General features: G+C 68.3%; 61 protein-coding genes, 1 pseudogene and 1 riboswitch (2 of these 63 running past the window's edge). Of the genes and pseudogenes, 23 read left to right on the top strand and 39 right to left on the bottom strand.

Going from position 1 to position 54,090, the window contains the following annotated elements; translation table 11 throughout:
* Window positions 1-180 (top strand): annotated as a pseudogene (gene marP / locus A5744_RS19315) (acid resistance serine protease MarP); its annotated part reaches 465 nt to the left of the window's first position; the annotation flags it as partial.
* Window positions 181-195: 15 nt separating this feature from the next.
* Here marP and A5744_RS19310 read toward each other — a convergent pair.
* The 3 genes from A5744_RS19310 to A5744_RS19300 form a co-directional block, all read right to left on the bottom strand.
* Entirely contained in the window at window positions 196-534 is a 339-nt protein-coding gene (locus A5744_RS19310) for a hemophore-related protein (RefSeq protein ID WP_076063751.1), read from the bottom strand.
* A gap of 88 nt (window positions 535-622) precedes the next feature.
* Window positions 623-979: a DUF732 domain-containing protein gene (locus A5744_RS19305; RefSeq protein ID WP_076063749.1), complete on the bottom strand. Its 357-nt coding sequence runs from the start codon at window positions 977-979 to the stop codon at window positions 623-625.
* 42 nt (window positions 980-1,021) lie between these two features.
* Window positions 1,022-1,435, bottom strand: coding sequence for a nuclear transport factor 2 family protein (locus A5744_RS19300; RefSeq protein ID WP_076063747.1), 414 nt, complete (start codon window positions 1,433-1,435; stop codon window positions 1,022-1,024).
* Between the two features lie 94 nt (window positions 1,436-1,529).
* On the opposite strand from A5744_RS19300, the gene A5744_RS19295 reads away from it, so the two are divergent.
* Window positions 1,530-1,925: a RidA family protein gene (locus A5744_RS19295; RefSeq protein WP_076063745.1), complete on the top strand. Its 396-nt coding sequence runs from the start codon at window positions 1,530-1,532 to the stop codon at window positions 1,923-1,925.
* Here A5744_RS19295 and A5744_RS19290 read toward each other — a convergent pair.
* Window positions 1,892-2,293 carry a DUF952 domain-containing protein gene (locus tag A5744_RS19290; RefSeq protein ID WP_076063744.1) on the bottom strand — a complete coding sequence of 134 codons (402 nt, stop codon included), beginning with the start codon at window positions 2,291-2,293 and terminating at the stop codon, window positions 1,892-1,894. The two genes, A5744_RS19295 and A5744_RS19290, sit on opposite strands and share 34 nt — an antisense overlap.
* Window positions 2,294-2,430: 137 nt before the next feature.
* Between A5744_RS19290 and A5744_RS19285 the strand changes: the two genes are divergently transcribed.
* Window positions 2,431-2,616 (top strand): hypothetical protein, encoded by a 186-nt coding sequence (locus tag A5744_RS19285; RefSeq protein ID WP_076063742.1) that lies wholly within the window; start codon window positions 2,431-2,433, stop codon window positions 2,614-2,616.
* Window positions 2,617-2,698: 82 nt separating this feature from the next.
* Window positions 2,699-3,673 carry a YihY/virulence factor BrkB family protein gene (locus tag A5744_RS19280; RefSeq protein WP_076063740.1) on the top strand — a complete coding sequence of 325 codons (975 nt, stop codon included), beginning with the start codon at window positions 2,699-2,701 and terminating at the stop codon, window positions 3,671-3,673.
* Here A5744_RS19280 and A5744_RS19275 read toward each other — a convergent pair whose 3' ends face one another.
* Window positions 3,674-3,913, bottom strand: coding sequence for a DUF3039 domain-containing protein (locus A5744_RS19275; protein ID WP_076063738.1), 240 nt, complete (start codon window positions 3,911-3,913; stop codon window positions 3,674-3,676).
* 53 nt (window positions 3,914-3,966) lie between these two features.
* Here A5744_RS19275 and A5744_RS19270 point away from each other — a divergent pair, with 53 nt between their 5' ends.
* The 3 genes from A5744_RS19270 to A5744_RS19260 all read left to right on the top strand — a co-directional run bounded on the left by A5744_RS19270 (window position 3,967) and on the right by A5744_RS19260 (window position 6,350).
* Window positions 3,967-4,410, top strand: coding sequence for a DUF3099 domain-containing protein (locus A5744_RS19270; protein ID WP_139329515.1), 444 nt, complete (start codon window positions 3,967-3,969; stop codon window positions 4,408-4,410).
* A 122-nt stretch (window positions 4,411-4,532) separates the two neighbouring features.
* Window positions 4,533-5,522 carry a sigma-70 family RNA polymerase sigma factor SigB gene (gene sigB / locus A5744_RS19265; protein WP_276206970.1) on the top strand — a complete coding sequence of 330 codons (990 nt, stop codon included), beginning with the start codon at window positions 4,533-4,535 and terminating at the stop codon, window positions 5,520-5,522.
* Window positions 5,523-5,654: 132 nt separating this feature from the next.
* Window positions 5,655-6,350 (top strand): metal-dependent transcriptional regulator, encoded by a 696-nt coding sequence (locus A5744_RS19260; protein WP_076063733.1) that lies wholly within the window; start codon window positions 5,655-5,657, stop codon window positions 6,348-6,350.
* Window positions 6,351-6,374: 24 nt separating this feature from the next.
* Here the strand turns inward: A5744_RS19260 and A5744_RS19255 are convergent, their stop codons facing one another.
* Entirely contained in the window at window positions 6,375-7,433 is a 1,059-nt protein-coding gene (locus A5744_RS19255) for a DUF4192 domain-containing protein (protein ID WP_076063934.1), read from the bottom strand.
* 113 nt (window positions 7,434-7,546) lie between these two features.
* Here A5744_RS19255 and sthA point away from each other — a divergent pair, with 113 nt between their 5' ends.
* On the top strand, window positions 7,547-8,953 hold the full coding sequence (sthA, locus tag A5744_RS19250) for a Si-specific NAD(P)(+) transhydrogenase (protein WP_139331425.1): 1,407 nt from the start codon (window positions 7,547-7,549) through the stop codon (window positions 8,951-8,953).
* 1 nt (window position 8,954) lies between these two features.
* On the opposite strand, the gene A5744_RS19245 is transcribed toward sthA, so the two are convergent.
* Window positions 8,955-9,773, bottom strand: coding sequence for a trypsin-like peptidase domain-containing protein (locus A5744_RS19245; protein ID WP_076063730.1), 819 nt, complete (start codon window positions 9,771-9,773; stop codon window positions 8,955-8,957).
* Between the two features lie 205 nt (window positions 9,774-9,978).
* On the opposite strand from A5744_RS19245, the gene A5744_RS19240 reads away from it, so the two are divergent.
* The 3 genes from A5744_RS19240 to A5744_RS19230 are packed head-to-tail and all read left to right on the top strand — an operon-like array spanning window position 9,979 to window position 12,742.
* On the top strand, window positions 9,979-10,953 hold the full coding sequence (locus A5744_RS19240) for a PAC2 family protein (protein ID WP_076063728.1): 975 nt from the start codon (window positions 9,979-9,981) through the stop codon (window positions 10,951-10,953).
* 34 nt (window positions 10,954-10,987) lie between these two features.
* Window positions 10,988-12,019: an alpha/beta hydrolase gene (locus A5744_RS19235; protein ID WP_076063727.1), complete on the top strand. Its 1,032-nt coding sequence runs from the start codon at window positions 10,988-10,990 to the stop codon at window positions 12,017-12,019.
* Between the two features lie 36 nt (window positions 12,020-12,055).
* A complete protein-coding gene (locus A5744_RS19230) occupies window positions 12,056-12,742 on the top strand; it encodes a PhzF family phenazine biosynthesis protein (RefSeq protein ID WP_076063725.1) in 687 nt (228 codons plus the stop codon).
* 23 nt (window positions 12,743-12,765) lie between these two features.
* Here A5744_RS19230 and A5744_RS19225 read toward each other — a convergent pair whose 3' ends face one another.
* The 3 genes from A5744_RS19225 to A5744_RS19215 form a co-directional block, all read right to left on the bottom strand.
* On the bottom strand, window positions 12,766-13,251 hold the full coding sequence (locus A5744_RS19225; RefSeq protein WP_076063723.1) for a peroxynitrite isomerase: 486 nt from the start codon (window positions 13,249-13,251) through the stop codon (window positions 12,766-12,768).
* Between the two features lie 9 nt (window positions 13,252-13,260).
* A complete protein-coding gene (nrdR, locus tag A5744_RS19220) occupies window positions 13,261-13,740 on the bottom strand; it encodes a transcriptional regulator NrdR (protein ID WP_076063721.1) in 480 nt (159 codons plus the stop codon).
* Between the two features lie 172 nt (window positions 13,741-13,912).
* Window positions 13,913-14,407 (bottom strand): LysM peptidoglycan-binding domain-containing protein, encoded by a 495-nt coding sequence (locus A5744_RS19215; protein WP_076063719.1) that lies wholly within the window; start codon window positions 14,405-14,407, stop codon window positions 13,913-13,915.
* Between the two features lie 326 nt (window positions 14,408-14,733).
* Here A5744_RS19215 and lexA point away from each other — a divergent pair, with 326 nt between their 5' ends.
* On the top strand, window positions 14,734-15,435 hold the full coding sequence (gene lexA / locus A5744_RS19210; RefSeq protein ID WP_076063717.1) for a transcriptional repressor LexA: 702 nt from the start codon (window positions 14,734-14,736) through the stop codon (window positions 15,433-15,435).
* A 9-nt stretch (window positions 15,436-15,444) separates the two neighbouring features.
* Here the strand turns inward: lexA and A5744_RS19205 are convergent, their stop codons facing one another.
* From A5744_RS19205 to A5744_RS19175, 7 genes are all read right to left on the bottom strand, one after another.
* Complete coding sequence (locus tag A5744_RS19205) at window positions 15,445-17,742, bottom strand: hypothetical protein (RefSeq protein WP_076063715.1); 2,298 nt, start codon at window positions 17,740-17,742, stop codon at window positions 15,445-15,447.
* 427 nt (window positions 17,743-18,169) lie between these two features.
* Window positions 18,170-19,330, bottom strand: coding sequence for an acyl-CoA dehydrogenase family protein (locus A5744_RS19200; RefSeq protein WP_076063713.1), 1,161 nt, complete (start codon window positions 19,328-19,330; stop codon window positions 18,170-18,172).
* Between the two features lie 89 nt (window positions 19,331-19,419).
* Window positions 19,420-20,859, bottom strand: a complete 1,440-nt coding sequence (hflX, locus tag A5744_RS19195) for a GTPase HflX (RefSeq protein WP_076063712.1) — start codon at window positions 20,857-20,859, stop codon at window positions 19,420-19,422.
* A 46-nt stretch (window positions 20,860-20,905) separates the two neighbouring features.
* On the bottom strand, window positions 20,906-21,790 hold the full coding sequence (dapF, locus tag A5744_RS19190; RefSeq protein ID WP_076063710.1) for a diaminopimelate epimerase: 885 nt from the start codon (window positions 21,788-21,790) through the stop codon (window positions 20,906-20,908).
* Window positions 21,791-21,794: 4 nt separating this feature from the next.
* The gene (gene miaA, locus A5744_RS19185; protein WP_076063932.1) at window positions 21,795-22,739 is read right to left on the bottom strand and encodes a tRNA (adenosine(37)-N6)-dimethylallyltransferase MiaA; all 945 of its coding nucleotides are present in this window, start codon (window positions 22,737-22,739) and stop codon (window positions 21,795-21,797) included.
* Window positions 22,740-22,747: 8 nt separating this feature from the next.
* On the bottom strand, window positions 22,748-23,449 hold the full coding sequence (locus A5744_RS19180; protein ID WP_076063708.1) for a hypothetical protein: 702 nt from the start codon (window positions 23,447-23,449) through the stop codon (window positions 22,748-22,750).
* Window positions 23,450-23,488: 39 nt separating this feature from the next.
* Window positions 23,489-24,445, bottom strand: coding sequence for a DMT family transporter (locus A5744_RS19175; RefSeq protein ID WP_076063702.1), 957 nt, complete (start codon window positions 24,443-24,445; stop codon window positions 23,489-23,491).
* A 277-nt stretch (window positions 24,446-24,722) separates the two neighbouring features.
* Here A5744_RS19175 and A5744_RS19170 point away from each other — a divergent pair, with 277 nt between their 5' ends.
* A complete protein-coding gene (locus tag A5744_RS19170) occupies window positions 24,723-26,051 on the top strand; it encodes a DUF349 domain-containing protein (protein WP_076063700.1) in 1,329 nt (442 codons plus the stop codon).
* Here A5744_RS19170 and A5744_RS19165 read toward each other — a convergent pair.
* The 4 genes from A5744_RS19165 to recA are packed head-to-tail and all read right to left on the bottom strand — an operon-like array spanning window position 26,048 to window position 29,757.
* The gene (locus A5744_RS19165; RefSeq protein ID WP_076063698.1) at window positions 26,048-26,680 is read right to left on the bottom strand and encodes a hypothetical protein; all 633 of its coding nucleotides are present in this window, start codon (window positions 26,678-26,680) and stop codon (window positions 26,048-26,050) included. The genes A5744_RS19170 and A5744_RS19165 overlap by 4 nt on opposite strands.
* Window positions 26,677-28,173 (bottom strand): tRNA (N6-isopentenyl adenosine(37)-C2)-methylthiotransferase MiaB, encoded by a 1,497-nt coding sequence (gene miaB, locus A5744_RS19160; protein ID WP_076063696.1) that lies wholly within the window; start codon window positions 28,171-28,173, stop codon window positions 26,677-26,679. The genes A5744_RS19165 and miaB overlap by 4 nt, the downstream gene beginning before the upstream one ends.
* A 44-nt stretch (window positions 28,174-28,217) precedes the next feature.
* Window positions 28,218-28,736, bottom strand: coding sequence for a recombination regulator RecX (recX, locus tag A5744_RS19155; protein WP_076063694.1), 519 nt, complete (start codon window positions 28,734-28,736; stop codon window positions 28,218-28,220).
* Entirely contained in the window at window positions 28,705-29,757 is a 1,053-nt protein-coding gene (recA, locus tag A5744_RS19150) for a recombinase RecA (protein WP_076063692.1), read from the bottom strand. The genes recX and recA overlap by 32 nt, the downstream gene beginning before the upstream one ends.
* Before the next feature lie 165 nt (window positions 29,758-29,922).
* A riboswitch (cobalamin riboswitch) is annotated at window positions 29,923-30,066 on the top strand.
* A 38-nt stretch (window positions 30,067-30,104) separates the two neighbouring features.
* Between recA and A5744_RS19145 the strand changes: the two genes are divergently transcribed.
* Window positions 30,105-30,779: a (2Fe-2S)-binding protein gene (locus tag A5744_RS19145; RefSeq protein ID WP_076063691.1), complete on the top strand. Its 675-nt coding sequence runs from the start codon at window positions 30,105-30,107 to the stop codon at window positions 30,777-30,779.
* 54 nt (window positions 30,780-30,833) lie between these two features.
* On the opposite strand, the gene A5744_RS19140 is transcribed toward A5744_RS19145, so the two are convergent.
* Together A5744_RS19140 and A5744_RS19135 are read right to left on the bottom strand one after the other, a co-directional pair.
* Entirely contained in the window at window positions 30,834-31,034 is a 201-nt protein-coding gene (locus tag A5744_RS19140; RefSeq protein ID WP_076063689.1) for a DUF3046 domain-containing protein, read from the bottom strand.
* Complete coding sequence (locus tag A5744_RS19135; RefSeq protein WP_076063687.1) at window positions 31,034-32,200, bottom strand: nucleotide disphospho-sugar-binding domain-containing protein; 1,167 nt, start codon at window positions 32,198-32,200, stop codon at window positions 31,034-31,036. The genes A5744_RS19140 and A5744_RS19135 overlap by 1 nt, the downstream gene beginning before the upstream one ends.
* A gap of 53 nt (window positions 32,201-32,253) precedes the next feature.
* Between A5744_RS19135 and A5744_RS19130 the strand changes: the two genes are divergently transcribed.
* Window positions 32,254-32,685, top strand: coding sequence for a limonene-1,2-epoxide hydrolase (locus tag A5744_RS19130; protein ID WP_076063685.1), 432 nt, complete (start codon window positions 32,254-32,256; stop codon window positions 32,683-32,685).
* A gap of 18 nt (window positions 32,686-32,703) precedes the next feature.
* A complete protein-coding gene (locus A5744_RS19125) occupies window positions 32,704-33,102 on the top strand; it encodes a DUF5313 domain-containing protein (protein WP_076063683.1) in 399 nt (132 codons plus the stop codon).
* 7 nt (window positions 33,103-33,109) lie between these two features.
* Here the strand turns inward: A5744_RS19125 and A5744_RS19120 are convergent, their stop codons facing one another.
* From A5744_RS19120 to pgsA, 4 genes are all read right to left on the bottom strand, one after another.
* Entirely contained in the window at window positions 33,110-33,928 is an 819-nt protein-coding gene (locus tag A5744_RS19120; RefSeq protein ID WP_076063681.1) for a hypothetical protein, read from the bottom strand.
* A gap of 18 nt (window positions 33,929-33,946) precedes the next feature.
* Entirely contained in the window at window positions 33,947-34,774 is an 828-nt protein-coding gene (pspA, locus tag A5744_RS19115) for a phage shock protein PspA (RefSeq protein ID WP_076063679.1), read from the bottom strand.
* Window positions 34,775-34,870: 96 nt separating this feature from the next.
* The gene (gene clgR, locus A5744_RS19110; RefSeq protein ID WP_076063677.1) at window positions 34,871-35,221 is read right to left on the bottom strand and encodes a transcriptional regulator ClgR; all 351 of its coding nucleotides are present in this window, start codon (window positions 35,219-35,221) and stop codon (window positions 34,871-34,873) included.
* A gap of 90 nt (window positions 35,222-35,311) precedes the next feature.
* Window positions 35,312-35,908, bottom strand: coding sequence for a CDP-diacylglycerol--glycerol-3-phosphate 3-phosphatidyltransferase (pgsA, locus tag A5744_RS19105; RefSeq protein WP_205866326.1), 597 nt, complete (start codon window positions 35,906-35,908; stop codon window positions 35,312-35,314).
* A gap of 57 nt (window positions 35,909-35,965) precedes the next feature.
* On the opposite strand from pgsA, the gene A5744_RS19100 reads away from it, so the two are divergent.
* Window positions 35,966-36,481: an amino-acid N-acetyltransferase gene (locus A5744_RS19100; protein WP_076063675.1), complete on the top strand. Its 516-nt coding sequence runs from the start codon at window positions 35,966-35,968 to the stop codon at window positions 36,479-36,481.
* Window positions 36,482-36,493: 12 nt separating this feature from the next.
* Here the strand turns inward: A5744_RS19100 and A5744_RS19095 are convergent, their stop codons facing one another.
* The gene (locus A5744_RS19095) at window positions 36,494-38,965 is read right to left on the bottom strand and encodes a DNA translocase FtsK (RefSeq protein WP_076063673.1); all 2,472 of its coding nucleotides are present in this window, start codon (window positions 38,963-38,965) and stop codon (window positions 36,494-36,496) included.
* A gap of 171 nt (window positions 38,966-39,136) precedes the next feature.
* Here A5744_RS19095 and A5744_RS25115 point away from each other — a divergent pair, with 171 nt between their 5' ends.
* The 3 genes from A5744_RS25115 to A5744_RS19080 are packed head-to-tail and all read left to right on the top strand — an operon-like array spanning window position 39,137 to window position 41,159.
* Window positions 39,137-39,451 carry a putative quinol monooxygenase gene (locus A5744_RS25115; protein ID WP_076063672.1) on the top strand — a complete coding sequence of 105 codons (315 nt, stop codon included), beginning with the start codon at window positions 39,137-39,139 and terminating at the stop codon, window positions 39,449-39,451.
* Window positions 39,448-40,275, top strand: coding sequence for a mycofactocin-coupled SDR family oxidoreductase (locus tag A5744_RS19085; protein WP_076063670.1), 828 nt, complete (start codon window positions 39,448-39,450; stop codon window positions 40,273-40,275). The genes A5744_RS25115 and A5744_RS19085 overlap by 4 nt, the downstream gene beginning before the upstream one ends.
* 2 nt (window positions 40,276-40,277) lie before the next feature.
* Window positions 40,278-41,159 (top strand): SAM-dependent methyltransferase, encoded by an 882-nt coding sequence (locus A5744_RS19080; protein ID WP_076063669.1) that lies wholly within the window; start codon window positions 40,278-40,280, stop codon window positions 41,157-41,159.
* A 5-nt stretch (window positions 41,160-41,164) separates the two neighbouring features.
* On the opposite strand, the gene A5744_RS19075 is transcribed toward A5744_RS19080, so the two are convergent.
* The 7 genes from A5744_RS19075 to A5744_RS19045 all read right to left on the bottom strand — a co-directional run bounded on the left by A5744_RS19075 (window position 41,165) and on the right by A5744_RS19045 (window position 48,113).
* A complete protein-coding gene (locus A5744_RS19075) occupies window positions 41,165-42,841 on the bottom strand; it encodes a ribonuclease J (protein WP_076063667.1) in 1,677 nt (558 codons plus the stop codon).
* Window positions 42,842-42,877: 36 nt separating this feature from the next.
* On the bottom strand, window positions 42,878-43,780 hold the full coding sequence (dapA, locus tag A5744_RS19070) for a 4-hydroxy-tetrahydrodipicolinate synthase (protein WP_076063664.1): 903 nt from the start codon (window positions 43,778-43,780) through the stop codon (window positions 42,878-42,880).
* A gap of 81 nt (window positions 43,781-43,861) precedes the next feature.
* Window positions 43,862-44,626, bottom strand: coding sequence for an FAD-dependent thymidylate synthase (thyX, locus tag A5744_RS19065; protein ID WP_076063929.1), 765 nt, complete (start codon window positions 44,624-44,626; stop codon window positions 43,862-43,864).
* 22 nt (window positions 44,627-44,648) lie between these two features.
* Window positions 44,649-45,896, bottom strand: a complete 1,248-nt coding sequence (locus A5744_RS19060; RefSeq protein WP_076063662.1) for a crosslink repair DNA glycosylase YcaQ family protein — start codon at window positions 45,894-45,896, stop codon at window positions 44,649-44,651.
* A gap of 87 nt (window positions 45,897-45,983) precedes the next feature.
* Window positions 45,984-46,718 (bottom strand): cell division protein DivIVA, encoded by a 735-nt coding sequence (locus A5744_RS19055; protein WP_076063660.1) that lies wholly within the window; start codon window positions 46,716-46,718, stop codon window positions 45,984-45,986.
* A 94-nt stretch (window positions 46,719-46,812) separates the two neighbouring features.
* Window positions 46,813-47,316: a dihydrofolate reductase gene (locus A5744_RS19050; protein WP_076063658.1), complete on the bottom strand. Its 504-nt coding sequence runs from the start codon at window positions 47,314-47,316 to the stop codon at window positions 46,813-46,815.
* Window positions 47,313-48,113 (bottom strand): thymidylate synthase, encoded by an 801-nt coding sequence (locus tag A5744_RS19045; protein WP_076063656.1) that lies wholly within the window; start codon window positions 48,111-48,113, stop codon window positions 47,313-47,315. The genes A5744_RS19050 and A5744_RS19045 overlap by 4 nt, the downstream gene beginning before the upstream one ends.
* Window positions 48,114-48,211: 98 nt before the next feature.
* Here A5744_RS19045 and A5744_RS19040 point away from each other — a divergent pair, with 98 nt between their 5' ends.
* Complete coding sequence (locus A5744_RS19040) at window positions 48,212-48,952, top strand: dienelactone hydrolase family protein (RefSeq protein WP_076063655.1); 741 nt, start codon at window positions 48,212-48,214, stop codon at window positions 48,950-48,952.
* Window positions 48,953-49,218: 266 nt separating this feature from the next.
* Window positions 49,219-49,725 carry a PAS domain-containing protein gene (locus A5744_RS19035; RefSeq protein WP_346425768.1) on the top strand — a complete coding sequence of 169 codons (507 nt, stop codon included), beginning with the start codon at window positions 49,219-49,221 and terminating at the stop codon, window positions 49,723-49,725.
* Here A5744_RS19035 and A5744_RS19030 read toward each other — a convergent pair.
* Genes A5744_RS19030 through A5744_RS19020 form a run of 3 tightly spaced genes read right to left on the bottom strand, consistent with a single transcriptional unit; the run spans window position 49,722 to window position 52,839 of the window.
* A complete protein-coding gene (locus A5744_RS19030; protein WP_076063652.1) occupies window positions 49,722-50,855 on the bottom strand; it encodes an acyl-CoA dehydrogenase family protein in 1,134 nt (377 codons plus the stop codon). The two genes, A5744_RS19035 and A5744_RS19030, sit on opposite strands and share 4 nt — an antisense overlap.
* Window positions 50,852-52,078, bottom strand: coding sequence for an acyl-CoA dehydrogenase family protein (locus A5744_RS19025; protein ID WP_076063650.1), 1,227 nt, complete (start codon window positions 52,076-52,078; stop codon window positions 50,852-50,854). Before A5744_RS19025 ends, A5744_RS19030 begins: the two co-directional genes overlap by 4 nt.
* Complete coding sequence (locus tag A5744_RS19020; protein ID WP_076063648.1) at window positions 52,075-52,839, bottom strand: SDR family oxidoreductase; 765 nt, start codon at window positions 52,837-52,839, stop codon at window positions 52,075-52,077. The genes A5744_RS19025 and A5744_RS19020 overlap by 4 nt, the downstream gene beginning before the upstream one ends.
* Window positions 52,840-52,953: 114 nt before the next feature.
* On the opposite strand from A5744_RS19020, the gene A5744_RS19015 reads away from it, so the two are divergent.
* A complete protein-coding gene (locus A5744_RS19015; protein WP_076063647.1) occupies window positions 52,954-53,283 on the top strand; it encodes a PE-PGRS family protein in 330 nt (109 codons plus the stop codon).
* A 16-nt stretch (window positions 53,284-53,299) separates the two neighbouring features.
* Here the strand turns inward: A5744_RS19015 and A5744_RS19010 are convergent, their stop codons facing one another.
* A protein-coding gene (locus A5744_RS19010; RefSeq protein ID WP_076063645.1) for a carboxyl transferase domain-containing protein crosses the window boundary here: on the bottom strand, window positions 53,300-54,090 show its 3' portion. The gene runs 2,443 nt beyond the window's last position; the window shows 791 of its 3,234 coding nt (coding positions 2,444-3,234); the start codon falls outside the window, past its right edge — the gene reads right to left on this strand; it ends in the stop codon at window positions 53,300-53,302.

Genomic DNA, 54,090 nt, shown 5'->3' with positions numbered 1-54,090 from the left:
CGCCAAGGCGATTCCGGTGGACCGATGGTCGACCTCAACGGACACGTGCTCGGGGTGGTGTTCGGCGCGGCAGTCGACGACGCCGGAACCGGGTACGCGCTGACCGCTAACGAGGTGTCGGGCGAACTGCAGAACATCGGCAACACCACCGCGGCGGCGACCGGTTCTTGCGTCAACTGATTGAGCGAGCCTCGCTCAGAAGTTGTTGCAGGTAGCGAAGGTCCGCTGCAGAACTGGGATGTACGGTCCGGCATGTGGACCGTTCACGATGTCGTGGGCGATTTGCCTCCGCCGATCGGGTGGCGAGGCGAGGAAGTCACGCAGTCCGGACTGCATCTGCGGTGACGAGTTGAAAAAGGCGGCGATCGTCGGGTCTTGCGCGTTCAATGCGGCCACGAGCTGGTCATAGGTGCAGGTGGTGTTGACGGCCGGACCCAGATCGGGATCCGCGGACGCGACGCCGACGCCGGCGGTCAACGCCAGTGTCAGACCACCAACCGCTACGGCAAGTCTGGTCAACGACAGTGTGGGCATGCGTGGACTCCTTCCCTGACCCAGGCTACGTCACTTTTCGTGCAGGACAGCGAAAGTCGCGCTGAAAGCATCCACGCCGCGCCCGGCGCTAGCGCCCGGCCCCGTCGGTCAGGCCGCCGCCGGACATGTACTGGGGGCAGTAAGCGGCGGCCGCGAGTGCGGTGAACTTCGCGGCGCTCGTCCCCTGGAACGACGGGTTGCGGTTGCGCAGTTCGGTGATGATCTCCGCGGCGGACTTTCCCTCGTCGACGAGCTGGCAGACCGATTTCCCAGCGGCCACGGCACTATTCGGGTCCTGGTAGGTCAGACCGGCCTGTTGGAGTTCCGCGAGGAAGGCTTTGTCGGTGCCGACGTCCCCGCCCTCACCATCGCCGTCGTCGGCGTAGGCCGGGGCGGCGAGGCCGATCAGGACTACCGCGCTTGCCACTGCGGAGCGAAGTTTCATGACCCCTCGAGTGTCCCAGACCCGCGGCCGGCGCGCATCCGGCTAGGCGAGCCGCTGCAGCGCCCCGCTCGGGTCGTAATAGAGCTCCTGGCGGGCGATCAGGCCGCCGCGGTAACGGTAGACGACCACATACGTCGAGCGCAGGCGTTGGCCACCTGAATCCCAGTCGAACCGCACGCGCACGAACGCGACGTCCCCGCCGGGCGCGATCGCCCGCTCGGTCGCCTCGTAGCGGATGGCCGAGCAGCCACGGATGGTGAGCGCGATGAACTCGAGCGTGCGCTCGATGCCTTCGATCTCGGCGGGCCAGTCGAAAAGACGCACCGTGGGACTCACATACACCACGTCGGGTTGATAGAGGTCCCGCGCGATCGCCGGATCGCTCTCGGCGAATGCCCGCGCGAAGCACGCCTCCTGCGCGAGCAGCGCGTCCTCGGAGATGCCGCGTGTGGTCATCACCGCTCCCTCCGCCGGGCAATCCGTGCCGCCGAGCTTAATCGCCTGCCGTCCAACATGTTTCGTCGGCTCATCGGTGGATTAGGGTGACCGTATGTCAGCCGACCGAAAAGTCGTCTCTTCCGGCTCCGAATTCGAGGGGGTGGTCGGCTACTCGCGCGCCGTGCGCGTCGGCCCACACGTGGCGGTGGCCGGGACAACGGCGCCCGGGCCGGCGGGCGACATCGCCGGCCAGACCCGAGAGGCGTTGCGCCGCATCGAGATTGCGCTCCAACAGGCCGGCGCCGAGCTCACCGACGTGATTCGGACGCGCATTTATGTCACCGACATCGCCCGCTGGCGCGAGGTTGCGGCGGTGCACGCGGAGGTCTTCGGTGAGGTGCGGCCCGCGGCGACGATGGTCGAGGTCGCCGCGCTCATCGCCCCCGAGCTGCTGGTGGAGATCGAAGCCGACGCCTACGTGGACTCCCCGGCCGACTCCGTGCCCTGACCCCCGCCGACCGCCGGGAACGTGCCGTCGGGCCCCGGCGCGTAGGCAGTGACGCTCGTCACAGCCGCCACCGGGAGTGGGCCGTACAGGTGCGGAAACAACATCGACCGGGGATCCGTCGGCACGCCCGGTTCCCACCGCACGGGTGCGTCCAACAGGGCCGGATCGATGTGCAGCAGCACCAGGTCGTCGCGGCCACGGTAGAGCCGGTTGGCCGGCAAATGCACCTGGTCGGGCGTCGAGAGATGGATGAACCGCTCCCCGGCATCCGAGCCGGGCGCCGCCGGGCGGATCTCGCCACGCACGCGGGCATCCGCCCATGCTTGTGCGCCGCACAAATGCACCAACACGCCGGGAGCGAATGTCACGTTCGGTCACCTTAGAGCGAATGCCTAAACGCAGGCGGGAAAGCCCGTGAGAAACGACACACCCGATAACGATCGGGGAACAACGCGAAAACCCCGAACGTCTGAGACAGTGAATGTACGAAGGAACGGGAGAAGCCATGAATGCAACTTTGACCAGTCCCGAGCTGACTAGAGCAGACCGCTGCGACCGCTGCGGTGCCGCCGCTCGGGTACGCGCCAAGCTGCCTTCCGGAGCTGAGCTTCTCTTCTGCCAGCACCACGCCAACGAGCACGAGGCCAAGCTCACCGAGCTGTCGGCCGTGCTGGAGGTCAGCGGCAACTAGGTCTGCCCAACTCACCCACCCGCCCAACTCACCCACCCGCAATGTGGAGGGCGGGCGCGGTGATCGGTAATGCTGGACTCCTATGAGCGATCAGATCGCAAGGCCGTCCCGCCACCACATCTGGCGAATCAGTCTTCGGACACTATCCAAGAGCTGGGACGACTCGATCTTTTCGGAGTCGGCACAGGCCGGCTTTTGGTCCGCGCTCTCGCTGCCGCCGCTGCTGTTGGGGATGCTGGGCAGCTTGGCCTACGTAGCGCCGCTGTTCGGCCGGGACACCTTGCCCTCGATCGAAAAAAGCATCATCTCCACGACGCACAGCTTTTTCTCGTCGAGTGTGGTCAACGAAATCATCGTGCCCACGATCCGCGACATCACCGCCAATGCGCGAGGCGAGGTGGTGTCGCTGGGTTTCGTGATCTCGCTGTGGGCGGGGTCGTCGGCGATTTCGTCCTACGTCGACGCCGTCGTGGAGGCCCACGACCAGACCCCACTGCGGCACCCGGTGCGGCAGCGGTTCTTCGCGCTGTTTCTCTACGTCGTGATGCTGGTGTTCGCGGTAGTTGCCGCGCCGGTCATGGTGATAGGGCCGCGCAAGGTGAGCGAGCACATCCCGTTCTCCTTGGCCAACGTGCTGCGCTACGGCTACTACCCCGCGCTGATTCTCGGCCTGGTGGTCGGGGTCGTGCTCCTGTATCGGGTATCGCTTCCGGTTCCGCTGCCAACGCACCGGCTGGTGTTCGGGGCCGTGCTGGCGACGGCGTTCTTCGTGACCGCCACCCTGGGCCTGCGGTTCTACCTGACGTGGATCACCAGCACCGGCTACACATACGGCGCGCTGTCCACCCCGATCGCGTTCCTGCTGTTCGCGTTCTTCGGCGGCTTCGCCATCATGCTGGGCGCCGAACTCAACGCCGCGATTCAGGAGGAGTTTCCGGCGCCGGCGACGCACGCCCACCGGCTGCGCAACTGGTTGCTGGCGCGGACGCGGTCCGTCAAGGATTCCACCGATTCTTCACCGCAGCACGGCTCCGCCGCGGCCGAACCGCCGGCCTGATCAGCCCTTCTTGAGCTTGTCGTAGATCTGCTTGCAGTCCGGGCAGACCGGTGAGCCCGGCTTGGCTGCCCGCGTGACGGGAAACACCTCACCGCACAAGGCCACCACGTGGTTGCCCATGACCGCGCTCTCGGCGATCTTGTCCTTCTTGACGTAATGGAAGTATTTGGGGGTATCGCTGCCGGTCCCGTCGTCGACGCGTTCGTCGGTCTCGGTGCGTTCGATCGTCTGGGTCTGCATACCCCTCATTGTGCACTGCCGGCCGAAAAACCGGCCACGCCGGAATCGATCGCGTGTGGGACAGTGGAGGAATGAAGCGCGGCTCCGATCCGGGGTTCGACGACGACAGGTTCGATGACTTCGACGGCCACAAGGGCCGGCCGGTGCTCATTACCGCCGCCGAACCCTCGTACGAAGAGCAGCACCGCGCGCGAGTACGTAAATACCTGACGCTGATGGCGTTCCGGGTCCCTGCGCTCATCTTCGCCGCGCTGGCCTACGGCGCCTGGCACAACGGCCTGATCTCGCTGCTGATCGTCGCGGCGTCGGTGCCGTTGCCGTGGATGGCCGTGCTGATCGCCAACGACCGCCCGCCGCGACGCGCCAACGAGCCCCGGCGGTTCGCCAACGAGCGGCGGCGCACCCCGTTGTTCCCGACGGCCGAGCGGCCCGCGCTCGAGGCCCGCCGACACCCGCTGGACCACCAGGGGCCGGGCGGCGACACAGGTTCGGCTTAGGTTCCGGACCATCGGAACGGACTTCTCAGGACATTCTCAGGTCTGGGCCACATTCCTGCACGTCAAAGCGTGTGAGATTCGGATCGGCGGGAACTCCAATGGCGGGTCTGTCGTTTAACGACGTGACAGTACAAGCCAATCGGGAGGTCGCTATGGCGAACGCCACCACTACCAGGATTGACGGCGATCTAGATGCCCAAAGCCCCGCAGCGGATCTAGTGCGCGTTTATCTGAACGGTATTGGTAAGACCGCCTTGCTCAACGCCGCCGGCGAGGTTGAACTAGCCAAGCGCATCGAGGCTGGGCTTTATGCCGAGCATCTGCTGCAAACGCGTAAGCGCCTCGGCGAGAACCGCAAACGCGACCTGGCGGCCGTCGCACGCGACGGCGAGGCTGCGCGCCGTCACCTGCTGGAAGCGAATCTGCGTCTGGTGGTTTCGCTCGCCAAGCGTTACACGGGCAGGGGCATGCCGCTGCTGGATCTCATTCAGGAAGGGAACCTGGGCTTGATCCGCGCAATGGAGAAGTTCGACTACACAAAGGGATTCAAGTTCTCGACGTACGCCACGTGGTGGATCCGCCAGGCCATCACCCGCGGCATGGCCGACCAGAGCCGCACCATTCGGCTGCCGGTTCACCTGGTCGAGCAGGTCAACAAGCTGGCGCGGATCAAGCGGGAGATGCACCAGAACCTGGGGCGCGAAGCCACCGACGAAGAGTTGGCCGCGGAATCCGGCATTCCGGTCGAAAAGATCAACGACCTGCTCGAGCACAGCCGCGACCCGGTGAGCCTGGACATGCCCGTGGGCTCCGAAGAAGAAGCCCCGCTGGGTGATTTCATCGAGGACGCCGAGGCGATGTCCGCCGAGAACGCGGTGATCGCCGAGCTGTTGCACACCGACATCCGCAGCGTGCTGGCGACGCTCGACGAGCGCGAGCACCAGGTGATCCGGTTGCGTTTCGGCCTCGACGACGGCCAACCGCGGACCCTGGACCAGATCGGCAAACTGTTCGGTTTGTCCCGCGAGCGGGTGCGTCAGATCGAGCGGGACGTGATGGCGAAACTGCGCAACGGCGAGCGCGCCGATCGGCTACGGTCGTACGCGAGCTAGCACCGCTAACCCAGAACCAGGTAGCAGACAGTATGCCCGCCGCATCAGCGGCGGGCATACTGCTTGCCTAGGACGTGTTAAACCCATTCGCGCAGCTGGCCAAGTAGACTCAGCGTCAACGGAGGGTGCTGAATGAACGAGCTGGTCGATACCACCGAGATGTATCTGCGCACAATCTACGATCTCGAGGAAGAGGGCGTGACGCCGCTGCGCGCCCGGATCGCCGAACGGCTCGATCAGAGTGGGCCGACCGTCAGCCAGACCGTCTCCCGCATGGAGCGCGACGGATTGCTTCACGTGGCCGGCGACCGCCACCTGGAGCTCACCGACAAGGGCCGGGCGTTGGCCATCTCCGTGATGCGCAAGCACCGCCTCGCCGAGCGGCTGCTCGTCGACGTCATCGGTTTGCCGTGGGAAGAGGTGCACGCCGAGGCGTGCCGGTGGGAACACGTCATGAGCGAGGACGTCGAACGGCGACTGGTCAAGGTGCTCAACCACCCGACCACCTCGCCGTTCGGCAACCCGATTCCCGGTCTCTTGGACCTGGGCGTGGGCCCGGATTCCCGGGCCGAGGACGCCGACCTGGTCCGGTTGACCGAGTTGCCCGCCGGGTCGCCGGTGGCGGTGGTCGTCCGCCAGCTCACCGAGCATGTCCAGGGCGACATCGACCTGATCACGCGGCTCAAGGATGCCGGCGTGGTGCCCAACGCCCGGGTGACCGTCGAGACCAGCCCCGCCGGCGGCGGGGTGACCATCCTGATACCGGGCCACGAAAACGTCACCCTGCCCCACGAGATGGCCCACGCCGTCAAGGTCGAAAAGGTCTGAGCCACAGCCCGATCCACGCAGCGGCTAGCCCGCGCGCCGGCGGAATGCGCGCCGCGGCGGCAGCCGCACGCCGAGCCGCTTGGCCAGGCGATATCCGGTGACCGCCAGCTCGCGGATCTGCTCGGGCCGCAGACCGGACTGCAGCGCGGTGTCCAGCATGCCCGCCATCCGATGCTCCGGCGCGCACCGCAGCGCGGCATCCAGCGACACGCCGGCGAGCGGCCCGTCGCCGCGTGCGTAGGCACTGAACGCGAGCAACACCAGCGCCTCGACGCGCCACGGCAGCGGCAGGGCGCGCGCCAGAGCGGCCCACAGCGATTCGGCGTCGCCGGCCTTCTGGCCGACCGCAAGGGCATACAGGATGTCGCGGACCTGCGGGTCGCTCAGCGCGCAGCCCAAGTCCGCCACCTCGGCGTCGGACAGCGTTTGGCCGCCGGCGACCCGGGCGGCGGCGGCCATCACGCTGCGCAGGTCGCGGCGGCAGCGGCCCGCGGGGTCCGCGCCTGGCGTGGCCTCGCGCGCGGCCGCACGCTCGGTCACCGCGACCGCCAACTCGGGACGCTGCGCCCGCTCGTCGGGCGCGACGACGGCCTGCAGGTCGGCGCGGCGGCGATAGAGCCGCCGGCCGTCGAGCACCGCCGCGGCCGCCAACGGCGATGCCGATGGGTCGTCGACCGCACCGCCCGCACCGCAGCCGTCCACACAGTGCCAGCGCCCGTCCGCGGCCACCCGATCCACCACGTGCACCGCCCACAGCTCGATGTCGTGTCGTGCCAGCGCCTCGGTGAGCGCGGTGCTCAGCTGCCGGTGTTCCTCGTTGCACCCCGGGCAGTCCGCGCCCTCGGCGTCGACGATCACGGCGATGGCGGCCTCGGGCCCGGCCGCGGCGGCGACCTCGGCGAGATGCCCCACCCGGTCGACGAGTTCCGGGCCGAGGTCGACCCGTAGCACCGAACCCAGTTCGCCGTCGCCCACCGACACCAGGACCAGTGAATTCTCCGGAACGAAGCCGAGAACGGCTGGTAGCGCGGCGATCAGCGCGCCGGGATGGTTGAGGTCGAAGTCTGCTCGATGCGTCGTCATGGGCCCCACGCTGACGGCCGCCACCGTCAGGCCGTGCTCGCGCCCGATGATCGGGCCGGCCGTCTGTGGAGAAAGTCGCGACTGTGGGCCTTATCGTCTATCCCATGGGTTCGATGCAGGAGTACGACATCGTCGTCATCGGTTCGGGACCGGGCGGCCAGAAGGCCGCCATCGCCTCGGCCAAACTCGGGAAATCCGTGGCGATCATCGAACGCGGGCGCATGCTCGGCGGTGTCTGCGTCAACACCGGGACGATCCCGTCAAAGACGTTGCGCGAAGCCGTCCTTTACCTCACCGGGATGAATCAGCGCGAGCTGTACGGCGCGAGCTACCGCGTGAAGGACCGGATCACGCCGGCCGACCTGCTGGCGCGGACCCAGCACGTGATCGGCAAGGAAGTCGACGTGGTGCGCAACCAGTTGATGCGCAACCGAATCGACTTGCTGCTCGGCCACGGCCGGTTCATCGACCCGCACACCATCGTCGTCGAAGATCCCGGCCGCCGGGAAATGACCACCGTCAGTGGGGAATTCATCGTCATCGCCACCGGAACCCGGCCCGCACGACCGTCCGGCGTCGAGTTCGACGAGGAACGGGTGCTCGACTCCGACGGGATCCTCGACCTCAAATCCCTGCCCGCCTCGATGGTCGTCGTCGGCGCCGGCGTGATCGGCATCGAGTACGCCTCGATGTTCGCCGCGCTGGGCACCAAGGTCACCGTCGTGGAAAAGCGCGACGACATGCTGGATTTCTGCGACCCCGAGGTGGTCGAGGCGCTGAAGTTCCACCTGCGCGACCTCGCGGTGACGTTCCGCTTCGGCGAGGAAGTGACCGCCGTCGACGTCGGCTCTGCCGGCACCGTCACGACGCTGGCCAGCGGCAAGCAGATTCCCGCCGAGACGGTGATGTACTCGGCGGGACGCCAGGGCCAGACCGACCACCTCGATCTGCACAACGCCGGCCTGGAGGTGGAGGGCCGCGGGCGGATCTGGGTCGACGACAAGTTCAAGACCAAGGTCGAACACATCTACGCCGTAGGCGATGTCATCGGTTTCCCCGCGCTGGCCGCGACCTCGATGGAGCAGGGACGACTGGCCGCCTACCACGCGTTCGGCGAAGCCTGCGACGGCATCACCGACCTGCAGCCGATCGGGATTTATTCGATTCCCGAGATCTCCTACGTCGGGGCGACCGAGGTGGAACTGACCAAGGACGCGGTGCCCTACGAGGTCGGCGTCGCCCGCTACAAGGAGCTGGCCCGCGGCCAGATCGCCGGGGACTCCTACGGCATGCTCAAGCTGCTGGTGTCGACCGAGGACCGAAAACTGTTGGGGGTCCACATCTTCGGCACGAGTGCCACCGAGATGGTGCACATCGGGCAAGCGGTGATGGGATGCGGCGGCACCGTCGACTACCTGGTCGACGCGGTGTTCAACTACCCGACATTCTCGGAGGCCTACAAGGTGGCCGCGCTCGACGTGACGAACAAGATGCGCGCGCTATCCCAGTTCCGCCGCTAGTTCAGCAGCTGTCGTCGAGGTCGTTCGGCACGGGATCGCCGGGCCCGCCGGCTTCGGCGCGGGCCAGCAGCTGCGCGGTTTGGGCGTCGAACGGGGCCGAGTACGACACGTTCGCGGCGCACCCACCGCGCTCGAAGCCACCGATCAGCCCGGTGAGGGTGGTGCCGCTGACCCACGGCGCGCCGCTGGTGCCGTCGACCAGGCCTTCGCATACCACCGAGGGGAACCCGGCGTCGTTGACCGACGTGCTGGTCTGACAGCCGATCGGCGAGCCGCCGACCCCGGCCGGATAGCCCATCACCGTGACGTGGCTGCCGGGCGGCGGCGCGGTGCCCAGCGTCAGCGCCAAACCGACATGTGATTCGACCGTGGTGCCCGCGTCGTTGCTGACGCGCGCGATCGCGTAATCGGCGTGCGGATCCTTGCCGGCCGTCCAGCGTGGGTCCAGGTAGACGGCGTCGGCCTTCCACACCGCGGCGGGCTGGGCATCGCCGACGAGGCCGGGCGCGAAAGTGATCTTGGCGGCGCCGGCCAAACAGTGCGCCGCCGTGATCATCAGGTTCCCGCCCGTCGAGTGCACGACGGAACCCGTGCAGACGTGCAGCGGCCCGTTGTCGATGAAGATCGCGCCCACGCGCCGGTCCGGATCCACCGGGCCGGCGACCGCCTTCTGCTGGGGCTGGCTCATCCGCTGCACCAACGGGCCGGTGGCCACGGGGACGGTGATGGTGGGGCGCGCATGCTCGGCGGGCCGGTCGCACGACGTCAGCAACGCCGCCACCCCGATCACCGCACATAGCAACACCCTCGGCACGCGCATTTGAGTGCAATCATGCCTGACCACGCGCTCGCAAGCACAATCAACGCGGACACGGTGTGTTGATAGTTTTGCCTGCTCGACGCGGCCGCACGGCGCCGCGCAGATTAAGGTCCGGCACCCGTGCGTTGCAGTATTCGGTGCCCATCGATTTGGGGGACAATGGTTTAGGGCACCCTGGAGAAACCCCCGAAAGGAGGCAACCCCGATGGCCCACGATCAAAACCGGGACGACGGGCTCTATCAGCCAGGGCAGCCCGGCATGTACGAACTCGAGTTCCCGGCGCCCCAGCTGTCGACGTCCGACGGCCGCGGCCCGGTGCTGGTGCACGCGCTGGAAGGGTTCTCCGACGCCGGTCACGCGATACGCCTGGCCGCCGCGCACCTGAAGGACGCCCTGGACACCGAGCTGGTCGCGTCTTTCGCGATCGACGAACTGCTGGACTACCGCTCCCGGCGGCCGCTGATGACCTTCAAGACCGACCACTTCACCAATTACGACGATCCAGAGTTGAGCTTGTACGCCTTACGGGACAGCGTCGGCACCCCGTTCCTGTTGCTGGCCGGCATGGAGCCGGATCTGAAGTGGGAGCGTTTCGTCACCGCGGTGCGCCTGCTGGCCGAGCGGCTGGGCGTGCGCCGCACGATCGGCCTGGGCACAGTCCCGATGGCAGTCCCGCACACGCGGCCGATCACGCTGACCGCGCACTCCAACGACAAGGAACTGATCGCCGACTTCCAGCCGTGGATCTCGGAGATCCAGGTCCCGGGAAGCGCGTCCAACTTGCTCGAATACCGGATGGCCCAGCACGGCCACGAGGTCGTCGGGTTCACGGTGCACGTGCCGCACTACCTGACGCAGACCGACTACCCCGCGGCCGCCCAGGCGCTGCTCGAGCAGGTGGCGAAGTCCGGGTCGCTGGACCTGCCGCTGTCGGAGCTGACCGAAGCGGCCGCGGAAATCCGGGCCAAAATCGACGAGCAGGTGCAGGCCAGCGCGGAGGTCGCCCAAGTGGTGGCCGCGCTCGAGCGCCAGTACGATGCCTTCATCGACGCTCAGGCAAACAGGTCGTTACTGACTCGCGACGAGGACCTGCCTAGCGGCGACGAGATTGGCGCAGAGTTTGAGCGCTTCCTGGCCCAGCAGGCCGAGAAGAAGTCCGACGACGACGACTCGGGCTAACCGCTCAGAACTGGCCCGACGACGAGGTGGGCGGATGACTGAGCGGAAGCGAAAGAGCAATCTTCGCCCGGTGCGGGAAGTGACCGCGCCAACCCTGCAGTTCCGAACCATCCATGGCTACAAGCGGGCGTTCCGGATCGCCGGCTCGGGCCCGGCCCTGCTGCTGATTCACGGCATCGGCGACAACTCCACCACCTGGAATACGGTGCAGGCCAAGCTCGCCCAGCGTTTCACCGTGATCGCCCCGGATCTGCTGGGCCACGGGCAGTCCGACAAGCCGCGCGCCGACTATTCGGTCGCCGCTTACGCCAACGGGATGCGCGACCTGCTGTCCGTCCTCGACATCGAGCGAGTCACCATCGTGGGTCATTCGCTGGGCGGCGGAGTGGCGATGCAATTCGCCTACCAATTCCCACATCTGGTCGATCGGCTGATTTTGGTCGGCGCCGGCGGCGTCACCAAGGATGTCAACGTCGTCTTCCGGCTCGCCTCGTTGCCGATGGGCAGCGAGGCCCTGGCCCTGCTGCGGCTGCCCCTGGTGCTGCCGACGGTTCAGCTGGCGGGGCGCCTGGCGGGCCTGGCGATCGGGTCGACCGACCTGGGCCGCGACCTGCCCAACGTGCTGCGGATACTGGACGATCTACCCGAACCGACGGCGTCGGCGGCGTTCAGCCGCACCCTGCGGGCCGTCGTGGATTGGCGTGGGCAGATCGTCACCATGCTGGACCGATGTTATTTGACCGAGGCCATCCCCGTGCAGATCATCTGGGGCAGCCGCGACGTCGTGGTCCCCGTCCGCCATGCCCACATGGCACACGCCGCGATGCCCGGCTCCCGGCTGGAGATCTTCCAACGCTCCGGCCATTTCCCCTTCCACGACGACCCGGCCCGCTTCATCGACGTCGTCCAGCGCTTCATCGACACCACCGAGCCCGCCCAATACGACCAGGCTGCGCTTCGCCAGTTGCTCCGCACGGGCAGCGGCGCGCAGACCGTCTCCGGCCCGGCCGACACCCGCGTCGCGGTCCTCAACGCCATGGGCTCCGACGAACGCAGCGCCACCTGACAATCGCGGCATTGCCCGGGGTCGTACAGTCGGGCCATGGGTATCGACGTCACGGTGCTGCGGGTGTTCACCGATCCGGACCGCAACTTCGGCAATCCCCTCGGCGTGGTCGATGCCAGTCAGATCGACACCCGTGACCGGCAACGGCTGGCCGCCGAATTGGGCTACAGCGAAACGATATTCGTCGATCTGCCCACCCCCGGCTCCCCCACCGCGCACGCCACGATCTACACGCCGCGAACCGAAATTCCGTTCGCGGGACATCCGACCGTCGGCCTGTCGTGGTGGCTGCGCGACAATGGGATGCCGATCAACACGCTGCGGGTGCCCGCCGGCCTCGTGCAGGTCGGCTATCAGGACGAGCTCACGGTCATCAGCGCACGCTCGGAGTGGGCCCCCGAATTGTTCGTGCACGAATTCGATGCGATTGACGACCTGCTCGCCGCCGACCCCGCCGATTATCCAGACGACACCTCCCACTACCTGTGGGCATGGATAGATCAAACCGCCGGATCGCTGCGCGCCCGCATGTTCGCCGCGAATCTGGGTGTGCCGGAAGACGAAGCGACCGGCTCCGCGGCGATACGGATCACCGACCACCTCAGCCGCGATCTGCGCATCACGCAGGGCAAGGGCTCGATGATCGAGACGACCTGGAGCCCCGAGGGCTGGGTTCGGGTGGCCGGGCGCGTCGTCAATGACGGTGTGACACAGCTGAATTGAATTCCGCGCGCCACCCGGAGTGGTCAGGCCTTGCGGTGCAACACCGCGGAGAGGTGATGCTGCAGTGGTTGGCCGACGGCGCCCATCCGCACCGAGTACGACAGCTCGTCGCCGTCGATGCGCAACGAACGACCAAGCGCGGACACCTCTTTGGCGGTCGGGGTCAATCCGACGTCGGTGGTGGACAACTCGACCTCGATACGCTCGCCGGTCACCGAATACGTGCCCACCTCGATCTCGGTAATGCCACTCGGGTGCGCCAGAACCAGCTCGACGTGACCCGGCTGCGGCACCCGAAGATATCCGGTCTCGGCGTGCAGGGGCTTGCCGTCGGCCACCGCTTTCGTCTTTTGCGCATACGCCAGAAATGGTTTGCCCACGTGGGAGAACACGACTTCCTCGAGGTACTCGAAGGGCTGGATTGTCGGGTATTCTCCGGCGCCTCGACCGGCCCAGGTACCGAGCAGGGGCGCCAGCGCCGCGACGTCGGGATGCAAGTCGGCAGGCATGAAAACAGCCTAGCGAGTGGCCGGTTCCGGGTCCGTCGGCACTTGGCGGTGCGCCCGCAGCGCTTCGATCTCGCGCTCGAAATCCTCCGCGGACGAGAACGAGCGGTACACCGACGCGAATCGCAGGTAGGCCACCTCGTCGAGGTCGCGCAACGGCCCGAGGATGGCCAGGCCGACCTCGTGGCTCGGGACCTCGGGCGAGCCCGCGGCGCGCACCGCGTCTTCCACCTGCTGGGCCAGTAGGTTCAGCGCGTCCTCGTCCACTTGCCGGCCCTGGCACGCGCGGCGGACGCCTTTGATGACTTTCTCGCGGCTGAAGGGCTCGGTCACGCCACTGCGTTTGACCACGGCCAGGACCGCGGTTTCCACGGTGGTGAACCGCCGCCCGCATTCGGGACAGGACCGGCGGCGCCGAATCGCCTGGCCTTCATCGGTTTCCCGCGAGTCGATCACCCGGGAATCGGGATGCCGGCAGAACGGACAGTGCATGACCGCTCCTTCGCCGTGCCGATACCTCGCAGAACACTCCGAGCGTACCCGCGCGCCGCCCACCGGGGCCAATACCGCCGCGAGAAGGATCCGTCCACCGCCGCGGGAGCCGAGCAGCCTTGGCGTAGAGCGGTTTTCGCAATGGACCCCTTCCCACCGCACCGCCACGCCGTCAGCCGACCGGCGCGATCAGCGTCTGGCCGGCGTCCAGCGTGGGCGAGTTCAGGTCGTTGAGTTCGCGGATCCGGTCGGCCACCTGGCGAGCGGGCGCGTCCGGCGCCACGCGGTGCGCGACGTCCTGCAGGGACTCCCCGGCTTCGACCCGCACAACGGCCAGCCTGTCGGGCACCGCGGCAGCCGTAGGGCCGGAGTCGCCGTTGGCCTGCTGCCCGAGGTTCGCGACCAGCCCCAGCCACAGGGTGATCAGCCCGGCGAGCAGGGCCAGCCCGAGCGTCGTCAGCAGCGTGGCGGGACGCTTGCGATGCGGCGCGACCGACATCGCGACGCCGGTGCCGTGGTAGCGCATGGGCGCGCCGGCCGGCCGTGACGAGCGTGGACGGCGGGAGCGCACCACACGTGCCCCGTCGTAGCGGGGACAGTCGACCAGCCCACTGGCCGGACGCCGGGTGCCGCAGGTCCGCGGCGAGACTGTGTGGATGACTGTCATGTCCGTTCCTCCGGTCAACTAAATCCTCGCTCGTGTGTTCGACTATAGTCGCTCGTGTGTTCGAACCCCGAACATTTGAGCGAAGCGTGTCGGACGAGCGAAACGTTAGACCCCGGCACCGACAAGTTCGTCGCCGATCGTCGGTCACCACCCCTGACATGCAGGAGAAGTACCCGCTCGGGTCGAAAGTTACACGCGTGTGATTCATCCGTTTTAGGGTCTTGATTCACCAGCCGTAGGGTCTTCGGGCCCCTGTCGGCAGCGTCGCGACACGCCAGTCGAACACATGTTTGATTCTTGGTCGCCGGGGGGCTACATTCAGTGCCATGAGCGACAGCAACGACACTTCCGCCGGCGCGGCCGGCCGGTTGCATTCCGTGGATCCATCGCTTACCGAGCGGCAGCGCACCATCCTCAAGGTCATCCGCGAGTCGGTGACCAGCCGCGGTTACCCGCCGAGCATCCGCGAAATCGGTGATGCCGTCGGTCTGACGTCGACGTCGTCGGTGGCTCACCAGCTGCGCACCCTGGAACGCAAGGGGTACCTGCGCCGCGACCCGAACCGGCCCCGGGCCGTCGATGTCCGCGGTGTCGACGACGTCCCGGCGGCGGCGGTGCCCGTCACCGAAGTCGCCGGCTCGGACGCGCTGCCGGAACCCACCTTCGTCCCCGTGCTCGGGCGCATCGCGGCCGGCGGGCCGATCCTGGCCGAAGAGGCGGTCGAGGACGTCTTCCCGCTGCCCCGCGAGTTGGTCGGCGAGGGCGCCCTGTTCCTGCTCAAGGTGGTCGGCGACTCGATGGTCGAAGCCGCGATCTGTGACGGTGACTGGGTGGTGGTGCGGCAGCAGAATGTCGCAGACAACGGCGACATCGTCGCCGCCATGCTCGACGGCGAGGCCACCGTCAAGACTTTCAAGCGCGCGGGCGGTCAGGTGTGGCTGATGCCGCACAACCCCGCGTTCGATCCCATCCCCGGCAACGAGGCGACCGTGCTCGGCAAGGTCGTCACGGTGATCCGCAAGATTTAGCGATCGGGGTCAGTCGGCCTTCGTGAAGCCGTTGGCCTGGGCGACTTCTTCGCTGGACATCCAGATTTCGGCGAGCGTGTCCTGGTAGAGCACGCTGTCGGGGGTGTAGTACAGACCGAAGCTGGCGTTGACCTTGATGGGATATCCGTCCGGCATCTGATACGGGTCATCCAACGGCAGGTGGATGGTCGGGCGTCCGGCCGGGCCCGGTCCCTCGTCGGCGTCGACGGCGGCATGCCGCCCGGGCCTCGGCCCGGCGGCGGCGACGCCCGGTGCCGCGACGTCCGGGGCGGTGTGCGCGACCGCGACGTCGGGATAGACAACATCCGAATCGACCGGCTCCGGCGCCGCGGCGGAGTACGCGTCGTCCGGATGGGCGGCGTCCGCTGGGGTATGCGGAACGGCCACGTCCGGATATTCGGCTTCTTCGGCCTCGGCGGCTTCATCGACGTCGAGATAGGCCGGTTCGTCCTCTTCCGGATAGGCGGCCTCCGGATACGCGGCTTCCGGATAGGCGGGCTCCGGGTAGGCGGGCTCCGGGTAGGCGGGCTCGGGGTAGGCGGGTTCGGGGTAGCCGGCCTCGGGATAGTCGGATTCGGCGAGAACGTCCTCCGACACGACGGGTATGGAATCGGTATCCACAGCGTCGGGGTCTACCTCCTCGATCCCCGACCGGTCCGCGTCCTCCTCGGGCATGGGCGGCGATTCCCCGCCGTATTCCGCGGCGACCTCGTCGCCGCGCGACCAGCTGACCCGCGACCCGGACTCGTCGCCGGGCTCTTCGGACGGTTGTGGCTCGCCGAACAGGAAGTGGTCGGTGGCGGCATCGGCGTGCTCGTGGGCTTCCTCTCGCGCGTCCGCGGAGGCGTAGTCGTCGCCGTAGTCGTGGCCCCAATGCCCGTCGGCGACAGCGTCGTACCCGCCGAGGTCGGCGTCGCGGTCGTGCTGGTAGGCGGCGGCGGCCGCCGCGGCCTCCCGGCGGGCGCGGCGCCGACGCAACCCGAACGGCAGAAACGCCAGCAGCGCGAGCACTATCGCGACCGGAATGATGACCAGCAGATACCACGAATGCCAGGCGAACTTCTTGGAGTGGGGCGGCATCGCCGCGCTGCTCGGCTGGTTCTGCCCCGACACCTGCAGGCCGGACAGCAACGGCGCCAGGTTGGACGGGTCGGTGGTGAACGTGTTCTTCGCGCGGTTCCACGAGATCTTGCCGCCGGCGAACTTCTGGGAGATCACGTCGCCGTCCACGGCTTGGTCGCCGACCGGCGCACCCAGCTTGCCGCTGGCACCGCGAAGCTTGTCCCACGCGGCCTTCATCGCACCGCGGACAACGAATGCGCCGTGCTCGCGTGTCCAGAAGATCACCGGCTTGTCGGCCGCGGCGAAGGTGCAGCTTCGGCTGGAGGGGATACCGCCGTCGGACTCGTTGGCGATCGGGAACCCCAGGTCGCTGCCGACGGGCCCACCGGCCGACTCGTACTTGGCCAGAATGTCGCTCTCGATAGCGCTTGCGCCGGTGGCCGGGCTGAAAAACACCTTGCCGCCGGCGAAATTCTGGGCGACTCCGTCACCGCCGATGGGATATTGCCCGCCCTGCTTGGCGCCCAGCGGGCCGGAGGCGCCGCCCGCGGCACGCCAGGCCATGTTGATGGCCGCGGTGGGATCGATCGCCACCTGCAGACCCTTGAGTTGGTCGGCCAATGCGGGCGGGGTGGTGGTGAAGTCCTTGGTTTTGCGGTTCCAGGAGATTTGACCGCCGGTGAACTTCTGCGAAGTGACCTCGCCGTCGTAGGTTTCATCGCCGGCCGGTGCGCCGAGGACGCCGCCGGAGCTGCCGAGTTTGTCCCACGCCGCGTTCATGGCGCCGCGCACCACGAACGCGCCGTGCACGGCCGTCCAAAAAATCACGGGCTTGTCGCTGGCGGCGAAGGTCGCCACCCGGCTGTCTGGTCCCGCGAGGCCGGGGACCTCGTTGATGGTCGGGAATCCCAGATCGCTGTTGACCGGGCCGCCGAGCGCCTCGTATTTGTCCAGGATCGGCCCGTACACGAACTTGGCGCCGGTGTCGGTGGTGTAGAACATCTTGCCGCCGTCGAAGTCCAGGACGAATCCGTCACCGGCCGGGTAGACGTCGCCCTTCCGGGCGCCCAGCGGTGATCCGTCGCCGCCGGCCTTCTCCCACGCCGCCATCATGGCGGCCTCGGCGTCGCCGATCGGGGATGCCAAGGCTCCGGGTGCCAGGAATGCCGCGGCCACGACGGCGGCCGCCATGCTGATCAGCGCGCGCCCGAATAGCCTGCGCAATCGACCTCCCTGCCCGTTCACCAAGCCTCCCAGCCGACGGATAGGCCCCGGTTTGTGGCCATGCCCGCATCCTGCAGACCCTGCGAGCGGGTGATACCCCCACCGCGAGTGACTAACCCGCGGGGGTACGCATTATCGCCGGGCTCGCATAACTTTGCTCCAGCGAGCAGAAAATGCGAAGCCGAATCACGAATTTTGCAAAAACGGATACCGCTCCGATGTCGAAATGATGCACGACGGCACCCATGTCGCGACCGGCCGGCATCCAAACGCATGTGCCGACGGTACGCGAGGCCGTCAATTGGTCCGGAATCTACCCGGCCAAAACAGCGATACGCGAAATAGATCATTTGCCGGGCGGTCACATTTCGTTGGCCGCCAACGCGATTGCGTCCCGCACGATACGTCGAGGGGGCCGCCTCCCGGGCTAGACACCCAGGCCGCGGCCGATGATCTCCTTCATGATCTCGGTCGTGCCACCGTAGATCGTCTGAACCCGCGCATCGAGATAGGCACGCGCGACCGGGTATTCGCGCATGTAGCCGTATCCGCCGTGCAGCTGCAGGCAACGGTCGATCAGGTGCACCTGCTTCTCGGTCGAGTACCACTTGGCCATCGCGGCCTGCTCGGCCGTCAGCTTCTCCTCGAGATGCAGCCGGATGAACTCGTCGACCATGACGCGCACCACTGTGGCCTCGGTCGCCAGCTCGGCGAGCACGAAGCGACTGTTCTGGAAGCTGCCGATCGGTTTGCCAAAAGCCTTGCGCTCCTTGGTGTATTGCACGGTGTGGTTCAGTACCGTTTCCATCGCGGCGGCCGCCATGATCGCGATCGAGATCCGCTCCTGCGGCAGGTTCTGCATGAGGTAGATGAACCCCTTGCCCTCCTCGCCGAGAAGGTTTTCCGCCGGAACGTGGACGTCGGTGAACGACAACTCCGCGGTGTCCTGCGCGTCCAACCCGATCTTGTCCAGGTGGCGGCCGCGTTCGAAGCCCTTCATGCCGCGCTCGACGACGAGCAGCGAAAAGCCCTGCGCGCCCATGTCGGGATCCGTCTGCGCCACCACGATCACCAGATCCGAGTTGATCCCGTTGGTGATGAACGTCTTTGAGCCGTTGAGCACGTAGTGATCGCCGTGCTTGACGGCCCGGGTCTTGATGCCCTGTAGGTCGCTGCCGGTGCCCGGCTCGGTCATCGCGATCGCCGTGATCAACTCCCCGCTGCAGAACTTAGGCAGCCAGCGCTGCTTCTGCTCCTCGGTGGCCAGGCGCAGCAGGTAGGGCGCCACCACGTCGTTTTGCAGGCCGAATCCGATGCCGCTGTAGCGCCCGGCGGTGGTCTCCTCGGTGACGATCGTGTTGTACCGGAAGTCGGGGTTGCCGCCGCCGCCGTACTCCTCGGGCACGGCCATGCCGAGAAAGCCCTGTTTGCCCGCCTCGAGCCACACTTCGCGGTCGACGATCTTCGCCTTCTCCCATTCGTCGTGATACGGCGCGACGTGGCGATCGAGGAAGGCGCGGTAGGACTCGCGGAACAAATCGTGCTCGGGCTCGAAAAGAGTGCGCTGGTACTTGACGGCACCGCTCATAACTGACCTCCGGCGACGGGGACTCTGCCGCCCAAGATATACCAACCAGACGGTTGGTCGGCGGCTGGGCGGCCGTGCGCGGCCGAGGCTTATTTCGCCGAGAACTCGCGCAGGCTCGCGGCCAGCGCGACCGGAACGCGGGCCACCAGGCGAGTGCCCTGCGAGTTGTGCTCGGCCTGCTGCACCCGGCCGTCGGCGTGCACGCGGGCCACCAGGTCGCCACGGTCGTAGGGGATCACGACGTCGACGGCGGTGTCGGTGGGAGCCGCGAGTTCGGCGATCCGGCGGCGCAGGGCGTCGATGCCGTCGCCGGTGCGCGCGGACACGAACAGCGCCCCGGGCAAACCGTGGCGAAGCTTGGCCAACATCAGATCGCTGGCGGCGTCCACCTTGTTCACCACCAGCAGCTCCGGCGGCGCGGCGCCGTCGTGGTCGGCAAAGACTTCCGAAATCACCTGCCGCACCGCATTGATCTGGGCAAACGGGTTGACGTCCGAGCCGTCGACAACGTGCAACAGCAGGTCGGCGTCGACGACCTCCTCGAGCGTGGAGCGGAACGCCTCGACCAGCTGGGTGGGCAGGTGCCGCACGAACCCGACCGTGTCGGTCAGCACGAACGGCCGAGCCCATTTGGTTCCGGGGTCGAACTCCGCGCGCCGGGTGGTGGGCTCCAGCGTCGCGAACAACGCATCCTCCACCAGCACGCCGGCCCCAGTCAGCGCGTTGAGCAGGCTGGACTTGCCCGCGTTGGTGTATCCGACGATGGCGATCGACGGGATGTCGCTGCCGAGCCGGCGGCTGCGCTGGGTGTCGCGCGCCTGCTTCATCGCCTTGATCTCGCGGCGCAGCTTGGACATCCGCTCGCGGATGCGGCGCCGGTCCGTCTCGATCTTGGTCTCACCGGGACCGCGCAGGCCCACGCCGCCACCGCTGCCGCCGGCGCGACCACCGGCCTGCCGAGACATCGACTCGCCCCAGCCGCGCAGCCGCGGGAGCATGTACTCCATCTGGGCCAGCGACACCTGCGCCTTGCCTTCCCGGCTGGTGGCGTGCTGGGCGAAGATGTCGAGGATCAGCGCGGTGCGGTCGATGACCTTGACCTTGACGGCCTTCTCCAGCGCGGTCAGCTGCGCCGGTGATAGTTCACCGTCGCAGATGACGGTGTCGGCGCCGGTCGCCAGGACGACCTCGCGCAATTCCTGCGCCTTGCCCGAGCCGATGTATGTGGACGGGTCGGGTTTGTCGCGGCGCTGGATCAGGCCTTCGAGCACCAGCGAGCCGGCGGTCTCGGCCAGGGCGGCCAGCTCGGCCAGGCTCGCCTGGTTGTCGGCGGCGCTCCCCTGCGTCCACACGCCGACCAGCACCACGCGCTCCAACCGGAGCTGGCGGTACTCGACCTCGGAGATGTCGGCCAGTTCGGTCGACAACCCGGCGACGCGGCGCAGCGCCGATCGGTCTTCGAGGGCAAGCTCGCCCGCGCTGGGTTCTAGATCCGGCTGATCGTGGAAGGGAGTTTCGGGATGAGTCATAGGCAATTAGCAATAGTGCACGCTAAATCGGTTGCGCGCACCCGATTTAACGCTGCTGTGCGCGCCACCATTCCTCGCTGATCTCGCCGCGGGCCACCAGCACCGACGGCCCGCGCAGGTAGCTGGTGGCGTCGGTGATGGTGACCGTGACGTCGCCGCCCGGTACCCGTACGGTCAGCGTCCCGGTGTCCGCGCCGGCATCGGCCAGCGCGGCGACCGCGGCGGCGACAGTCCCCGTGCCGCAGGATCGGGTTTCGCCCACCCCGCGCTCGTGGACCCGCATGTGTGTCACCCCGCCGGCCGCCGCGGTGAGGATTTCGATGTTGACGCCGTCGGGGAATTGCGCGCGGTCGTATTGCACCGGGGCGGCCACGTCCAGCGCGGCGAGTTCGCCGGGACTCAGCCGCGGATCCACGCACGCCAGGTGCGGGTTGCCCACGTCGACCGCCAGCCCGGTGAATCGCTTGCCGCCGACGACCGCCGCAAACGCGTCCCCGCCGCTGCCCAGCCGGTTGGCCTTACCCATGTCGACGGTGACGTCGGCCTCGGTCGCGTCGGCGTGATGCAGGGTGACCGGACGCGCGCCGGCCAGCGAGCCGACGACGAACTCGTCGCGCGACTCCAAGCCGCCGACCCGCAGGTAGTGCGCGAAGACCCGTACCCCGTTGCCGCACATCTGAGCGATCGATCCGTCGGCGTTGCGGTAGTCCATGTACCAGTCGTTCGACCCAACACCGTCGGGCCGGCGCTCGAGCACCCCGGCGGCCACCGCCGCGTCGGCGGTGGTGATCCGCAGCACCCCGTCGGCGCCCAATCCGCGGCGCCGGTCGCACAACGCGGCCACCAACGGCGGGGTGAGCGCCAATTCGGCGCCGACGTCGGGCAGCAGCACGAAATCGTTTTGCGTGCCGTGCCCCTTAGCGAAGATCACCAGCTCAGGATACGTGCCGCCATGCCTGCACCGCTTCGTCGACGAGCCGGGTGCGGTCGGCTTCCCCTTTTTCAGACTCGAGCCAGTGCACCCGGTGATCGCGGCGGAACCAGGAGCGCTGCCGCCGCACGTACCGTCGGGTGCCGACGTACGTCTGCTCGCGCGCGTCGCGCAGGTGCTCCGGCCCGCCGCCGGCGTCCAGCGCGGCGAGCACCTGGGCGTAGCCCAGCGCACGCGAGGCGGTGACCCCGTCGCGCAGGCCCTGCTTGAGGAGCGCGCGTACCTCGTCGACCAGGCCTTGCTCGAACATCGTATCGGTGCGGCGGGCCAATCTCTCGTCGAGAAGCGTTGTGTCACAGTCTAATCCGATGATGACGGTGCCCCAGCGCGGAGTGCCGATGCGCGGCGCGGACGCGGCGAACGGCCGCCCGGTGAGCTCCACCACCTCGAGCGCCCGTACCGTGCGCCGGCCGTCGGTGGGCAGGATCGCGGCGGCCGCCGCCGGGTCGCGCCGGGCCAGCTCGGCGTGCAGCGGCCCCACCCCCTCCTCCGCGAGCCGCCGCTCCCAACGCGCACGCACCGCGGGATCGGTCGCGGGGAACGACCAGTCGTCTAGCAGCGACTGGATGTACAGCATCGAGCCGCCGACTACCACCGGCAGCGCGCCCCGGGCGGCGATCGCGTCGATGTCGGCGGCGGCGGCCCGCTGGTAGCGGGCGACGGTCGCGGTCTCGGTGACGTCGAGCACGTCGAGCTGGTGGTGCGGGATGCCGCGGCGGGCCTCGACGGGCAGCTTGGCGGTTCCGATGTCCATGCCGCGATAGAGCTGCATCGCGTCGGCGTTGACGATCTCCGCCTGGATGCCGAGGCGCTCGACCCGTTCTGCGAAGTCGAGCGCCAGCTGCGACTTGCCGGTACCGGTGGGGCCGACGATCGCGAGCGGTCGCACGGCTTGGCTCACGGCTGCCAGGCGCCGACGAAGTAGCCCACCCCGTAGGGCGCTCCCCGGTAGAGCTCCTTGGCCGATCGCGGCCCGGGTTCGGCCAGCCCGGCGAGCACCTGGAAGGCGACCCGGCCCTGGATCTCGGGCGGCAGCCGGGTCAGTGCGGCGGCGTCGCCGTTTGCCAGCGCGTCGTCGAGGGCCAGCTGGGCGTCGGCGTTGCCGGGGTCGTAACCGCCGGGCGCGCTCGGCGTCAGGGTGTTGGCACCGTCGGCGACGACCAACACGCCCACCGGGTCGGGCGCCCGGTCGATCGCGGCGCGCAGTTGCCGGCCGTGCGTCAGCGCGGTGTCGGCGTCATGGTCGCCGCTGTAGACGTGGACCCGCGCGCTGGCCTCGGGGCGGACCTGCCCGCGGACCCAGCCCGCGAGCAGCGCGCACAGGGGCATCTCGGCGGGCGGCTCGGCTGGTGGCTCGGCTGCGGTTAGGGGCGACAGCCGGACCGGCACGTCGGCGCCGAAGCCCGCGAAGGTACCCACGCCGTCGGGACCGAGGATGTCGTCCGCTCGGCCCGTCCCGACGACGTTCCAGCGCGGCGGCAGCAGGGCGGCCGCGGCAAGGGCCGCCGCGACCACGTCGGCCATCTCGGCGGCGGCCGTTCCGGCGAGCTGCGGGACAAGCACCGGCGCCGAGGGAATGATCGCGATGGCGCTCAGCACGCCACCAAACTAACGGACGGATCGACGACGCCGGACGCGTCAGGTGATCGTCCGGCTTTCCTCCGAAGGGGCCGCATCGCTCTGCGGGGGTTCGTCCTGCGCCGCCGGAGTGCGTTTAAGGTCGCGCCCCGTCTCCGCCGCGATCGACGCGGCCTCCCCGCGGGCCAGCGCCACCGTCGCGACGATGACCATAGCCACGGCCGCGACCAGCACGAACGCCTGGGGCCCGTGGGCGTCGAATGTCTCGCCGAGAAGAAACACCCCGAGTATCCCGCCCACCAGCGGCTTGGCCACGGTCATCGTCGGCAGCGACGCGGTCAACGCCCCGGCACGGAAGGCCGACTGCTGGAAAATCATCCCGGCCAACATCAGCACCAGCCACGGAAAGAACTCGGGCGAAGTCAGGGCGGCGCCCAGGCCTTCTTCGAGCAGTTCGACGAGGCCCTTGGTCAGCACCGCGAACAACGCCAATGACGAACCCGCCACCAGCGCCAGCAGCACGGCCGCGACCGGGCGACCTGACCAGATGCGCGCCCCGAGCAAACACAACACCAGGATGGGACCCATCACCAGAGCCACGATGATCCACTGGGACAGCGCCCCCCGCTGCTGGCCGACCGTCGGGTCGCCCACGATGATGACCACCGCCAAAGAGCCTGCCAGCACGATCGCCCAGATCCACTCCCAGCGGGTGACCCGGTGCCCGGTCAGCCGCGAATAGATCGGCAGGGCAAACAGCAGCGCGGTCACCTGCAGCGAGGTCACCAAGACCACCGATCCCCACGCCAGGGCCCCGGCCTGCAGGCTGTAGTTGACGATCGCCGCCAGGCCGCCCAACCACCACCGCTTGTCGCGCAACGACATACGGAACAGCTCGAGGTGCCCGACGTGTTTGTCGGTGATTTCGTGTGCGGATCGCTGCCGGATGACGTCGCCGATCGCGGAGGCCAGTGCCGCGCACAAGGCAATCAGTGCCGCGACGTCCACTTTGGACATGGGAACCCCCTCACCAGCGCTCCCCCAAAGCTTTCCGTACACGTGCAGTTCTAGACGGGTTCACGCACCACAGTAGTTCGACTGTAGTTCGACAGCGGCATCATCTCGACAACATCCCAGCGCCAGCCATCACTTTAGAGGGGCCAAGGTGGCCGCGCACGGTCCGCCAAGCTGCTTGAATACTCTGGGAAGCGCTTAGGGAGTATGGGTGCCGCTACGCGCGGCAGGCGCGCGGAACACCAACCGCGCGAAGGTGGCAAAGGGCAGGTGACGAGCGATGACCGCTGACGAGCCCCGTATCAGCGATTCACCAAAGCCGTCGCCGCGTCCGGGACCACGGCCCGGTCCGCGCCCGACTTCGCGGCCCGCGATCCACCCGGTCGCCGTGCCCCCGTCGAGCGATCCGCACCAGTTCGGACGCGTCGACGACGACGGCACCGTCTGGCTGATCAGCGCGGCGGGCGAACGCGTCGTCGGCTCCTGGCAGGCCGGCGACCGCGAGGCCGCTTTCGCCCACTTCGGCCGGCGCTTCGATGACCTCGCCACCGAGATCACGCTGATGGAGGAGCGGCTGGCGTCGGGCACCGGCGATGCCCGCAAGATCAAAGCCCACGCATCCGAACTGGCCGAGACGCTGCCGACCGCGTGCGTGCTGGGCGACATCGACGCGCTCGCGGGCCGGCTGTCGACGCTGCTCGAGCACGCCGGGGCGGCGGCGGCCGCCGACAAGTCCCGCCGCGAGGAGCATCGCGCCGCCCAGACCGCCCGCAAGGAGGCGCTGGCGGCCGAGGCCGAGGACCTGGCCGCCAACTCGACCCACTGGAAGATCGCCGGCGACCGCCTGCGGGCGATTCTCGACGAGTGGAAGACGATCAGCGGCCTGGACCGCAAGGTCGACGACGCGCTGTGGAAGCGCTATTCCGCGGCCCGCGAAGCCTTCAACCGGCGCCGGGGCGCCCACTTCGCCGAGCTGGACCGCGAGCGATCGGGGGTTCGGGAGTCCAAGGAGCGGCTCTGCGAACGGGCCGAGGAGCTGTCCGATTCGACGGACTGGACCGCGACGAGCGCGGAGTTCCGCAAGCTGCTCTCCGAGTGGAAGGCGGCGGGCCGGGCCAGCAGGGACGTCGACGACGCCCTGTGGCGTCGCTTCAAGGCCGCCCAGGACACGTTTTTCACCGCGCGCAATGCCGCTGCGGCGGAAAAGGATTCGGAATTACGGGCCAATGCCGTCGCCAAGGAGGCGCTGCTGGCCGAGGCGGAGAAGCTCGACACGAGCAATCACGACGCGGCCCGGGCGGCGCTGCGATCGATCGCGGAGAAATGGGACGCGATCGGCCGAGTCCCCCGGGAGCGCTCCGCCGAGTTGGAGCGGCGGCTGCGGGCGGTCGAGAAAAAGGTGCGCGACGCCGGTGAATCGGATTGGTCCGATCCCCAGGCGCAGGCCCGCGCCGAGCAGTTCGCGACCCGTGCCGAGCAATACGAACAGCAGGCGCGCAAGGCCGAGGCGGCCGGCCGCACCAAGGAAGCCGAGGAGGCCAAAGCCAATGCCGCGCAGTGGCGGCAGTGGGCCGAAGCGGCGGCCGAGGCGCTGACGCGGCGGACCTAGCCCTCGGGATCCTCGCGTTTGTCGCCGGCATCGTTGGGGGCAGTGTCGGGGGCGTCGTTCGTGTCGAGGCTGTCCAGCAGCGTCTGCGACTGCTGCTGCGCCGCGATCCGGCGCCGTTGCTCTTCGGCCGCGAGTTGCACGATGGTGCGGGCCCAAACCACCCGGGCCCAGTGAAACGTCAACAGAATCACCGTGATCCATGCCACGATCAGGCCCACACCCGGGCCGGGATGACCGGCGGCCACGGTCTGGCGCGACCACACAGCCAGCAGGCCGGCGCCGCTGGCGATCGCCGTGCCCGCCAGCGCGATCCACGCCAGCGCCCAGCGCCGGGTCAGCAATGCCAGCGTCGAGAATCCGACGCCGAAGACCAGCGCCAACCAGGCGAACACCCGTAACGGAAGGCCCAGCGCGGCCGCACTGGCGCCGTGGCTGGAAAACAGGACATCCCATCCCCGCACGGCGCCGGTGTGCGGCAGGATGAACGAGCCCAGCAGCACGAATACCAGGATGGCGACGACGAATGCCCTTGGGCCGGGCTCGATCTCACGCGCGACGCGGCGTTCCGCGGCCTCGATTTCGGCACGCAGGGCGTCGATGTCGGCGTGTTCTTTTTTCTGTTCGTTCATAGGGCGCATCCAAGCGGTTGGGCGGTTGCGCCGGACGGCCCCACAGCGGGCATGCCGAGACCGACGCCGCGCGGCCGTTGTCCTGCGGAGTCACCGGCCCGCGTGCGGCGGTGGGTCAGCACCCCGGCGTCCGCGACGAGATGGTGCGGCGCGGCCCCGGTGATCGCCGTGGTGACGATGTCGCCGGGCCGCACCGCCGTGTCGGCGGAAAAGTGCACCAGGCGGCCGTCGCGGGCGCGTCCGGTCATGCGCGACGTCCGGCTGTCCTTGCGTCCTTCGCCGGTGGCCACGAGTAACTCGACGGTCTGCCCGATCAGCGCGCGGTTGCCCTCCAGCGAGATCTGCTCCTGCAGCTCGACCAGTCGCTCGTAGCGTTCCTGCACAACAGGTTTCGGGATCTGGCCGTCGAGTTCCGCGGCCGGAGTGCCGGGCCGTTTGGAGTATTGGAAGGTGAACGCGGCCGCGAACCGGGCCTGCCGCACGACGTCGAGTGTGGCCGCGAAATCCTCTTCGGTCTCGCCGGGAAATCCGACGATCAGGTCGGTGGTGATGGCCGCGTGCGGCATCGCCGCCCGGACGCGGTCGATGATGCCGAGATAACGATCGGTCCGGTACGAGCGCCGCATCGCGCGCAGCACCCGGTCGGATCCGGACTGCAGCGGCATGTGCAGGGCGGGGCACACGTTCGGCGTCTGCGCCATCGCCTCGATGACGTCGTCGGTGAATTCCGCCGGATGCGGGGAGGTGAACCGGACGCGTTCCAGCCCGTCGATTTCTCCGCAGGCGCGCAGCAGCTCGGCGAAGGCGCCGCGATTCCGCGGCAGCTCGGGGTCGGCGAAGGACACCCCGTAGGCGTTGACGTTCTGGCCGAGCAGCGTCACTTCGAGCACGCCGTCGGCCACCAGCGACCTCACCTCGGCCAGAATGTCGTCCGGACTGCGGTCGACCTCCTTGCCGCGCAGCGACGGGACGATGCAGAAGGTGCAGCTGTTGTTGCACCCGACGGAGATGGAAACCCAAGCGGCATAGGCGGATTCGCGGGCGCTGGGCAGTGACGACGGAAATTGCTGCAGCGCCTCGGCGATCTCCACCTGGGCGACCTTGTTGTGCCGGGCGCGGTCGAGCAACGTGGGCAGCGATCCGATGTTGTGGGTGCCGAAGACGACGTCGACCCACGGCGCCTTGCGCAGCACCGCGTCTCGATCCTTTTGGGCCAGGCAGCCACCGACCGCGATCTGCATATCGGGATTGCCGCGCTTGCGCGGAGCCAGATGGCTGAGGTTGCCGTAGAGCTTGTTGTCGGCGTTCTCGCGCACGGCGCAGGTGTTGAAGACCACGACGTCGGCGTCGGTCCCTTCGGCGGCCCGCCGATAGCCGGCCGCCTCGAGCAGCCCGGCCAGCCGTTCGGAATCGTGCACGTTCATCTGGCAGCCGTAGGTGCGCACCTGATAAGTACGCGCCCCCGAAACGTCACGGGCCACCGTCGAAGTCACGGGGCCATGGTACGGCGACCGGCTCCCACCGGATTAATCCGCAGCTACACCCGCCGGCGCTCCCGTTCGGCGGCCAGCTCGGCGAGGACGACCTCGCAGGCCAGGTTCTGGCCGTAGCCACGCCGCGCCAGCATCCCGACCAGCCTGCGGCTCACCTTTGTGTCGTCGCCGGCCAGCGTCTCGCGCCGCAGCTTGGCCCGCACCAACTGCTCCGCCCGGTCGCGCTCGGCGCCGGCGTCGATCCCGGCCAACGCCGCGGTGATCGCGTCGTTGTCGACGCCCTTGGTGTGCAGCTCGGCGGCCAGGGCGCGCCGGCTCTTGCCGGCCCTTGCCCGCCGGGACGCCACCCACTGTTGGGCGAACTCGGCGTCGTCGATCAGGCCCACGGACGCCAGTCGATCCAGCACCCGGGTGCTGACGTCGTCTGGGTATCCGCGTCTAGCCAGCTGACCGGACAGCTCGGCCCGGGTGCGCGATCTCGCGGTGAGCAGGCGCAGGCACAACGCCCGCGCCTGCTCCTCGCGAGAGGGCTCAGAAGTCGACGGGGGCGGGCAGGACACCATCGGCTGAGGGGTCATCGGTCACGACCGCGCCAATGCCAAGCTTTTCCTTGATCTTCTTCTCGATCTCGTTGGCGATGTCGGCGTTCTCCATAAGGAAAGTGCGAACATTCTCCTTGCCCTGGCCGAGCTGCTCGCCCTCGTAGGTGAACCAGGAACCGGACTTGCGGATGAAGCCCTGATCCACGCCCATGTCGATCAGCGAGCCCTCCCGGCTGATCCCCCGGCCATAGAGGATGTCGAATTCGGCCTGCTTGAACGGCGGCGCCACCTTGTTCTTGACGACCTTGACCCGGGTGCGGTTACCGACCGCATTGGTGCCGTCCTTGAGCGTCTCGATCCGGCGCACGTCCATGCGCACCGATGCGTAGAACTTCAAAGCCTTTCCACCCGTGGTGGTTTCGGGACTGCCGAACATCACCCCGATCTTCTCGCGGAGCTGGTTGATGAAGATCGCCGTGGTTCCCGAATTGTTCAGCGCGCCAGTCATTTTCCGCAGCGCCTGGCTCATCAGCCGGGCCTGCAGCCCGACGTGGCTGTCCCCCATCTCGCCTTCGAGTTCCGCGCGCGGCACCAGGGCCGCGACCGAGTCGATGACCAGGATGTCCAGCGCGCCGGAGCGGATCAGCATGTCGGCGATCTCCAGCGCCTGCTCACCGGTGTCGGGCTGGCTGACCAGCAGCGAATCGGTGTCGACGCCGAGCTTCTTGGCGTAGTCGGGGTCCAGGGCGTGCTCGGCGTCGATGAACGCCGCGACGCCGCCGGCGGCCTGGGCGTTGGCCACCGCGTGCAGCGCGACGGTGGTCTTACCCGAGGACTCCGGACCGTAGATCTCCACGACCCTGCCGCGCGGCAGGCCGCCGATGCCCAGGGCCACGTCCAGTGCGATGGATCCGGTCGGGATGATCGAGATCGGCTGACGCGTCTCGTCGCCGAGACGCATCACCGAGCCTTTGCCGTAGCTCTTTTCGATCTGGGCCATCGCCAGGTCGAGAGCCTTCTCGCGGTCGGGGGCTTGCGTCATGGTGCCTCTTCCTATCGTCGGTGTGTTCGGTGACCGGTATCGGTCGGTTGGCCGTGACCCTAGGCGCGGGGTCCGACAAGTCTCCGAACGCTCACCACAGTAGCCGAACACGTGTTCGATTCAAGAGGACACGCCGGGCGCGGTAACGGCGTATGGCAACATTTGCTACCGAAAGGCGCTGACGGGGCCAAAGCAGCCTGCTAAAGCCGAGGAAACCGGTGTGAATCCGGTGCGGTCCCGCCACTGTGATCGGGGACGGACACGTCCTGACCCGAGAGCCAGATACTCACCGTCAGCGCTTCCTCATGACAACTGGGGCGGATTTCCCCGGAGAGGTTTGGTCGCGCATGGACATTTCTGCCGAGCTGGCCGAAATATCGTCATACAAAATGTTTTTCACGTTCACTGTCGGGGGCGACGCGGTGGGATGGCATCCGATCGGGGAGTCCTACGCCGACGGTTTCAGTGATCTGATCGACGCCACCGCCCGGCGCTATCGCACGTCGGACCTGCGGATCGCCGCCTCGCAGGTTCATCTCGGCCACGCCACCCGCCTGTGGTCACCGGTGCTGGCGTGCGCGCTGGGGCACGGGGTCGTTCCGGATCTCAAAGGCCTGCAGCGCGCCGACGACGCGGCGCATCTTCGAATGCCCGAGCCCGTCGGACAAGCCGTCGACTCGCCCTCCGCGGGTTTGCTGTACCGCATCGTCGTGAAACAACACATGAAGCCGTTCGCCGCCGGCCTGCGGGTCAAACTGGCGCCCGCCCTGCTCGCGGGCAACATCGCGTCCGCACTCATGGGAGCGTCGCGAGCACTGCTCTCGGCCCGGCCCGATCTGCGCGGCCCCATCCTCGAGATCACCGACTCACTGCTGGGCACCGGCATGTTGGCCGGATGCGGTGTGATCACCAGCGCGCACCTGGGTTTCAGGCGTCGCAGCTGCTGCCTCTTCTATCGGGTCCCCGGGAAGTCCGTGTGCTCCGATTGCGTGTTTCGCCGGATACGCCGTAGCAACAGATGAACGTGCGTAGTCGCTCACCCCTAAGCGCGGGGCTTCACCACTGGTCGCGGGGCTTCACCACTGGTCGCGGGGCACGTCGAAGTCGACGCACAGCGCCCGCCAGACGTCGCGCGGCTCGACGCCATCCTCGATTGCCTGGGCCGCGGTGCGGCCGTCGAACCCGGTCAGCACGTGATCCACCAGCACCGACGCGCCGTACGCCGCGCCGAAGCGCAGCACCACCCGCTCGTTGAATTCCGTCAGCCGCACCCGCATCACCCCGCGAGAGCCAGCGCTTCGTGGCACACCCGCACCGGGTCGGCGACCCCGTCGATGCCGGCGGCGGCTTCGCGGGCGGCCTCGCGGTAGCGGGGCGTGGACAGCACCTCGTTCGTCGCGGCCACCAGCGCGTCGGCGGTCAGCGGCCGGACCAGCCGCGCGCTGCCCTGACGAACCACCCGATTGGCCATCTCCCACTGGTCTCCCCCGCCGGGAACCACCACCAGTGGCACCCCGGCGAGCAGCGTCTTGGTCACCATCCCGTGGCCGCCACCGCAGATCACCACGTCGGCCTGCGTCAACAGCTCGGCCTGGCGTCCTAGCCCCACCACCGCCCACCGCGGCACGGCCAGATCCGGTCCGCCCAGACGCGACACCACCAACCGCGACCCCGCCGGCAGCGTGTCGCCCGGCGTCAGGTGTCGCAGCGCGACGTCGGCCAACCCGGCGGTCCCGGTGGCCGCGGTCGAGGGCGCGACCACCACCACCGGCCCGGGACCCGGTGGGATCTCGAGCACCCGGTCAGTCGGCTCGAAGTGCAAGGGGCCGACCACCACGGCCTCGTCCGGCCAGTCCGGACGGGGCACCTCGAGCGCGGGCAGCGTGGCGATGAGCCGTCGCAGCGGCCCGGGATCGACGGCGGGCAGCCCGATCTGCAGCCGGACCGCGGCACGCTGCTTGACCCCGGTCCGCCAGGAGCGTGCGGTCAACGCGCGCATCGTGGCGTCGCGCAGCCGGCCGCGGATGCCGGTGCCGGGCGCCAGCCCGCTGCCTATCGGTGGCAATCCCTTGGACGGCAGGTACAGCGGATGCGGGTTGAGCTCGATCCACGGAGTGCCCAACAGCTCGGCGGCCATGCCGCCGCCCGCGGTGATGACATCGGAGACCACCAGGTCGGGCGCCAGCTCACGCAGGGTGGGCACGTTGAGCTCCGCCATCCGCGCCGCGCGCCCATGGATTCGGGCCCCGGCGTCGACGTCGTCGTCGGTGGCCGCGAGCCCGTCCAGCGCGACCGCGTCGATCCCGGCGCCGCGGGCGGTGCCGATCCATTCCTCGCCGGTGAGCAGGGTGGGCTCGTCGCCGGCCTCGCGGAAGCGCAGGCAAAGCGCGATCGCCGGAAACGAGTGCCCGGGGTCTGGCCCGGCAACGACGGCGACGCGCATCAGCCCTACCCTGCCACAGCGCCGGAGGGGCCGGCTCGCCTACGCTGGCAGCCATGACCGAGCCGACTGGGACGGCCGTCGCGAACGCCAGGACGGTCGAAGGTTTCCTGAACGCCTTGCAGGACGCGGATTACGAAACGGCGGAGGCGTCGTTGGACGACAACCTCGTCTACGAGAACGTGGGACTGCCGACGATCCACGGCCGCGCCAGAGCGATGAAGCTATTCCGGCGGATGGACGGGCGCGCCGCGTTCGAGGTGAAGATCCACCGCATCGCCGCCGATGGGGCCGCGGTGCTCACCGAACGCAGCGACGCGCTGATCTTCGGTCCGTTGCGGCTTCAGTTCTGGGTGTGCGGCGTGTTCGAGGTGCACGACGGGCGAATCACCCTGTGGCGCGACTACTTTGACTTCTTCGACATGCTCAAGGCCACGGCGCGTGGGCTGGCCGCGCTGGTAATACCGTCGCTCAAAGCGTCGTTCTGACAGGGCATGACGACAGACATGGCCAACGACAGCGTCCGCACCAAGCCCAACGCCCTGCAGTACATCCGCTATTGCTACGGGCGCCGGCTACCCGACTCGATGCGGGATTGGGTGCGCAACGACCTGGCCGGCAAGGGCGCCGTCGCGCGGATGATGATCCGCGTCGCGGTGCCGGCGGTGTTGGTGCTCATACCGTTCTGGTTCATCCCGACCACGCTCGACGTCCATCTGAGCATGACGCTGCCGATCCTCATTCCGTTCGTGTATTTCTCGCACGCGCTCAACAAGGTGTGGCGCCGGCACATGCTGGCGGTGCACGGGCTGGATCCTGGGCTGGTTGACGAACGCGCCCGGGCGCGAGACGCGCACATCCACCAGGCCTACATCGAGCGCTACGGCCCGCGGCCCGAAGACTAGCGGCGCGCTACTTGCGCTGCAGTCCGCCGAGTTCGTCGAACGCCTGCGCCCAGCCGAGGAGACGATCCGTCGCTCCGACCAACTCGTCGCGGTAGCGTTGCTGCGACGCGGCTAGCACTCCCCCGGTGTCGCCGTTGGCCGACGATACCAATTGTGCTGCGGCGGTGACCATTTCGTTGTATTGACGAACGCCCGCGCTCAGCTGCGCGGTGAACGCGTTGATGGTGGGCACCAGATACGAGCGTGACGACTCCGAGTAGTGCACCGCCCGCTCCATGGACACCACCTCGGCCGCGGTGGCAGCCATCGCCGCCGAGGTCTTGTTCGCCGCCGCGGTCAGGTCGCGGATTTCGGCCGCCGGCAACATCGCGCCCCGCTCGATCACACCCAGGAGAGAGAAGAATCCTCGTTCCGAGGCGCCCAGCGCGTACATCGCCGGTCGCGCGGCCGAACCGGGCGGCGGCAGCCTGCGCGCGTTGGCGGGCCGGCTCGCCGGCAGCGGCTCGGATCGCAGCCAGCGGTAGCGAAGCAGCAGTAACGTCGCCGGGATCACCAGAACGACCGCGATGGCCCCGGTGATCTCCAGCAGCAACGCGAACCAGCCCCAGGCCGCGAGCACGGCCGTCACCACCGCCCAGAACACGCAGCCGGCGGCGAATATCAGGCCCCACCGCAGGGCGCGTCGGCGGCGTCGCAGCAGCCGGGCGCGTGGATCCGCGGCGGCGCTGATCTTCTGGGCCACAAAGTCGGAAAGGTCGGCGGCGGTGTCCAGCCCCCGCTGCAACAACGCGCGCCAGGATCCGCGCCCCGTCGCGTTCACCGACATCGTGGGACCCTTCGCGGTTTAGGACTGACCGAAGGGCTTCTCGGCGGCTTGCCCGCCTGTCTCGGCGGGCGCGGGCGTGGCCGGGGTGGCTTCCGCTGCCGCGGTCGAGCCCGTCGGCAGGGCTTCGCCACGCATCGACGCGCGGATCTGCTCCAGCCGGGAATGACCGGCCATCTGCACACCGGCCTGCTCGACTTCGAGCATCCGCCCCTGCACGGAACCCTGCGCAAGCTCCGCCGCGCCCACCGCATTGGCGTAGCGGCGTTCGATCTTGTCGCGCACCTCTTCGAGGCTCGGCGTGTTACCGGGGGCCGCGATCTCGCTCATCGACCGCAGCGACGCGCTGACCTGCTCCTGCATCTTCGCCTGCTCGAGCTGGCTGAGCAGCTTGGTGCGCTCGGCGATCTTCTGCTGCAACACCATCGAGTTCTGCTCGACGGCCTTCTTGGCCTGCGCCGCCGCCTGCAGCGCCTGGTCGTGCAGCGTCTTGAGGTCTTCGACGCTCTGCTCGGCGGTCACCAGCTGGGCCGCGAACGCCTCGGCCGCGTTGTTGTACTCGGTGGCTTTCGCGGTATCTCCGGACGACGTGGCCTGGTCGGCCAGGGTCAGGGCCTGGCGCACATTGACCTGCAGTTTTTCGATGTCCGCCAGCTGCCGGTTGAGCCGCATCTCCAGCTGACGCTGGTTGCCGATCACCTGGGCGGCCTGCTGCGTCAGGGCCTGATGGGTGCGCTGCGCTTCCTCGATGGCCTGCTGGATCTGGACTTTGGGATCGGCGTGCTCGTCAATTTTCGCGTTGAACAACGCCATGACGTACTTCCACGCTTTGACGAACGGATTGGCCATTGCTTAGCTCCGCCTTCGCTACTTGTGGGCCCGGTAGGCCTTGGGTAGAGCCCTGCTGGGCTCGTGCTCACCCTGCCGCTCAATTTAGTGGGGCGCTCAGGCCACCGCCAGAGACGCCACCGGCGGAATGACGACCTTGGTGCCGGGGTCGATGGTGGAACCGCTTGCCACGGCGGTCGGCTCGCCAGCCGGCTCGCTGTGCGCGGCGCGTTCCTCGCTCGCCATCCGCTCGCCGGCGTCGGCGAGGACCGCCGACAGCGGGACCTCCAACGCATCGCAGATCGCGTTGAGCAGCTCGCTGGAGGGCTCCTTGCGGCCGCGCTCGACTTCGGACAGGTACCCGAGGCTCACCCGAGCCGCATCGGACACCTCGCGCAACGTCCGTCCCTGTGTTGTCCGGGCCAGGCGTAACACGTCGCCGATGACCTCGCGCACCAATGGCGGCATTCCCGCTCTCCTTCGTCCCGGTTCGTTCCAGTTTGTTCCAGGCAGCCCTGCTCGACACGAGCTCATTAGGTCAACGCCGGCACCGGTGGCCTAGTTCCCGCTCGTCGTCTGGCGAACTTCCCGGACGGCGGACGCGACGTAGTCGATGCCGGTCACCACGGTGAGCACGACCGCCGCCGCCATCACCACCGAAGCCCCCACCAGGAACGGCCCCGAGAGGGGCAGCACGAACAACCCGATCGCCAACGCCTGGACCACGGTCTTGACTTTGCCGCCCCAGCTGGCGGGGATGACGCCGCGACGAATCACCGTCAACCGCAACACGGTCACCCCGACCTCGCGAGTCAGGATCAGCACGGTGACCCACCACGGCAGGTCCCCAAGCATCGACAATCCGATCAGCGCCGACCCGATCAGTGTCTTGTCGGCGACCGGATCGACGAACGCACCGAATTCGGTTGCCATGCCGTAGTTGCGGGCCAGCAAGCCGTCCAGCCGGTCGGTGATCATGGCGATCGTGAAAATCACGAAAGCGACTATGCGCCCGACGATTTGGTGGCCATCCCCGGCGAACAGGGCGAGCAAAAAGATCGGGACCAGCACCAGCCGCAACAGCGTGAGGATGTTCGCGAGATTGGCGATCCGGACACGCCGCACTATCGGACCCGTTTGCGGCTGCCCCGACACGGCAACAGAATAACGGTTGACCAGCGCAGGCGTGCCCGATGTCAATACTGTTGACCCGTGACCGAAAGCCAACAGGATCACCGGCCGGTGGTGCGGCGCGCGCGAACATCCGATGTCCCGGCGATCAAACAACTCGTCGACACCTACGCCGGAAAGATCCTGCTGGAAAAGAACCTGGTGACGCTCTACGAGGCCGTTCAGGAGTTCTGGGTGGCCGAGCTAGCCGGAAAAGTGGTCGGTTGCGGGGCGCTGCACGTGTTGTGGTCCGACCTCGGCGAGATCCGCACCGTCGCCGTCGATCCGGCCGTGACGGGGCGTGGCATCGGCCATGCGATCGTCAACCGGCTGCTCGAAGTCGCCCGCGAGCTGCAGTTGCAGCGGTTGTTCGTGCTGACGTTCGAGACCGAGTTCTTCGGCAAGCACGGGTTCAGCGAGATCGAGGGCACACCGGTCACCGCCGAGGTGTTCGAGGAGATGTGCCGCTCCTACGACATCGGGGTCGCCGAGTTCCTGGACCTGAGCTACGTCAAGCCGAACATCCTCGGCAACTCCCGGATGCTGCTGGTGCTTTAGTCGTCGGGCTCCTCACTCGTCTTGGAGGTCGGATCCGCCCGCGGAACCCCGGATCGCGGCCAACGTCGCGGCCAGCTCGTCGGGCTTGACCAGCACGTCACGCGCCTTGGATCCCTCGCTGGGCCCCACGATGCCGCGGGTCTCCATCAGGTCCATCAGGCGGCCCGCTTTGGCGAAGCCGACGCGCAGCTTGCGCTGCAGCATCGACGTGGAGCCGAACTGGCTGGACACGACCAGCTCGACGGCCTGCAGGAAAACGTCCATGTCGTCGCCGATGTCCGGGTCGACGTCGGTGCGCTCGCTGGTGGGCTTGGCGGTGGTCACGCCGTCGGTGTATTCGGGTTCGGCCTGATCCTTGCAGGCGGCGACGACGGCGTGGATCTCCTCGTCGGTGATGTAGGCCCCCTGCAAGCGCAGGGGCTTGCTGGCTCCCATCGGCAGGAACAGGCCGTCGCCCATCCCGATCAGCTTCTCCGCGCCCGCCTGGTCCAGGATCACCCGACTGTCGGTGAGCGACGACGTCGCGAACGACAGCCGCGCCGGCACGTTGGTCTTGATGAGCCCGGTCACCACGTCCACCGACGGCCGCTGGGTGGCCAGCACCAGGTGGATGCCCGCGGCCCGGGCCTTCTGGGTGATCCGCACGATGGCGTCCTCGACGTCGCGCGGCGAGGTCATCATCAAGTCGGCTAGCTCGTCGACGATCGCCACCACATACGGGTAGGGGCGGTACTCCCGCTGGCTGCCCAGCGGCGTCGTGATGGCACCCGACCGCACCTTCGCGTTGAAGTCGTCGATGTGACGCACCCGCGACGCCTGCATGTCCTGGTAGCGCTGTTCCATCTCCTCGACCAACCACGCCAGCGCGGCCGCCGCCTTCTTCGGCTGCGTGATGATCGGGGTGATCAGATGCGGAATGCCTTCGTACGGCGTCAGTTCCACCATCTTCGGGTCGATCAGGATCATCCTGACCTCCTCCGGGGTGGCCCGCGTCAACAGCGACACCAACATGGAGTTGACGAAGCTCGACTTCCCGGAACCCGTGGAGCCGGCCACCAGCAGGTGCGGCATCTTGGCCAGGTTGGCCGAGATGAAATCGCCCTCGATGTCCTTGCCCAGCCCGATCACCAGCGGGTGGTGGTCGCGGCGGGTCGACGGCGCGGTGAGCACGTCGGCCAGGCGCACCATTTCGCGATCGGTGTTGGGCACCTCGATGCCGACGGCCGACTTGCCCGGGATCGGCGCCAGCATGCGGACGCTCTCGGTGGCCACCGCGTAGGCGATGTTCTTCTGCAGCGCCGTGATCTTCTCCACCTTGACGCCGGGGCCCAGCTCGACCTCGTAGCGCGTGACGGTGGGCCCGCGGGTGCAGCCGGTGACGGCCGCGTCGACTTTGAACTGGGTGAGTACCTCGCCGATCGCGGTGGCCATCTGGTTGTTGGCCGCGCTGCGCTTTTTGGGCGGGTCGCCGGTGACCAGCAGGTCCAGCGACGGCAGCGTGTAGGGGCCCTCGACGACGCGGTCGGTGACCTGGGGCTGCTTGCGCGAGCCGCGCCGGCCGCGCGGTTTGGCGGCTTCGAAGGCCGGTTCGGGGACCGTGGGGGTTTCGTCGTACACGTCGTCGCCGGCGCCCTCCGACGACCACGCCTGCGGTTCTGCGTCGAAAGGTGGCTCGTCGTCGAACCGGTCGTCGAACTCGTCGGCGTAGTCATAGGCGGACTCGTCGTAGTCACCGTTTTCGTCGTCGACCAGCCGGGTGCCGAACGTGGCCCGAATCATGTCGGGCAATTCGCGGATGGTGGTACCGGTGAGGAGTAACAGGCCGAACATGAACCCGATGAACAGCAGCGGCGCGGCGATCCAGGGCGTCAGGCCGTCCGACAACGGACCACCGATGGCGAAGCCGATGAATCCCGCTGCGCGCCTGCGCAATTCGGGATCTTCCGGAGAACCGGACCACAGGTGGCGCAGGCCGAGGACCGACAGGGCGATGAGGCTGGCGCCGAGTATCAGCCGGGGCCGCGCATCGGGGTTGGGCTGAGTCCGCATCAGCGCCACCGCGACGCCGCCCAAGACCACCGGCAGCGCCAGGACGGCCGACCCGATGAACGTCCGGAGCACGACGTCGACCCACGCGCCGATCGGCCGGGCGGCGTCGAACCACGAGCTCGCCGCGACGACGACGGCCAGCCCGAGCAGAACCAGCGCGATGCCGTCGCGGCGATGCCCGGCGTCGATGTCGCGGGCCCGCCCGATCGAGCGCGCCGCACCGCCGGTGCCGCGCGCCGCCATCAGCCAGGTGGCGCGCATTGCCCGGCCGCAGGTCAGCCCCGCGGCGACTAGCACCGACTGGTTGTGCCGTTTGGCGGGTCTACCCGGGCGCCGGCGGGGTGCGGCCGGTCGCGTACTTCGGGACTTGCCCCGCGAAGCGGCCTTTGACCTGCTCGTTCGGCTTCGCGAGCGGGCCGCGGTCTTACTAGCCATGGTGGCCAGGGTAGTCGTAAATACATCATCTGCACCACCCGCCACACTGGTAACGGCGATCCTCTCCGATCCCCTGCCTCGGGCGCCGCGGCGGCCCCCGGAACGCGTGGGTAGGGTGACGAACGGTGATCAAAGTCACGCCGCTCCCCGTCCTGCCCAGGAGGCCCTAGCATGCCCGTCGTCGTCGTCGCCACCATGACCGTCAAACCCGAATCGGTCGACACCGTCCGCGACATCCTCACCAGTGCGGTGGAAGAGGTGCACGACGAGCCGGGCTGCCAGTTGTACTCGCTGCACGAAACGGGTGAGACGTTCGTGTTCGTCGAGCAATGGGCCGACCCCGAGGCGCTCAAGGCGCACAGCACCGCCCCCGCGATCGGCAAGATGTTCGCGGCGGCCGGCGAGCACCTGGCCGGAGCGCCGGACATCAAGATGCTGCAGCCGGTGCCCGCGGGGGATCCAGAAAAAGGGCAACTGCGCCGGTGACCCCCGGCCGGCCGCTGGATGGCAAAGTCGCGCTCATCACCGGCGCCGCGCGCGGGCAGGGTCGGGCGCATGCGGTGCGGCTGGCCGCGGACGGCGCGAATGTGATCGCTGTCGACGTGTGCGCGCAGATCGACAGTGTCCCGTATCCGCTGGCCACCCCGGAGGATCTGGCGGAGACCGTCAAGCTCGTCGAGGACACCGGGGCACGCATCGTCGCCAAACAGGGCGATGTTCGCGATCGCGAATCGCTTTCGGACGCAGTCCAGGCCGGCGTCGACGAGTTCGGGCGCCTCGACATCGTGGTGGCCAACGCCGGCATCGCACCCATGCAGTCCGGCGGCGACGGCTGGCGCGACGTCATCGACGTCAATCTCACCGGCGTGCACCACACCGTGGAGGCCGCGATACCGACAATGGTCTCCCAGGGCAGCGGCGGTTCGATCGTGCTGATCAGTTCGGCCGCCGGGCTGGCCGGCATCGGAAGTGCCGACTCGGGCTCCATCGGCTACGCCGCGGCAAAACACGGTATGGTCGGGTTGATGCGCGTATACGCCAATTTGCTTGCCCGCCACAACATCCGGGTCAACTCGATACATCCGTCCGGGGTCGACACCCCGATGATCAACAACGAGTACACCCGACGGTGGCTGGCCGACCTCGTCGCGCAGTCCGATTCACCGCCGGACATGGGCAACGCGCTGCCGGTGCAGGTGCTGGCGCCGGCCGACATCGCCGACGCGGTGGCATGGCTGGTATCCGATCAGGCTCGCTACCTCACCGGCGTCGCGTTGCCGGTAGACGCCGGCTACTTGAACAAGCGATAGTCATGGCGCGAAACCCCGTGGCGCAGACCGCCTTCGGCCCGATGGTATTGGCGGCCGTCGAACAGAACGAGCCGCCCGGCCGCCGCCTGGTCGACGACGACCTCGCGGACCTGTTCTTGCCGGCCCCGCTGCGCTGGCTCGTCGCCGCGACCCGGGCCGCCCCGATCCGGCACCTGATGATCCGCGGATCGGAGTTCACCGGCCCCGGGTTGTGGGTGAACATGGCCTGCCGCAAGCGCTTCATCGCCGACAAACTTGCCGAAGCGCTCAGTGACAACCAGGACATCGACGCCGTCGTCATCCTCGGCGCCGGATTGGACACCCGCCCCTACCGGCTGACCCGGCAGGTGCGAATGCCCGTTTTCGAGGTGGACCTGCCGGTCAATATCGCCCGCAAGGCCAAGACGGTTCGGCGGGTGCTAGGCGAGCCGCCGCTGTCGGTTCGGTTGGTGGCGCTGGACTTCGAGCGCGATGACCTGCTCACCTCGTTGGCCGAGCACGGCTATCACACCGATTACCGTGCCTTCTTCATCTGCGAGGGCGTCACCCAATACCTCACCGAAGACGGTGTCCGGCGGACCCTGGAGGGCCTCCGCGCGGCCGCCCCGGGCAGCCGATTCGTGTTCACCTACGTCCGCCGGGACTTCATCGACGGGACGAACCTGTACGGCACCCGGACGTTGTACCGCAACACCCGCGAGCGCCATCAGCTTTGGCACTTCGGCCTGCAGCCCGACGAGGTCGCCGGGTTCCTCGGCGAATACGGGTGGCGGCTGGTGGAGCAGGCCGGGCCCGACGAGTTCGTCCAGCGCTATGTGGAGCCCACCGGTCGCAAGCTCCCGGCATCACAGCTGGAGTGGTCGGTGTACGCGGAGAAGGTTTAGCGCCGCTAGACCTCGATGACGGTCGGCACGATCATCGGCTGGCGGCGGTAGGTTTCGCCCACCCATTTGCCGACGGTGCGCCGCACCGCCTGGGCGATGCGGGTCGGGTCGGTCACATCGTTGGCAACCAGCGATTCCAGCTCCGCCTCGACCTTGCGGGCGGCGGGCTCGAGCGCCTTGGGATCTTCGGAGAATCCGCGCGAATGTAGTTGCGGCGCGGCCACCGGCCGCCCCGTGCCGCGCTTGACCACCACGGTCACGGCGACGAAACCGGAAGACAGGATGAGCCGTTCGCCCAGGGTGATATCGCCGACGTCGCCGGTGATCAAACCGTCGACGAACATCTGGCCGACCGGCACCGCGCCCGCGATGGAAGCCTTGCCCGCCACCAGGTCGACGCTGACGCCGTTCTCGGCCAACAGGATCGACTCCGGCGGCACGCCGGCGCGCGCCGCCAGCTTGGCGTTGGCGCGCAGCATCCGCCAGGTGCCGTGGACCGGCATCACATTGCGCGGCCGAACCCCGTTGTACAGGAACAGCAGCTCGCCGGCGTAGGCGTGGCCCGAAACATGAACGCGCACTTGTTGGTTGGTGACCACCCGGGCCCCGATCTTGGCCAGCGAGTCGATGACGCCGTAGACGGCTTCCTCGTTGCCCGGGATCAGCGACGACGACAGAATGATCAGGTCACCGGCGGTCAGCGTGATGCTGCGATGCTCGCCGCGCGACATCCGCGACAACGCCGACATCGGCTCGCCCTGGGTGCCGGTGGTGATCAGCACCACCTGGTCGGGCGCCATCATCTCGGCGGCGGAGATGTCGATGACGTCGGAATCGGCCACCCGCAGGAACCCCAGCTCGCGGGCGATGCCCATGTTGCGCACCATCGATCGCCCGACGAACGACACCCGCCGGCCCAGAGCCACCGCGGCGTCGATGATCTGTTGCACCCGATCCACGTTCGAGGCGAAACACGCCACGATGACCCGCCCGTCGGCGCCCCTGATCAGGCGGTGCAGGGTCGGGCCGACTTCGCTTTCCGACGGCCCGACGCCGGGGATCTCGGAATTGGTCGAGTCGCACAAGAACAGGTCCACGCCCGCGTCGCCGAGCCGCGACATGCCGGGCAGGTCGGTGGGGCGGCCATCGAGCGGCAGCTGGTCGAGCTTGATGTCGCCCGTGTGCAGGACGGTTCCAGCGCCGGTGTAGACCGCGATGGCCAACGCGTCGGGGATGGAGTGGTTGACGGCGAAGTATTCGCACTCGAACACCCCGTGCCTGGTGCTTTGGCCCTCTTTGACCTCGATGAAGGCCGGCTTGATGCGGTGCTCGCGGCATTTCGCGGCGACCAGCGCCAGCGTGAACTTCGATCCGACGACGGGGATGTCGGGCCGCAGCTTGAGCAGAAAAGGGATCGCCCCGATGTGGTCTTCGTGCGCATGGGTCAGCACCAGCGCCTCGATGTCGTCGAGCCGGTCTTCGATGTGGCGCAGGTCCGGCAGGATCAGGTCGACACCGGGCTCGTCGTGGGTGGGAAACATCACCCCGCAGTCGATGATCAGCAGCCGGCCCAGGTGCTCGAAAACCGTCATGTTGCGGCCGATTTCGCTGATGCCGCCCAGCGCGGTGACCCGCAACCCACCCGTGGTCAGCGGACCTGGTGGGCTGAGGTCTACATCCACTTGCGGGCCACCCTCACTTCTCGCTCATCGGAGCACTCATCGGAGCACCGAGGCCGCCCGCATATCGGCGGCGAGGTGTTCGCTTTGTTCCGGTGTTGCCGCCATTTGGGGCAGGCGCGGATCACCGATGTCGAAGCCCTGCAGGCGCAGGCCGGCCTTGGACAGCGTCACCCCGCCCAGCCGGCTCATCGCATCGCAGAGCGGGGCGACCAGGACGTTGATCTTGCGGGCGGTGGCGATGTCTCCGGAGTTGAAGGCGGACAACAACTCTCGCAGTTGGCCCGCCGCCAGGTGCGAGATCACGCTGATGAATCCGGTGGCACCCATCGCCAGCCAGGGCAGGTTCAGGGCGTCGTCGCCGGAGTAGTAGGCCAGCCCGGTCTCGGCGATGATCTGGCCGCCGCTGTGCAGGTCGCCCTTGGCGTCTTTGACGCCGACGATGTTCGGGTGTGCGGCCAGCGCCCGGAGGGTGTCGGGCTCGATCGGCACCACCGAGCGCGGGGGAATGTCGTAGAGCAGCACGGGCAGCTCGGTCGCATCGGCGACTGCGGTGAAGTGCGCGTGCAGCCCGGACTGCGGCGGCTTGGAGTAGTACGGGGTGACCACCAAAAGGCCGTGGGCGCCTTCGGCCGCGGCGGCTTTGGCCAGGCGGACGCTGTGCGCGGTGTCGTAGGTGCCGGCACCGGTGATGACGCGGGCGCGGTCGCCCACCGCCTCCAGCACGACACGCAACAGCTCGCGCTTCTCGTCGTCGGTGGTGGTCGGCGACTCGCCGGTGGTGCCCGAGATCACCAGGCCGTCGCATCCCGCGTCCACCAGGCGGTTCGCCAGCCGCGCCGCCGCGATCGTGTCAACCGAGCCGTCGGCGCCAAAGGGCGTGACCATCGCTGTTAGCAGAGTTCCCAGGCGTGCCGGGGCGTCGAATCCGACGGTACTCACGGTGTTCAGGCTACCTGGCGGCGGCAAGCTTTTTAGCACCTACCGGCCCGGTTGTGTCCCCGTGCGCCTCGGCTTCACCCCTCACGCTTCGGTCGCGAGCGGGCTGGTGGCGACCTCGGTGCCGTCGGCCAGGGTGGAGACCTCGAAGTCGGCGAACACGGCCGGGGCGATGGCGGCGAGCTGGCGCAGACACTCGATGGCCAGCCGCCGGATCTCGACGTCGGCGTGCTCGCTGGCCCGCATCGCGATGAAGTGCCGCCAGGCTCGGTAGTTCCCGGTCACCACGATGCGGGTTTCGGTGGCGTTGGGCAGGACCGCGCGCGCGGCCTGACGGGCCTGCTTGCGGCGCAGGGCGCCCATCTTTTCGGTGGGCTGGCCCGTTGCGAACTTGGCCTCCAGCCTGGCCAGCAGGTCGGTGTAGGTGGCCCGGCCGGCATCGGCTGCGGCGGCGAGGATCCGCTGGAGTTCGGGATCATCCTCCATGCCCGGCGGCACGACGACCCGCGACTCCTTTTCCGGGACGTAGCGCTGCGAGAGCTGCGAGTACGAGAAGTGCCGGTGCCGGATCAGCTCGTGCGTGCAGGACCGCGAGATGCCGGTGATGTAGAACGACACGCTCGCGTGTTCGAGCACGGAAAAGTGGCCGACGTCGATGATGTGCTTGATGTAGCCGGCGTTGGTCGCGGTCTTCGGGTTGGGCTTGGACCAGCTCTGGTAGCAGGCTCGCCCGGCGAACTCGACCAGCGCGGGGCCGCCGTCGGCGTCGGTGGTCCACGGCACATCGGGGGGCGCCAGGAATTCGGTCTTGGCGATCAATTGCACGCGCAGCGGCGCGGTCTCAGCCACGGCGCTCACCTTAGCCGGGCCATCAGCTCACCCGCTTGGAAGCCGCGCGCAGGTCGCCGGCCAGGTTGCCCCGTGTGGAGACGCTGAACCCACCCAAGCCCAGCCACGCGGCCATGGACTGAAGTTCGCCGGCCAGCGCCGCGGCGGCGCGACCGCGGTCCACGTCGGGCTCGGCGAACGCACCCACGACGCGCAGCGCACCGGCGGCGCGGTCGGCCTTGAGGTCGACGCGCGCCACGAGCCGGCCGTCCAGCAGGAACGGCCACACGTAATAGCCGTACTGGCGCTTGGCCGCCGGGGTGTAGATCTCGATGCGGTAGTGGAAGCCGAACAGCCGCTCGACGCGGGGCCGGAAGAAGATCAACGGGTCGAACGGGCACAGCAGCGCGGTGCCGCGGTCACCGCGCGGCACCGTCCGGCCCGCCCGCAGGTACGCCGGCGCGGGCCAGCCGTCGATGTCGACCCGTTCGATCTCCCCGGCGGCCAGCAGGTCGGCGATCGCGGGCTTGATCTGCTGTGGGGACAGGCGGAAGTAGTCACGCAGGTCGGCCTCCGCGGCCACACCCAGCGCGGTGGCGGCCCGCAGCGTGAGCTCGCGGACGGCCTCGTCGTCGTCGACCTCGCGGGCCAGCACCTCGGCCGGCAGCACCCTTTCCACCAGGTCGTAGTGGCGGGCGAAGCCCACCCGGGTGGCGGTCGTGAGCACCCCGGCGGAAAACAGCGCCTCGGCCACCCACTTGGTGTCGCTGCGCGTCCACCAGGTGCCCTTCTTACGCCGCGGCTCGAGGTCCATAGCGGCCAGATGCGCCTCGATCTGCCCGGCGGTGCTGGGCCCCAGCTCGGCGACCGCCGCGACGACGTCGTCGGCGAGTTGCGGATTGGCCTGCAACGCCTCGAGAAACCGGTGGGGGCCCCAGCGGCCATGCCGATACTGCCGCATCCGCCAGCGCATCAGCGGCCAGTCTTCAACGGCCATCAGAGCGGCCTCGTGGGCCCAGTATTCGGCCAGCAGCCGCGACGACCGCGGACCCCAGGCCGCGCGGTCCAGCACGTCGCGGTCATAGGGGCCGAGCCGGCTGAACACCGGCGCATAATGGGCGCGCACCGCCACCGACACCGAATCCAGTTGCAGCACTTGGATTCTCGATACCAGGCGCTTCAGATGCGCCCGGGTGATCGCGCCGCGGGGTCGCGGCTCGTTAAATCCTTGGGCCGCAACGGCTATCCGCCGGGCTTGGGCGCCGGTCAGCCTGGGGGGCCGGGGGGACACGGCGCCGACAATACTGGCCGGGTCTGACAATACTGGCCTGACAATAATGGTCTGACAACACTGGCCTGACAATGCTGGCCCGCGCCTCTAGTGGGCTGAACCCGCGCCGACCTTCCCGTCCAGCGGCACCACGGAACCTGTCTCGTGACTTGTCTCGGGGTTCTCCTCCGACAGGTTGTCTCGTTCTTGGTACGCCGCCTCGAGCGCTGCCGGAACCGCTTCCAGGTCGCGGTACACGCCCATCAGGTGCTCGAGGATCTTGATCCGCTGCTGACTCGCCACGTCCACGGCCCGCCGAGCCTCGTCACGATCCCTGTCGGCTCGCTGCTTCGCCTCGGCGAGCAGCTGCTCACGCGCCCGCTCGGCGTCATCGCGCAGCGTGGCCAGTTCGGCCTCGAGCTTTTCCTTGGTTTCCTGGTACTCGGCTTCCAGGGCTTTTTGCTGCGCCGCCATGTCGGCCAGCATTTCTTCGCGCTGCCGCCGGGTGGCCTCGGCCTCGGCCTCCGCCGCCGCGATCAGCGCTTCCGCCTCGGTCTTCGCCTCGGCCTGCATCTCGGAAACCTCGTCGACCGCGCGCCGCAGCATCTTCGCCATCCGCTTTTGCATCGCGTGGGGCGAGGGCGAGGTGTCGGTGAGGACGGCGACCTCCTTGCGCAGCGCGGCCGTTTCGTCGCCGGATTCCCGCAGCCGGGCCCGCAGGCTCTCGACGTCGTCGAGCAGCAGCTTCTGTTTGGTGGTCAACACCTCGATGTGGGCGTCGACCGCGGCCGGGTCATAGCCGCGGAACATGCGGGTGAACGTCTTTGCGGGTTCGGTTATCACTGCCAATTCCCCTCCTGAAAACTCCTGGAAACACCGGTCAGACCGACCCCCGGTCGAGTATGTCAGGTCAGCCCATGGGCGCGAACACGTGCACTCATAGCCGAGAGTAGCTGTGAAACCGGAAGCGCAGCCCGGTGCGGCTCAGCTTCCACTCGCCGGTGCGGGCGGCCCATTCGTCGTCGAGCACCGGGGCCAGCGCGTCCTCGTCGTCACGTGGCAGATCGATCTCGACCTCCGTCACCTCACACCGGGTGGCATACGGCAGCCCGAGTAGGTAGATCTGTGCGCCGCCTATCACCCACGTCTCGGGCTCGGTGTTTGCGAGGGCACACGCCTCGTCCAGCGAACCGACGACCTCGGCTCCGTCCAGTTTCAAGTCGCGCCGGCGGGACAGGACGATGTTTCGGCGGCCTGGCAACGGCCGAACCCTCGCCGGCAGGGAGTCCCAGGTGCGACGGCCCATGACCACCGCGTGGCCCATGGTGACCTGTTTGAAGCGAGCCAGGTCTTCGGGCACCCGCCACGGGATGTCGCCGCCGCGCCCGATCACACCGGACGTCGACTGGGCCCACACCAGGCCCAGGCCAGCGCGCGTCATACAGCGACGGGAGCTTTGATCGCCGGATGCGGATCGTAATTCTTCACGACGATGTCGTCGTAGGTGTAATCGAAGATCGAATCCCTTTTGGCCAGAACGAGTTCCGGGTACGGCCGCGGCTCGCGAGCGAGCTGCAGGCGCACCTGTTCGACGTGGTTGTCGTAGATGTGGCAGTCGCCGCCCGTCCAGACGAACTCGCCGACCGCCAGCCCGGCCTGGGCGGCCATCATGTGGGTCAGCAGCGCGTAGCTGGCGATGTTGAACGGCACCCCGAGAAACAGGTCCGCGCTGCGCTGATAGAGCTGGCAGCTCAGCCGCCCGTCGGCCACGTAGAACTGGAAGAATGCGTGACACGGCGGCAGCGCCATCTGCGAGATTTCGCCGACGTTCCAGGCCGACACGATGATGCGCCGCGAGTTCGGGTCGGTGCGCAGCAACTCCAGCGCGGCGCTGATCTGGTCGATGTGCTCACCGGTAGGGGTGGGCCACGATCGCCATTGCACACCGTAGATTGGGCCGAGATCGCCTGTGCTGTCGGCCCATTCGTCCCAGATGGTGACCCCGTGCTCGTGCAGCCAGCCGACGTTGGACTCGCCGCGCAAGAACCACAGCAACTCGTAGACCACCGATTTGAAATGCACCTTCTTGGTGGTCAGCAGCGGGAAGCCGGCCGACAGGTCGTAGCGCAACTGCTGGCCGAACAGGCTCCGGGTTCCGGTGCCGGTGCGATCCGATTTGGCCGCGCCCCGCTCGAGCACCACGCGCAGCAGGTCCTCGTAGGGCGTGGGAACGGGCACGCGGCCAGCTTAGCGGCGATCGCAAGCGCGGCGGAGGCGGGCGCGGCGGGTCGGCGCCCAAAAAATTACGTCGAGGAGCCAGGAGTAGAACGGAGGGCATGCCGAGCGTCGAAGACACCGTCACCACCGAAGACGGCACCTGCACCGTCCACCTGTTCACGCCCGACGGCCCGGGCCCCTGGCCCGGCGTGGTGATGTTCCCGGACGCCGGCGGCGTCCGCGACACCTTCCACCAAATGGCGGCGAAGCTCGCCGGATTCGGCTACGCGGTGCTGCTGCCGGATGTGTACTACCGCAACGGCGACTGGGCCCCGTTCGACATGGCCACGGTGTTCGCCGACGAGCAAGAACGCAGGCGCCTGTTCTCGATGATCGGCAGCATCACCCAGGACAAGATGGCCGCCGACGCCGGCGCCTTCTTCGACTACCTGGCCGCGCGCCCCGAGGTATCCGGACAGCGATTCGGAGTGTGCGGCTATTGCATGGGCGGGCGGACGTCGGTGGTGGTGGCAGGCCGCGTCCCGGACCGGGTCGCGGCCGCGGCGTCCTTCCACGGCGGCGGTTTGGTGAGCGACACGGCGGACAGCCCGCACCTGCTGGCCGACCGGATGAGCGCCACGGTGTACGTCGGTGGCGCCGAGAACGACGCGTCGTTCACGGCCGATCACGCCGAGCAATTCGACAAGGCGCTGACGGCGGCCGGGGTGGCCCACACCATCGAGTGGTACTCGGCCGCGCATGGCTTCGCCGTCCCGGACAACCCGCCCTACGACCCCGCGGCCGACGAGCGGCACTGGGCGGCGATGACGGACCTGTTCGCCTCGGCGCTACCGCGCTGACCCGCTTGCCCGTGTTTGCTGTCGCACGGCGGCGACGGGTGGCGCCAGCAAACGAATTCGGTCCCAGCTAATAAAGTGCCCTAGCGAAATTCGACTCGATACCCTGCGGCGCACCGCAATCAATTGCGCATGTGGCAAATAGCAAATTCGGCTTTCGAAATATGGACTTTCTTGCCCGGCGTCCCCTAACATTTGCTGGCAGCGATATGGGCTGGGAGGGAGCTCTACCCCGTCGGGGACAGGGCAGCGTATTGACGGAGTGAGCCGTGGCTACGGACGGTCCCACGACTGTGGGCGGTAAACGCATCGAGCGTCGACGCCCGAAGCGGCCCGGCCGGTTGCCGATCGAAACGCTGCAGGATATGCCCGCGCTGGTCGTCTTGCAGCGGCTGCCGGCGCCGGCCCTGGCGGTCGATCGGGACGGAACCATCCTCTTCGCCAACGCGGCGTTCTGCGACATGGTGGGCTATTCGTCCAACGACGACCTGCCAACGAATTTCGACGAAATCTTCCGCAGCCTGCCGGCGAACGATCGCTGGATCGCGCTCGTCGGCACCGACGGGCCGCGGCTGGTCGAGCTGCGGCACCAGGAGGGCCACGCGGTGTGGGCCAGCATGAGCAAGTCGGCCATGCGGCGCCGTGACGACACGGTCGCGCTGGTCAGCTTCCATGACCTCACCGAAGAACTATGGTTGTGCCGCAAAGCCCTCGAACTACCGCATGAAGCATTGGCCCGAATGTCGCGGGGAGTCTTTCGAAGCGGGGCGAGCTAGCCCGGCGGCAGGTCCACCAGCTGCCCCAGTCGGGCCCGGTGACGATAGGCGGAGCCGAAGGCCAACTGGTCACTCTTGGCCCGCTTGAGGTACAGGTGAGCGGGATACTCCCACGTCATCCCGATACCGCCGTGCAGTTGCACGCACTCCTCGGCGGCGTGCACCGCGATTCCGCTGCAGTAGGCCTGCGCGAGGGCCGCGGCGATGCCCGCGTCTTCATCGCCGCGGGCATGGGCGTCCGCGGCGTAGCGGGCCACCGCCGTCGCCGAGCCGACCTCGAACCACAGATCGGCAAGCCGGTGCTTGATCGCCTGATAGGAGCCGATGGCACGGCCAAACTGCTTGCGCTGCTTGGTATAAGCCAGCGTGGTGTCGAAGCACCACTGCGCCAGCCCCAGTTGCTCCGACGCCAGCAGCGCCGCGCCGGTCTGCAGCGCCTCGGTCACGGCGCCGTGCACTGCCCCGTCCACTGCACCGTCAGCCGCCACGTCGGCGGACCCGACCCGCGAGGACGCCGCCGCCGAGAACCGCACATTCGCAAGGGGTCTCGTCATATCCAGGGCCAGCAGCGGCGACACCTCGACGCCGTCGGCGGCGGCGGAGACGGTGTGCAGTTCGGGCCCGTCGGGACCGGCCACCGGAACCACCAGCACGTCGGCTTCGGCGGCGCCCGCGACGCTGCTGACCGACCCGTGCAGCCCGTCGTCGCCGAGCCCGACCCCGGCGACGGGATCGCCCGGGGCCGTGGACAGCGGCACCGCCAGCGCCGCGGTGACCGAGCCCTGCGCGAGGTCGGGCAGGGTCGCGGTGTCGCCGGCCCGCAGCAGCGCGACCGTGGCCAGCACCGCGCTGGACAGGAACGGCACCGGCGCGACGGCCCGGCCGATCTCCTCCATGACGACGGCGGCCTCGCGGGCGCCCGCGCCGGCGCCACCGAGGGACTCGGGGACCAGCAACGCTGCCACCCCGAGGTCAGCGGCCAGCGCGCGCCACAGGGCCGAAAAATCTTGCGGCGCTTCATCGTATGCCCGGGCCACCGTCTCGGGCGGGCAGCGGTCGGCAAACAGGTGGCGCACGCTGTCGCGCAGCGCGTCCTCGGTGTCGGAGTACAGCAAGTCGCCGGTGCTCATCGGTCCAGGTCCTTCCACGCGACGTCCTTGTCGACGCGGTGTTCGCCTGGCAGGCCGAGGATCCGCTCGGAGATGGTGTTGCGCAGGATCTCCGAGGTGCCGCCCTCGATCGAGTTGCCACGCGCGCGCAGGTAGCGATATCCGGGCTCGCGACCGATCAGGTCGACCGTTTCCGGTCGGCGCATGGTCCAGTCGTCGTAGCGCAGTCCCGCTTCGCCGTGCAGTTCGATCTCGAAACCCGAAATGGCTTGCGCCAGCGTGGCAAAGGCCACTTTCATGCCGGCACCTTCCGGTCCGGGCTGACCCGCGACGGCCTGCTGCCGCAGCCGTTCACCGGCCAGGCGAAGGACTTCCGCGTCGACCCACAACCGCATCAGCTCGTCGTGCATCGAGGGGTTGCGCAGTTCGGGCTTTTGTCGCCATGCTTTGGTTACCTTGCCGATGTGGCCGCCTTCGCGCGGGACACCGGCGCGGGTCCCGATCGCGACCCGCTCGTTGTTGAGCGTGGTGGTCGCAACCCGCCAGCCGCCACCCTCCGGGCCTAGCCGATTCGCATCCGGCACCCGGACGTCGGTGAGGAACACCTCGTTGAACTCCGCCTCGCCGGTGATCTGGCGCAGCGGCCGGACCTCGACACCGGGTTGCGTCATGTCGCACAGGAAGTACGTCAGGCCAAAGTGTTTGGGTACGGTCGGGTCGGTGCGGGTGACCAGGATGGCCATGTTCGCGTGCTGCGCCTGCGAGGTCCACACCTTCTGCCCGTTGACAATCCAGTTGTCCCCGTCGCGCACCGCACGCGTGGCCACCCCGGCCAGATCCGACCCGGCACCCGGCTCGCTGAACAGCTGGCAATAGATCTGCTCGCCAGTGAACAACGGGCGCAGAAACTTTCGCTTCTGCTCGTCGGTGCCGAAGGCCGCGATCGTCGGTGCGGCCATGCCCATGCCGATGTAGTTCTTGACGGTGCCGCCGACCGGCGCGCCGGCGGCGGCCAGCTTGGCATCGACGAATTCCTGTGCTTTGCGCGGTAGATCCAGGCCGCCGAAACCCCGCGGCAGGTGCACCCAGGCCAGCCCCGCGTCGTACTGTGCGCCGAGGAATTCCCGCGGGTCGCTCGTCGCGGGATCGTGTTCGTCCAACAGCGCCTGCACCCGCGCGTCCAGGTCGGCGGTGACGTCATTGATGTCCTGAGTGACGTCCTGAGTGACGTCGTGGGAAGTCATTGCCGGAATCCGGACACCGGCCCGAGCAGCAGACCGCCGTCGATGACCATCGTCTCGCCGGTGATCCAGCTCGCCGCGTCGGACACCAGGAAGGCGACCGCCCCGGCCACATCGGCGGGCTCACCGATGCGTCCGAGCGCGATCGACGAGGCCAGCGGATCCTCGTGGTCCTTCCACAGCGCCTCGGCAAGCCTGGTGCGCACCACCCCGGGCGCGATGGCGTTGACCCGGACGCGCGGTGACAACTCCAGCGCCAGCTGCTTGGTGACGTGGATCAGCGCGGCCTTGGTGGCGTTGTACATACCCATGGCCGGTGATTGATGCAGGCCGCCGATGGACGCGGTGTTGACGATCGCGCCGCCGTGCTCGCCCATCCAGGACTTGACGGCGAGCGACGTCCACAGCAGCGGCGCCCACAGGTTGACGTCGAAGATCTTGGTGAAGCGGGCATGGTCCTGGTCGATCAGCGGGCCAAACGCGGGATTGGTTCCCGCGTTGTTGATGAGGATGTCGACGCTGCCGAAGCGCTCCAGCGTGAGCTCCACGCAGCGCCGGGCCGCGTCCTCGTCGACGGCGTGGGCGCCGACGCCCAGCGCCTTCTCACCGACTTGCGCCGCGGCCGCCTCGGCGGCCTCCTGCTTTCGGGCCGTGAGCACCACATTGGCGCCGGCGGCTGCCAGCTGTTGGGAGATCGCAAGCCCGATGCCGCGGGAGGCGCCGGTGACTATCGCGGTGCGACCGGTCAAATCCAGTGAGGTCATGTGAAGTGCCTTCTGTCTAGCGCACTGTCTAGTGCACTAATTAATTTTCGTTCGCGATGTTTTGTACACGTGTCGACGTGGTATGCGAGACGCATGTTAGCGAAACTAACTCTCATGAAACCACTGGTGGTAGCCGGGGCAGTCGCCGCGGCGATCGCCGCGGCACCGACGGCAGCTGCTGACGTTTTTGCGGTGGGAGCAGCGACGACGGGGCCGGCGCCCACTCACGTCGTGTTCAAGGACGACCCGGGCGGCGGCGGCTGCGACGCCAACGGCAACTGTGGTTCCGGCGGCGTCACCCAGGGCCCCGGCGGCGGGCCGGGCGGGCAGGGCTGCGTGCCGGGCGTCGGCTGCGGCTCCGGCGGCCAGTTCGCGGGACCCGGCGGCGTGCCGGGCGGGCAGGGATGCCTCCCGGGCGTCGGTTGCGGATCCGGTCACGGATAACGGTCACCGATAACGGTCACCGATAACCGTTTGGTTCGCGGGCTCCCGGGAGCCTGGTGATCCAGGCCCGGGAGTCCGCGGGATCGATCACGTCGTCAAGTTCGAAAGTGGTCGCCGACCGCAGCGCTTTGCCATGCTCATAGGCGGCCGCCACCAGCTTGTCGAATAGTTGTTGGCGTTCGGCCGGATCGGCTAGGGCGGCGAGCTCCTTGCTGAAGCCGAGCCGCACGGCGCCCTCCAACCCCATGCCGCCGATCTCTCCGGTCGGCCATGCCACGGTGAATTGTGGCGCGCGGAAGGAGCCGCCGGCCATCGCCATCGCACCCAGTCCATAACCCTTGCGCAGGATGATCATTCCGAGCGGCACGGTCAGCCTGGCGCCGAGAACGAACATCCGGCCGAACCGCCGCACCGCGGCGTCCTTCTCCGCATCCGGCCCGACCATGAATCCCGGCGTGTCGCAGAGCGAGATCACCGGCAGCCGGAACGACTCGCACAGGGCCAGGAAATCGCCGGCCTTGTCGGCCGCCTCGGCGTCGATCGCGCCGCCGAGGTGGTGGCTGCTGTTGGCCAGCAACCCGTATGCCACACCCTCGACACGAACCAGCGCGGTGACGATCCCGACGCCGTAGTCGGGGCGCAACTCCAGGACCGATCCCCTGTCGACGATCGACTCGATCGCCCGGTGCACGTCGTAAGCGCGTAACCGGTTCTGCGGCACCACATGTCGGGCCAGCCGCGGATCGGGCTCCTCCCACTCGACCCGCTTGTCGTGGGAGCTGCCCTGGAAGTACGACAGGTACTGCT

This window comes from Mycobacterium sp. IS-1264 (genome assembly GCF_001954195.1).
Taxonomy (GTDB): domain Bacteria; phylum Actinomycetota; class Actinomycetes; order Mycobacteriales; family Mycobacteriaceae; genus Mycobacterium.
Note: the sequence above shows the minus strand (reverse complement) of the source record. Positions and strands in the feature narration are given on the sequence as shown.

Excerpts from the sequence above, each read along its gene's own strand:
- A5744_RS19310 (WP_076063751.1), bottom strand. The coding sequence starts at position 534 with ATGCCCACACTGTCGTTGACCAGACTTGCCGTAGCGGTTGGTGGTCTG.
- A5744_RS19305 (WP_076063749.1), bottom strand. The coding sequence starts at position 979 with ATGAAACTTCGCTCCGCAGTGGCAAGCGCGGTAGTCCTGATCGGCCTC.
- A5744_RS19300 (WP_076063747.1), bottom strand. The coding sequence starts at position 1,435 with ATGACCACACGCGGCATCTCCGAGGACGCGCTGCTCGCGCAGGAGGCG.
- A5744_RS19295 (WP_076063745.1), top strand. The coding sequence starts at position 1,530 with ATGTCAGCCGACCGAAAAGTCGTCTCTTCCGGCTCCGAATTCGAGGGG.
- A5744_RS19285 (WP_076063742.1), top strand. The coding sequence starts at position 2,431 with ATGAATGCAACTTTGACCAGTCCCGAGCTGACTAGAGCAGACCGCTGC.
- A5744_RS19280 (WP_076063740.1), top strand. The coding sequence starts at position 2,699 with ATGAGCGATCAGATCGCAAGGCCGTCCCGCCACCACATCTGGCGAATC.
- A5744_RS19275 (WP_076063738.1), bottom strand. The coding sequence starts at position 3,913 with ATGCAGACCCAGACGATCGAACGCACCGAGACCGACGAACGCGTCGAC.
- A5744_RS19260 (WP_076063733.1), top strand. The coding sequence starts at position 5,655 with ATGAACGAGCTGGTCGATACCACCGAGATGTATCTGCGCACAATCTAC.
- A5744_RS19255 (WP_076063934.1), bottom strand. The coding sequence starts at position 7,433 with ATGACGACGCATCGAGCAGACTTCGACCTCAACCATCCCGGCGCGCTG.
- sthA (WP_139331425.1), top strand. The coding sequence starts at position 7,547 with ATGCAGGAGTACGACATCGTCGTCATCGGTTCGGGACCGGGCGGCCAG.
- A5744_RS19245 (WP_076063730.1), bottom strand. The coding sequence starts at position 9,773 with ATGCGCGTGCCGAGGGTGTTGCTATGTGCGGTGATCGGGGTGGCGGCG.
- A5744_RS19240 (WP_076063728.1), top strand. The coding sequence starts at position 9,979 with ATGGCCCACGATCAAAACCGGGACGACGGGCTCTATCAGCCAGGGCAG.
- A5744_RS19235 (WP_076063727.1), top strand. The coding sequence starts at position 10,988 with ATGACTGAGCGGAAGCGAAAGAGCAATCTTCGCCCGGTGCGGGAAGTG.
- A5744_RS19230 (WP_076063725.1), top strand. The coding sequence starts at position 12,056 with ATGGGTATCGACGTCACGGTGCTGCGGGTGTTCACCGATCCGGACCGC.
- A5744_RS19225 (WP_076063723.1), bottom strand. The coding sequence starts at position 13,251 with ATGCCTGCCGACTTGCATCCCGACGTCGCGGCGCTGGCGCCCCTGCTC.
- nrdR (WP_076063721.1), bottom strand. The coding sequence starts at position 13,740 with ATGCACTGTCCGTTCTGCCGGCATCCCGATTCCCGGGTGATCGACTCG.
- A5744_RS19215 (WP_076063719.1), bottom strand. The coding sequence starts at position 14,407 with ATGACAGTCATCCACACAGTCTCGCCGCGGACCTGCGGCACCCGGCGT.
- lexA (WP_076063717.1), top strand. The coding sequence starts at position 14,734 with ATGAGCGACAGCAACGACACTTCCGCCGGCGCGGCCGGCCGGTTGCAT.
- A5744_RS19200 (WP_076063713.1), bottom strand. The coding sequence starts at position 19,330 with ATGAGCGGTGCCGTCAAGTACCAGCGCACTCTTTTCGAGCCCGAGCAC.
- hflX (WP_076063712.1), bottom strand. The coding sequence starts at position 20,859 with ATGACTCATCCCGAAACTCCCTTCCACGATCAGCCGGATCTAGAACCC.
- A5744_RS19175 (WP_076063702.1), bottom strand. The coding sequence starts at position 24,445 with ATGTCCAAAGTGGACGTCGCGGCACTGATTGCCTTGTGCGCGGCACTG.
- A5744_RS19170 (WP_076063700.1), top strand. The coding sequence starts at position 24,723 with ATGACCGCTGACGAGCCCCGTATCAGCGATTCACCAAAGCCGTCGCCG.
- A5744_RS19165 (WP_076063698.1), bottom strand. The coding sequence starts at position 26,680 with ATGAACGAACAGAAAAAAGAACACGCCGACATCGACGCCCTGCGTGCC.
- recX (WP_076063694.1), bottom strand. The coding sequence starts at position 28,736 with ATGGTGTCCTGCCCGCCCCCGTCGACTTCTGAGCCCTCTCGCGAGGAG.
- recA (WP_076063692.1), bottom strand. The coding sequence starts at position 29,757 with ATGACGCAAGCCCCCGACCGCGAGAAGGCTCTCGACCTGGCGATGGCC.
- A5744_RS19145 (WP_076063691.1), top strand. The coding sequence starts at position 30,105 with ATGGACATTTCTGCCGAGCTGGCCGAAATATCGTCATACAAAATGTTT.
- A5744_RS19140 (WP_076063689.1), bottom strand. The coding sequence starts at position 31,034 with ATGCGGGTGCGGCTGACGGAATTCAACGAGCGGGTGGTGCTGCGCTTC.
- A5744_RS19135 (WP_076063687.1), bottom strand. The coding sequence starts at position 32,200 with ATGCGCGTCGCCGTCGTTGCCGGGCCAGACCCCGGGCACTCGTTTCCG.
- A5744_RS19130 (WP_076063685.1), top strand. The coding sequence starts at position 32,254 with ATGACCGAGCCGACTGGGACGGCCGTCGCGAACGCCAGGACGGTCGAA.
- A5744_RS19125 (WP_076063683.1), top strand. The coding sequence starts at position 32,704 with ATGGCCAACGACAGCGTCCGCACCAAGCCCAACGCCCTGCAGTACATC.
- A5744_RS19120 (WP_076063681.1), bottom strand. The coding sequence starts at position 33,928 with ATGTCGGTGAACGCGACGGGGCGCGGATCCTGGCGCGCGTTGTTGCAG.
- pspA (WP_076063679.1), bottom strand. The coding sequence starts at position 34,774 with ATGGCCAATCCGTTCGTCAAAGCGTGGAAGTACGTCATGGCGTTGTTC.
- clgR (WP_076063677.1), bottom strand. The coding sequence starts at position 35,221 with ATGCCGCCATTGGTGCGCGAGGTCATCGGCGACGTGTTACGCCTGGCC.
- A5744_RS19095 (WP_076063673.1), bottom strand. The coding sequence starts at position 38,965 with ATGGCTAGTAAGACCGCGGCCCGCTCGCGAAGCCGAACGAGCAGGTCA.
- A5744_RS25115 (WP_076063672.1), top strand. The coding sequence starts at position 39,137 with ATGCCCGTCGTCGTCGTCGCCACCATGACCGTCAAACCCGAATCGGTC.
- A5744_RS19080 (WP_076063669.1), top strand. The coding sequence starts at position 40,278 with ATGGCGCGAAACCCCGTGGCGCAGACCGCCTTCGGCCCGATGGTATTG.
- A5744_RS19050 (WP_076063658.1), bottom strand. The coding sequence starts at position 47,316 with ATGACGCGCGCTGGCCTGGGCCTGGTGTGGGCCCAGTCGACGTCCGGT.
- A5744_RS19040 (WP_076063655.1), top strand. The coding sequence starts at position 48,212 with ATGCCGAGCGTCGAAGACACCGTCACCACCGAAGACGGCACCTGCACC.
- A5744_RS19030 (WP_076063652.1), bottom strand. The coding sequence starts at position 50,855 with ATGAGCACCGGCGACTTGCTGTACTCCGACACCGAGGACGCGCTGCGC.
- A5744_RS19025 (WP_076063650.1), bottom strand. The coding sequence starts at position 52,078 with ATGACTTCCCACGACGTCACTCAGGACGTCACTCAGGACATCAATGAC.
- A5744_RS19020 (WP_076063648.1), bottom strand. The coding sequence starts at position 52,839 with ATGACCTCACTGGATTTGACCGGTCGCACCGCGATAGTCACCGGCGCC.
- A5744_RS19015 (WP_076063647.1), top strand. The coding sequence starts at position 52,954 with ATGAAACCACTGGTGGTAGCCGGGGCAGTCGCCGCGGCGATCGCCGCG.